Annotated in this window: 49 protein-coding genes and 1 pseudogene (1 of these 50 cut by a window edge); 24 read left to right on the top strand and 26 right to left on the bottom strand. The window is 64.7% G+C overall.

The window, feature by feature from the left end; translation table 11 throughout:
• On the bottom strand, nt 1–749 hold the start of the coding sequence (locus tag MHZ91_RS11500; RefSeq protein ID WP_239213668.1) for an ABC transporter permease subunit. It extends 958 nt beyond the left edge of the window; only the first 749 of its 1,707 coding nucleotides appear in the window; the start codon lies at nt 747–749; its stop codon lies beyond the left edge, outside the window.
• 52 nt (nt 750–801) lie between these two features.
• Nucleotides 802–1,851 carry an ABC transporter substrate-binding protein gene (locus MHZ91_RS11495; RefSeq protein ID WP_239213667.1) on the bottom strand — a complete coding sequence of 350 codons (1,050 nt, stop codon included), beginning with the start codon at nt 1,849–1,851 and terminating at the stop codon, nt 802–804.
• 145 nt (nt 1,852–1,996) lie between these two features.
• Between MHZ91_RS11495 and MHZ91_RS11490 the strand changes: the two genes are divergently transcribed.
• Nucleotides 1,997–2,773 (top strand): LamB/YcsF family protein, encoded by a 777-nt coding sequence (locus tag MHZ91_RS11490; RefSeq protein WP_239213665.1) that lies wholly within the window; start codon nt 1,997–1,999, stop codon nt 2,771–2,773.
• On the opposite strand, the gene MHZ91_RS11485 is transcribed toward MHZ91_RS11490, so the two are convergent.
• Entirely contained in the window at nt 2,767–3,705 is a 939-nt protein-coding gene (locus MHZ91_RS11485; protein WP_239213663.1) for a LysR family transcriptional regulator, read from the bottom strand. The genes MHZ91_RS11490 and MHZ91_RS11485 overlap by 7 nt on opposite strands.
• A 293-nt stretch (nt 3,706–3,998) precedes the next feature.
• Between MHZ91_RS11485 and MHZ91_RS11480 the strand changes: the two genes are divergently transcribed.
• The 5 genes from MHZ91_RS11480 (at nt 3,999) to MHZ91_RS11460 (ending at nt 9,560) form a co-directional block, all read left to right on the top strand.
• A complete protein-coding gene (locus MHZ91_RS11480) occupies nt 3,999–4,988 on the top strand; it encodes an N-carbamoyl-D-amino-acid hydrolase (protein ID WP_239213661.1) in 990 nt (329 codons plus the stop codon).
• Between the two features lie 35 nt (nt 4,989–5,023).
• Entirely contained in the window at nt 5,024–6,052 is a 1,029-nt protein-coding gene (locus MHZ91_RS11475) for a threonine/serine dehydratase (RefSeq protein WP_239213659.1), read from the top strand.
• Between the two features lie 139 nt (nt 6,053–6,191).
• Complete coding sequence (locus MHZ91_RS11470; protein ID WP_218343863.1) at nt 6,192–7,178, top strand: tripartite tricarboxylate transporter substrate binding protein; 987 nt, start codon at nt 6,192–6,194, stop codon at nt 7,176–7,178.
• A gap of 5 nt (nt 7,179–7,183) precedes the next feature.
• Entirely contained in the window at nt 7,184–8,638 is a 1,455-nt protein-coding gene (locus tag MHZ91_RS11465) for an amidohydrolase family protein (RefSeq protein ID WP_218343860.1), read from the top strand.
• A 196-nt stretch (nt 8,639–8,834) separates the two neighbouring features.
• Nucleotides 8,835–9,560: a type 1 glutamine amidotransferase gene (locus MHZ91_RS11460; protein ID WP_239213657.1), complete on the top strand. Its 726-nt coding sequence runs from the start codon at nt 8,835–8,837 to the stop codon at nt 9,558–9,560.
• A 70-nt stretch (nt 9,561–9,630) separates the two neighbouring features.
• Here MHZ91_RS11460 and MHZ91_RS11455 read toward each other — a convergent pair whose 3' ends face one another.
• The 3 genes from MHZ91_RS11455 to MHZ91_RS11445 form a co-directional block, all read right to left on the bottom strand.
• Nucleotides 9,631–10,335, bottom strand: coding sequence for a ribonuclease activity regulator RraA (locus MHZ91_RS11455; protein ID WP_175121516.1), 705 nt, complete (start codon nt 10,333–10,335; stop codon nt 9,631–9,633).
• 65 nt (nt 10,336–10,400) lie between these two features.
• Entirely contained in the window at nt 10,401–11,336 is a 936-nt protein-coding gene (locus tag MHZ91_RS11450) for a dihydrodipicolinate synthase family protein (RefSeq protein WP_175136488.1), read from the bottom strand.
• A gap of 42 nt (nt 11,337–11,378) precedes the next feature.
• Nucleotides 11,379–12,164, bottom strand: coding sequence for an SDR family oxidoreductase (locus MHZ91_RS11445; protein WP_239213655.1), 786 nt, complete (start codon nt 12,162–12,164; stop codon nt 11,379–11,381).
• A 278-nt stretch (nt 12,165–12,442) separates the two neighbouring features.
• Between MHZ91_RS11445 and MHZ91_RS11440 the strand changes: the two genes are divergently transcribed.
• From MHZ91_RS11440 to MHZ91_RS11425, 4 genes and pseudogenes are all read left to right on the top strand, one after another.
• A complete protein-coding gene (locus tag MHZ91_RS11440; RefSeq protein WP_239213653.1) occupies nt 12,443–13,339 on the top strand; it encodes a LysR substrate-binding domain-containing protein in 897 nt (298 codons plus the stop codon).
• Nucleotides 13,340–13,419: 80 nt separating this feature from the next.
• Complete coding sequence (locus tag MHZ91_RS11435; RefSeq protein ID WP_239213652.1) at nt 13,420–13,746, top strand: helix-turn-helix transcriptional regulator; 327 nt, start codon at nt 13,420–13,422, stop codon at nt 13,744–13,746.
• Between the two features lie 39 nt (nt 13,747–13,785).
• Entirely contained in the window at nt 13,786–14,865 is a 1,080-nt protein-coding gene (gene arsB / locus MHZ91_RS11430; protein WP_239213650.1) for an ACR3 family arsenite efflux transporter, read from the top strand.
• Nucleotides 14,862–15,002 (top strand): annotated as a pseudogene (locus MHZ91_RS11425) (arsenate reductase); the annotation flags it as partial. The gene arsB and the pseudogene MHZ91_RS11425, both read left to right, overlap by 4 nt.
• Here the strand turns inward: MHZ91_RS11425 and MHZ91_RS11420 are convergent.
• The 8 genes from MHZ91_RS11420 to MHZ91_RS11385 form a co-directional block, all read right to left on the bottom strand.
• A complete protein-coding gene (locus MHZ91_RS11420) occupies nt 14,965–16,113 on the bottom strand; it encodes a PepSY domain-containing protein (RefSeq protein WP_239213648.1) in 1,149 nt (382 codons plus the stop codon). The pseudogene MHZ91_RS11425 and the gene MHZ91_RS11420 sit on opposite strands and share 38 nt — an antisense overlap.
• Nucleotides 16,113–18,512: a TonB-dependent receptor gene (locus MHZ91_RS11415; RefSeq protein WP_239213647.1), complete on the bottom strand. Its 2,400-nt coding sequence runs from the start codon at nt 18,510–18,512 to the stop codon at nt 16,113–16,115. Before MHZ91_RS11415 ends, MHZ91_RS11420 begins: the two co-directional genes overlap by 1 nt.
• Before the next feature lie 112 nt (nt 18,513–18,624).
• The gene (locus tag MHZ91_RS11410) at nt 18,625–19,605 is read right to left on the bottom strand and encodes a FecR domain-containing protein (protein WP_239213646.1); all 981 of its coding nucleotides are present in this window, start codon (nt 19,603–19,605) and stop codon (nt 18,625–18,627) included.
• 3 nt (nt 19,606–19,608) lie between these two features.
• Nucleotides 19,609–20,109, bottom strand: a complete 501-nt coding sequence (locus tag MHZ91_RS11405) for a sigma-70 family RNA polymerase sigma factor (protein ID WP_239213645.1) — start codon at nt 20,107–20,109, stop codon at nt 19,609–19,611.
• Nucleotides 20,110–20,242: 133 nt separating this feature from the next.
• Complete coding sequence (locus MHZ91_RS11400) at nt 20,243–21,241, bottom strand: HAD family phosphatase (RefSeq protein ID WP_239213774.1); 999 nt, start codon at nt 21,239–21,241, stop codon at nt 20,243–20,245.
• Nucleotides 21,242–21,353: 112 nt separating this feature from the next.
• A complete protein-coding gene (locus tag MHZ91_RS11395; RefSeq protein ID WP_239213644.1) occupies nt 21,354–22,496 on the bottom strand; it encodes a formylglycine-generating enzyme family protein in 1,143 nt (380 codons plus the stop codon).
• Between the two features lie 55 nt (nt 22,497–22,551).
• The gene (locus tag MHZ91_RS11390) at nt 22,552–23,874 is read right to left on the bottom strand and encodes a tetratricopeptide repeat protein (protein ID WP_239213643.1); all 1,323 of its coding nucleotides are present in this window, start codon (nt 23,872–23,874) and stop codon (nt 22,552–22,554) included.
• 144 nt (nt 23,875–24,018) lie between these two features.
• The gene (locus tag MHZ91_RS11385) at nt 24,019–24,804 is read right to left on the bottom strand and encodes a hypothetical protein (RefSeq protein WP_239213642.1); all 786 of its coding nucleotides are present in this window, start codon (nt 24,802–24,804) and stop codon (nt 24,019–24,021) included.
• Between the two features lie 397 nt (nt 24,805–25,201).
• Here MHZ91_RS11385 and MHZ91_RS11380 point away from each other — a divergent pair, with 397 nt between their 5' ends.
• Complete coding sequence (locus MHZ91_RS11380) at nt 25,202–26,863, top strand: arylsulfatase (protein WP_175121524.1); 1,662 nt, start codon at nt 25,202–25,204, stop codon at nt 26,861–26,863.
• A 154-nt stretch (nt 26,864–27,017) separates the two neighbouring features.
• Entirely contained in the window at nt 27,018–27,953 is a 936-nt protein-coding gene (locus MHZ91_RS11375; protein ID WP_239213641.1) for an SMP-30/gluconolactonase/LRE family protein, read from the top strand.
• A gap of 8 nt (nt 27,954–27,961) precedes the next feature.
• Here MHZ91_RS11375 and MHZ91_RS11370 read toward each other — a convergent pair whose 3' ends face one another.
• Nucleotides 27,962–28,447, bottom strand: a complete 486-nt coding sequence (locus MHZ91_RS11370; protein ID WP_239213640.1) for a DUF6644 family protein — start codon at nt 28,445–28,447, stop codon at nt 27,962–27,964.
• 13 nt (nt 28,448–28,460) lie between these two features.
• Entirely contained in the window at nt 28,461–28,847 is a 387-nt protein-coding gene (locus MHZ91_RS11365) for a DUF6152 family protein (protein WP_239213639.1), read from the bottom strand.
• Between the two features lie 537 nt (nt 28,848–29,384).
• Between MHZ91_RS11365 and MHZ91_RS11360 the strand changes: the two genes are divergently transcribed.
• The 3 genes from MHZ91_RS11360 (at nt 29,385) to MHZ91_RS11350 (ending at nt 32,214) form a co-directional block, all read left to right on the top strand.
• Nucleotides 29,385–30,734 (top strand): APC family permease, encoded by a 1,350-nt coding sequence (locus MHZ91_RS11360; protein ID WP_175121528.1) that lies wholly within the window; start codon nt 29,385–29,387, stop codon nt 30,732–30,734.
• Between the two features lie 40 nt (nt 30,735–30,774).
• Complete coding sequence (locus MHZ91_RS11355; protein WP_239213637.1) at nt 30,775–31,659, top strand: cyclopropane-fatty-acyl-phospholipid synthase family protein; 885 nt, start codon at nt 30,775–30,777, stop codon at nt 31,657–31,659.
• 90 nt (nt 31,660–31,749) lie between these two features.
• Entirely contained in the window at nt 31,750–32,214 is a 465-nt protein-coding gene (locus MHZ91_RS11350) for an Rrf2 family transcriptional regulator (protein ID WP_239213635.1), read from the top strand.
• Nucleotides 32,215–32,221: 7 nt separating this feature from the next.
• On the opposite strand, the gene MHZ91_RS11345 is transcribed toward MHZ91_RS11350, so the two are convergent.
• From MHZ91_RS11345 to ydiK, 5 genes are all read right to left on the bottom strand, one after another.
• Nucleotides 32,222–33,529 carry a HipA domain-containing protein gene (locus MHZ91_RS11345; protein ID WP_239213634.1) on the bottom strand — a complete coding sequence of 436 codons (1,308 nt, stop codon included), beginning with the start codon at nt 33,527–33,529 and terminating at the stop codon, nt 32,222–32,224.
• 16 nt (nt 33,530–33,545) lie between these two features.
• Nucleotides 33,546–33,890 carry a helix-turn-helix transcriptional regulator gene (locus MHZ91_RS11340; protein ID WP_239213632.1) on the bottom strand — a complete coding sequence of 115 codons (345 nt, stop codon included), beginning with the start codon at nt 33,888–33,890 and terminating at the stop codon, nt 33,546–33,548.
• Nucleotides 33,891–34,028: 138 nt separating this feature from the next.
• Nucleotides 34,029–34,970 (bottom strand): LD-carboxypeptidase, encoded by a 942-nt coding sequence (locus MHZ91_RS11335; protein ID WP_239213631.1) that lies wholly within the window; start codon nt 34,968–34,970, stop codon nt 34,029–34,031.
• Between the two features lie 269 nt (nt 34,971–35,239).
• Nucleotides 35,240–35,947, bottom strand: a complete 708-nt coding sequence (locus tag MHZ91_RS11330; RefSeq protein WP_239213773.1) for an RNA pseudouridine synthase — start codon at nt 35,945–35,947, stop codon at nt 35,240–35,242.
• A gap of 641 nt (nt 35,948–36,588) precedes the next feature.
• Nucleotides 36,589–37,665 carry an AI-2E family transporter YdiK gene (gene ydiK, locus MHZ91_RS11325; RefSeq protein WP_239213629.1) on the bottom strand — a complete coding sequence of 359 codons (1,077 nt, stop codon included), beginning with the start codon at nt 37,663–37,665 and terminating at the stop codon, nt 36,589–36,591.
• Between the two features lie 249 nt (nt 37,666–37,914).
• On the opposite strand from ydiK, the gene MHZ91_RS11320 reads away from it, so the two are divergent.
• On the top strand, nt 37,915–38,103 hold the full coding sequence (locus MHZ91_RS11320) for a hypothetical protein (protein WP_239213627.1): 189 nt from the start codon (nt 37,915–37,917) through the stop codon (nt 38,101–38,103).
• A gap of 34 nt (nt 38,104–38,137) precedes the next feature.
• Here the strand turns inward: MHZ91_RS11320 and MHZ91_RS11315 are convergent, their stop codons facing one another.
• Nucleotides 38,138–38,500 carry a hypothetical protein gene (locus tag MHZ91_RS11315; protein WP_239213626.1) on the bottom strand — a complete coding sequence of 121 codons (363 nt, stop codon included), beginning with the start codon at nt 38,498–38,500 and terminating at the stop codon, nt 38,138–38,140.
• Between the two features lie 37 nt (nt 38,501–38,537).
• The gene (locus tag MHZ91_RS11310; RefSeq protein WP_175121535.1) at nt 38,538–39,305 is read right to left on the bottom strand and encodes a hypothetical protein; all 768 of its coding nucleotides are present in this window, start codon (nt 39,303–39,305) and stop codon (nt 38,538–38,540) included.
• 137 nt (nt 39,306–39,442) lie between these two features.
• On the opposite strand from MHZ91_RS11310, the gene MHZ91_RS11305 reads away from it, so the two are divergent.
• From MHZ91_RS11305 to MHZ91_RS11290, 4 genes are all read left to right on the top strand, one after another.
• The gene (locus MHZ91_RS11305) at nt 39,443–42,259 is read left to right on the top strand and encodes an ATP-binding protein (protein WP_239213625.1); all 2,817 of its coding nucleotides are present in this window, start codon (nt 39,443–39,445) and stop codon (nt 42,257–42,259) included.
• The gene (locus MHZ91_RS11300; protein WP_239213624.1) at nt 42,256–43,491 is read left to right on the top strand and encodes an EAL domain-containing protein; all 1,236 of its coding nucleotides are present in this window, start codon (nt 42,256–42,258) and stop codon (nt 43,489–43,491) included. The genes MHZ91_RS11305 and MHZ91_RS11300 overlap by 4 nt, the downstream gene beginning before the upstream one ends.
• A gap of 9 nt (nt 43,492–43,500) precedes the next feature.
• Nucleotides 43,501–46,770 carry a hybrid sensor histidine kinase/response regulator gene (locus tag MHZ91_RS11295; RefSeq protein ID WP_239213623.1) on the top strand — a complete coding sequence of 1,090 codons (3,270 nt, stop codon included), beginning with the start codon at nt 43,501–43,503 and terminating at the stop codon, nt 46,768–46,770.
• Nucleotides 46,771–47,105: 335 nt separating this feature from the next.
• Nucleotides 47,106–47,774: a response regulator transcription factor gene (locus MHZ91_RS11290; protein WP_175121538.1), complete on the top strand. Its 669-nt coding sequence runs from the start codon at nt 47,106–47,108 to the stop codon at nt 47,772–47,774.
• Between the two features lie 118 nt (nt 47,775–47,892).
• On the opposite strand, the gene MHZ91_RS11285 is transcribed toward MHZ91_RS11290, so the two are convergent.
• Both MHZ91_RS11285 and poxB read right to left on the bottom strand, forming a co-directional pair.
• Nucleotides 47,893–48,951 carry a DNA-binding protein gene (locus MHZ91_RS11285; RefSeq protein WP_255809425.1) on the bottom strand — a complete coding sequence of 353 codons (1,059 nt, stop codon included), beginning with the start codon at nt 48,949–48,951 and terminating at the stop codon, nt 47,893–47,895.
• A 341-nt stretch (nt 48,952–49,292) separates the two neighbouring features.
• Nucleotides 49,293–51,020, bottom strand: a complete 1,728-nt coding sequence (poxB, locus tag MHZ91_RS11280) for a ubiquinone-dependent pyruvate dehydrogenase (protein WP_239213621.1) — start codon at nt 51,018–51,020, stop codon at nt 49,293–49,295.
• A gap of 219 nt (nt 51,021–51,239) precedes the next feature.
• On the opposite strand from poxB, the gene MHZ91_RS11275 reads away from it, so the two are divergent.
• The 3 genes from MHZ91_RS11275 (at nt 51,240) to MHZ91_RS11265 (ending at nt 56,047) form a co-directional block, all read left to right on the top strand.
• The gene (locus MHZ91_RS11275) at nt 51,240–52,358 is read left to right on the top strand and encodes a site-specific integrase (protein ID WP_370647800.1); all 1,119 of its coding nucleotides are present in this window, start codon (nt 51,240–51,242) and stop codon (nt 52,356–52,358) included.
• A 112-nt stretch (nt 52,359–52,470) separates the two neighbouring features.
• Nucleotides 52,471–54,021, top strand: a complete 1,551-nt coding sequence (locus MHZ91_RS11270; protein ID WP_175121541.1) for a sensor domain-containing diguanylate cyclase — start codon at nt 52,471–52,473, stop codon at nt 54,019–54,021.
• Nucleotides 54,022–54,292: 271 nt separating this feature from the next.
• Nucleotides 54,293–56,047 (top strand): diguanylate cyclase, encoded by a 1,755-nt coding sequence (locus MHZ91_RS11265; RefSeq protein WP_239213620.1) that lies wholly within the window; start codon nt 54,293–54,295, stop codon nt 56,045–56,047.
• Between the two features lie 157 nt (nt 56,048–56,204).
• Here the strand turns inward: MHZ91_RS11265 and MHZ91_RS11260 are convergent, their stop codons facing one another.
• Nucleotides 56,205–56,360, bottom strand: coding sequence for a hypothetical protein (locus tag MHZ91_RS11260; RefSeq protein WP_175121543.1), 156 nt, complete (start codon nt 56,358–56,360; stop codon nt 56,205–56,207).
• Nucleotides 56,361–56,691: 331 nt separating this feature from the next.
• Between MHZ91_RS11260 and MHZ91_RS11255 the strand changes: the two genes are divergently transcribed.
• Nucleotides 56,692–57,270 carry a TetR/AcrR family transcriptional regulator gene (locus tag MHZ91_RS11255; RefSeq protein WP_239213619.1) on the top strand — a complete coding sequence of 193 codons (579 nt, stop codon included), beginning with the start codon at nt 56,692–56,694 and terminating at the stop codon, nt 57,268–57,270.
• Nucleotides 57,271–57,349 lie beyond the last annotated feature (79 nt).

The raw sequence follows: 57,349 nt of genomic DNA, 5'->3' as shown, positions 1-57,349 counted from the left end.
GCCATGCGCTGGGCAGGCCCGCCCATCAGCGACGGCGTGATGTAGTAGCCGACCGCGTTCATGAAGACGATGATGCCGCCCGCAACGGCGCCGGGACTGGTCAGAGGCAGGATGACCCTGCTGAAGATGCCTGCGGATCCTGCACCCAGGCCTTGCGCGGCCTGCACCAGACTGCCGTCCAGGGACCGGAACGAAGCATAGAGCGGTAGCACGACAAAGGGCATGAGCACGTGCGTCATGCCCACCATCACACCGGTGAAGTTATAGAGAAATGCCATCGGCTGGTCCAGAATGCCCACTGTCGTCAGCAGCGTGTTCAACGGCCCGTTCTTGCCCAGCAAGGCGATCCACGCCGATGTGCGCACCAGCGCGCTGGACCAGAAGGGGAGCAGCACCGCGAAGAACAGCACGCGCGCCACCGTGGGCGACACGGTCGCCATCAGGTAGGCCAGCGGATAGCTCAACAGCACGCAGGCCAGCGTGACCGCCGCGGCGATCGTGAACGTGTTGACGAGCACGATGCGGTAGATCGGCGTGTCCAGCAGATGGCGATAGTGGCCCAGCGTCAGTCCGCCGTCCTCTCCCTTGAAACCGTTGCCGAGCAGACCTGCAATCGGGCCGGCAAAGAACAACAGCAGGAAAAGCAGCAGCGGCAGCGCGGCAAGGGCCGCAACGCGGCCGCGCCGGGAGGCGGCGGCCCGGCGCGGTGTGGCGACGGGCAGGGAAAGGGCGTCGGTGCTCGTAGTCATGGCATCTTGGCGCCGGCGCGCACACCGGCGTCTGAGTGAAGAGGCAGAAAGATCAGCGGGCGCGGACCTGGTTGTAGCGTTCGGTGATGGCCGGGCCGTTCGTATCCCAGAACTCCGAATTCAGGAAGATGCTGTTCTTCAGGCGCTCGGTGGTCGACGGCAGACGCTCCAGGCGTTTGGCGTCGATCAGCGGCAGCGCTTGCTCGGTGGTCGGGCCGTACGCGATGTACTTGCTGAATTCGGCCTGGTGCTTGGGCTGGATCATGTAGTTCAGCAGCTTGATGGCCGCGTCTCGATTGGGCGCGCCCTTGACGATGGCGAAGTAGCCGACCTGGGCGATGCTGTCGCCCCAACCCATGGCGATGGGCAGACCTGAATCGATGCCGGCCTGGAAGCGGCCGTTCCAGCCCAGCGCCATCACCACTTCGCCGCTGCCCAGCGCGTTGACCGGTTCCGCGCCGCTCTTCCACCAGCGGGCGACGTGCGGCTTGATCTCGTCGATCTTCTTGAAAGCACGATCCAGGCCTTCAGGGGTGGCCAGCACCTTGTACACGTCCGCAGGCGCGACGCCGTCGGCGATCAGCGCCGCTTCGATCACCGTCGCGGGATCGTCCTGGAGGGTGCGCTTGCCAGGAAACTTCTTCACGTCCCAGAAATCGGCGAACGTGCTGGGCTGAGGCTTGCCGGCAGGGAACGCCTGCGTCGAAAAGCCGATGTTGGTGGAGAAGATTTCGGACGGCACGCCGTAATCGTTGCGGGCATTTGCGATGACGTGGTCCTGGTTGACCATGTCTGGCGTGATCTTCTCGAAGACGCCAAGCTTGATGCCGCGTGTGAGGCGGGCGCTGTTCTCAGTCACCACATCCCACGTGATCGACTTGGTGTCGATCATGGCGCGAATCTTCGCGACCTGCGGATCGGTGTCCTCGTGAACCGTAACGCCGGCTTCCTTGGAAAACGGCTTGAGCCACGCGTCCCGGATGGCGCCCTGGTAGTTGCCTCCCCAGCTTGCGAAATTGAGCTCGGCCGCTTGTGCAGCGCCCGTGGCCATCGCCAGCGCGGCGGCGATGGTGCACGTGACGTTCTTCCATGTGAAATTCATTGCTTGGACTCCGTTCCATAAGAAAAGCGCGGTGGGCAGACTCGCCCCGATCCAGGGCATTTCGCCTCGGCAAGTCCTTGGCATGCAATTTGCATGCCAACGGTATGCCAAACCTTCAATTTCGCCTTTTCTTGGAGTCCTTCTGATGCGCGATGTAGACCTCAATTCCGACCTGGGAGAGAGCTTCGGCCACTACAAGATCGGTGCCGACGAAGCCATGCTGGACCTCATCACCTCGGCCAACGTGGCCTGCGGTTTTCACGGTGGTGATGCATCCGTGATGCACCAAACCGCGGCATCCGCCCTAAAGCGGGGCATCGACGTGGGCGCCCATCCGGGCTTCAACGACCTGTGGGGCTTCGGTCGGCGCAAGATCGTGGGCGACAGCCCGCAGGCCATCGGCGACATGATTGCGTACCAGATCGCCGCGATGCAGGGCATGGCCCGCGCGGCCGGGCATCGCGTGACGCACGTGAAGGTGCACGGCGCATTGGCCACGCTGGCGTTCGAGGACCGCGCGCTATCCGAGGCGCTGACCTGGGCGATGCGCACGCTCGATCCGGAACTGGTGCTTGTCTGCACGCCTCACAACGAAACCGAGCGCGCGGCGCGCCGGGCTGGCATCCGCGTGGCCTGCGAGGTGTTCGCCGATCGTCTCTATGGCGACAACGGGCTCACCTTGCCGCGCAGCGAACCGGGCGCCGTCATCCACGATCCGGCCGCGGCGGCTGCGCAGGCGCTGCGCATGGTGCGGGAGCAGGCAATCCGCACGGTGGGCGGCAGGGTGGTCGAGATGCCGGTGCACACGATCTGCGTGCACGGTGACAACCCGCAAGGCGTGGAGATTGCGCGCGCGGTGCGGCAGGCGCTGCTGGATGAAGGTGTGCGCCTACGGCCGATTTCGCAGCTGGACTTTCAGTAGGGCGCGTCTTTCTGCGCTTGCCGGATCAGCGCCCGCAGCACGGTCGCGAAGCGCTTTGCCGTGCTGGAGAGCGGGCTGCTGGCCGAATGCAGCAGATGGATGGCATGGCTGAGCGCGGGTTCGGTGGGTAGCAGGATGAAGTCTTTGCGGAAGCTGGGGTGATAGCCGAACGACTCGATCAGCGCCACGCCCACACCCTGGCGTACCAGCGCCAGCGCTTCGGGCGTGGAACGTATTTCGATCTGCGGGTGCACTGACGCCGCTCCTGAATGGAGGAACCGGCTGGCCAGACGTCCGAACGGCGTGTCTGCGCCATAGCCAATAAGCAGATGACCTTGCAGGTCTTCGGCCCGCAGCCGGCTGCGCACCGCCAGCGGATGACCGCGCGGCACTGCGCACCCCAGCCACCCTTGGCCGATCTCCTCGCTGACGATATTGGCGTTCACCGGCGGGGGCATCGAGGCGATACCGAAATCGGCCTGTCCCAGCAACAGGTGCGGCAGCAGCGCGTCGAAGGCCAGCGGGCGGTAGCGGATGGGCGTATCGGGATGCCGTTCGCGAAACTTCTGGATCGCGTGAGGGATGAGCCATTCGCTGAAGCTGGGGCTGGAAACGAGGCTTACGGCGCCAGCCGAACCCGCGCCCAGCGCGCCCGCCAGATCGTTGAAGCGATTGACGCGGCCGAAGATCTCTTCGGCCTCGACAAAGAGGCGGCGCGCCTCGGGAGTGGGATGCAGACGCCCCTTGACGCGCTCGAACAGCCGGTAGCGCAAACGGTTTTCGGCCGAGGCGAGCAGACGGCTCACGGCGGGTTGCGTCACGGACAGCATGCGACCCGCTTCGCTGAGCGAACCGGTCAGCATCACGGCGTGAAAGACCTCGATCTGGCGAAGCGTCAGCGCTCCGGGCGCAGAGGGAAGGGGGCCGGACATAAGGAAGCACTCGTGGACGGGAACGCGTTGCCGGCCATTTTATGTCGGGGAAGCGCCGCTGCGCGCACACAACGGCTCCGCCATGACCTTTTGCGCGCACCCCATAACTAAATGCACAGTCCCCGCGCCGGTCCGCAAGGCCGGGGTTGCGCGCAAAACCGTTTGTTTTCAAGGCTCGGCGGGTCTTGGGAGAGAACGCAGGACGGGTCATTTCGCTGGGCGGGCCGTCTTTGCGCGCCGCTGCCGCCGCGTCATGCTGCAAGCCATATCGCAACCCACCTCAGGATTTTTCCATGTCCCGCATCGTCACCGTCGCTGCCGCCCAATTGGGTCCGATCCAACGTTCCGAAGGTCGCGATGTTGCGATCGGCCGCATGATCCGGCTGATGGAGCGCGCGCATCAGCGCGGCGCCCAGGTCGTGGTGTTCCCGGAGCTGGCGCTGACGACCTTCTTTCCCCGCTGGTACTGCGAGGACCTGGACGAGGCCGACGCGTGGTTTGAACCCAACCTGCCATCGCCCGCCACGCAGCCTCTGTTCAACGCCATCAAGCGCTACGGATTGATGGTTTACCTCGGCTACGCCGAACTGGCCAGGGAACCGGACGAGCAGGGCGTGGTGCGCAAGCGCCGGTTCAACACGTCTGTCGTGATCGCGCCAAACGGCGAAGTCGTGTTCAAGTACCGCAAGGTCCATTTGCCCGGCCACGCCGAGTTTGCCGAGCATCGTCAGGTCCAGCATCTGGAAAAGCGCTACTTCGAAGTGGGCAACCTGGGCTTTCCCGTCGTGCGCGCGCCGGTCGCACCCGGTATCGACGCCAATCTGGGCATGTTGATCTGCAATGACCGGCGCTGGCCGGAAGCCTGGCGCGTGCTCGGGCTGCAACAGGTCGAACTGGTGATGCTGGGCTACAACACGCCCAGCCGGAACCAAGACAACCGCGGATTTGAGGCGCACCACCTGAGGGTGCTGCATTCGCATCTGTCCATCCAGGCGGGCTGCTATCAGAACGCCACCTTTGCCGCGGCCGTCGCCAAGGCCGGCACCGAGGACGGCCATGAGTTGTTGGGCCATTCCATCATCGTCAATCCGCAGGGCGAGATCATCGCGATGGCTGCGACCTGGGATGACGAGCTGATCGTCGCCGACTGCGACTTGGACCTGTGCGAACTGGGCCGCAGCACCGTCTTCAACTTCGCCAAGCATCGCCGTCCCGAAGCCTACGGCCGGCTGATCGAGCAGACCGGCAGCGTCGCGCCCGCCGTCTGGACGCCGTCCGCCTGATTCGTCCGAATTCTTCTTCCTTGCTGGATAGCCTCATGACCGCGATGCCCCTGCCTACGACCATCGAACACGAAATGCTCGGCACCCTGCGCGTGCCGGAATACGCCGACGTAACCGCCGCCGCCCAGCGGCTGGCGCCCCACGTGCGGCGCACCATGCTGTTGCGCTCGCCAGTCCTTGATGAACTTGCGCAGGCGCCAGTCTGGCTGAAGCTGGAAAACCTCCAGGTGACGGGTTCCTTCAAGGCCCGCGGCGCGTTCAATGCCTTGCTGAACATGGAGCGGGCCCAACGCCAGCGTGGCGTGGTGGCGTATTCGACCGGCAATCACGGCCAGGCTGTCGCGTGGGCCAGCCGCTGCCTGCGCGTTCCCGCCACCATCGTGATGCCGGTCGACGCGCCGGAAAACAAGGTGGACAAGGCGCTGCGCCATGGCGCCAGGGTCGTGCGCTACGACCGCACTCGCGAAAGCCGCGAAGAGATTGGCATGCGTCTCCTGGCCGAAACCGGCGCCACGCTGCTGCCGCCCGGCGACCATCCCGACGTGCTGGCAGCCCAGGGCACGCTGGCGCTGGAAGCCCTGCAGGACCTGCCCGCCGCAGCGCTTGCAAACCTGGGGCTGTTCGCAACGCCGTGCGGCGGCGGAGGCATGGCGGCAGGCTGTTCACTGGTGTTGCGCGAGCTTGCGCCACAAGCCCAGATGGTGGCCGTGGAGCCCCTCGAATTCGACGACACGGTGCGGTCGCTGGCCTCCGGCAAGCGTGAAACCAATCCGGCGGGCGCCAAGACCTTGTGCGACGCGCTGCAGGCTGCGACGCCGGCCGAACTGCCCTATGCGATCAACAGCCGGTCCCTGAGCGCTGCCGTGTCCGTGAGCGACGGCGAAGTCGCCGCCGCCATCCGTTTCGCGCTCGAAGAACTGCGCCTGGTGATCGAGCCGGGTGGGGCGGTTGCGCTTGCCGCGTTGCTGGCGGGAAAGCTGTCGGCCGACGGCCGCGATGCGGTGATCGTGCTCTCAGGCGGAAACATCGATCTACCGCTTTTGCGTCAGATCGCCCTGGACTGAGCGCTCGCGCCGCAGTCCGGAACGGCGGGACCCTTTCAGGCCTGCCGAGCAGTAAGGGCGCCCATCAGGCGCCTTGCACAACCCACGCGGGACGCAGAGCCCGCGCGGATACACCTATAACAGTCCAAGGAAGAAAACCATGTCCACGTATCAAAGCAGCGCCAAGCGCTGGCTCGCGGCCGCGAGCGCAGCATTTACCTTGATGGCGGCGTCCGCCGCGCAGGCCGCTTATCCCGAACATCCGGTCACGATCGTCGTGCCGTTCAATACCGGCACCACGCCCGACCTGGTGTCGCGCCTGCTGGCCGCGGAAATGGCCAAGCAGACGGGCGGCAACTTCGTGGTGCAGAACCGCACCGGCGCGTCGGGCATCATCGGCACCCAAGCGGTGGCGAACGCCGCGCCAGATGGCTACACGATTGGGTTTGCCAACGTCGCTACGCTTGCCATCAACCAAAGCCTCTACGCCAAGCTGCAGTACGACGCCGACAAGCAGTTGGCGCCTGTCGCGCTGACGGGCTCCGTGCAGAATCTGCTGGCCGTGCGCCCCGGCTTGAACGTCAAGAGCGTCGCCGAGCTGATCGCCATGGCCAAGAAAGACCCGGGCAAGCTGGTCGTCGCCTCGGGCGGCAATGGCACCACCGGGCACCTGAGCGCCGCGATGTTCGGCACGATGGCAGGGGTGGAATTTATGCACGTGCCGTACAAGGGCGGCGTCGAGGCGGACCTGGCCGTGCTGCGCGGCGAAGCCGACCTGGTGTTCGACAACATTTCGTCCATCGCGGGGTTCGTGGAGCAGGGCAAGGTCGTGCCGCTGGCCGTCACCGATCTGCAGCGTGATCCGTCCATGCCCGATCTGGCGACGCTGGATGAGCAGGGACTGAAGGGCTACCGCGCCGTGGCCTGGACCGGCTATGTGGCGCCGGCGGGCACCGATCCGAAGGTTTTGGACTATCTGAACGCCGCCTTCAACAAGGCGTTGCAATCCCCAAACGTGCAAGAGAAGCTCAAGAGCATGGCCTACGTGCCGAACATCGGGCCGCGCCAGCAGCTCTTTGAGCGTGCGCATGCGGAGCGCCCGGTCTGGGCTCAGGTAATCCAGCAAGCCAACGTCAAAATTGACTGAACCTTATGAACGGCGAACGCTACGACCTGCTGATCCGTGGAGGCACGGTAATTGATGGAACGGGCGCTGACCGCGTCCAGGCCGATGTGGGCCTGCGCGGCGGCCGGATTGCGGCCGTCGGCGACCTGAATGGCGCCAACGCCGATCAGGTGCTGGAGGCGGGCGGCCGGATCGTGTCGCCCGGCTTTATCGATACGCACACCCACGACGACCGCTACCTGTCGATGGATCCCGGCATGCCCGCCAAGCTGAGCCAGGGCGTCACCACGGTCGTGACCGGCAACTGCGGCATCAGCCAGGCACCGTGGCGTCCGGGTTGGCGAGGCGAGGTGCCGGCGCCGATCAACCTGCTGGGCAACGAGTTGGCCGACTTCCCGTACGAGACCTTCGGCGCCTACCTGGAAAACCTGGACCGGCATCCGCCCGCCGTGAATGCGGCATGTCTGGTGGGGCACACGTCGCTGCGCGCCGCCGCGATGACCGACCTGACCCGCCCCGCGACGGCGGCCGAGATCGAACACATGCAGGCCTTGCTTCGCGAAGCCATGGAGAGCGGCGCGATCGGCCTGTCGACCGGCACTGCATATCCGGCGGCCATGCCAGCCACGTTGGATGAACTGATGGCTGTTGCCAGCGTGCTGCGCGAGCATCGCGGGCTTTACGCCAGCCATATCCGCGACGAGGGCGACCGCATCTTCGCCGCGCTGGATGAGGCCTTCGCCGTGGGCGCCGCCGGCGATGCGCCCGTCCTGATCTCGCATCACAAGCTGATCGGTCCACGCAATCATGGCCGCTCGGTTCAAACGCTTGCGCACATCGACAAAGCGGGGCAGGGGCAGAAGGTGGCGCTGGATTGCTATCCCTACGTTGCAGGATCCACCATCCTGCGCAAAGACCGCCTGGCGGTGTCCAGCCGCGTGATCGTGACCAAGTCGGTGCCATATCCCCAGTACGCAGGACGCGATCTGGACGACATCGCGCTCGATATGGGTCTGAGCCCGGAGGACGCGGTCGATGCGCTGCAGCCGGCTGGCGCGATCTACTTCATCATGGACGAGACGGACGTCCAGCGCATCCTGGCGTACCCGGGCACCATGATCGGCTCGGACGGCATGCCGCACGATCCCGCGCCGCACCCGCGCTTGTGGGGCACGTTCCCGCGGGTCCTGGGCCATTACTGCCGCGACATCGGATTGTTCACGCTGGAGCAGGCCGTGCACAAGATGACGGACAAGCCCGCCGCTTACTTCCGCCTGCCGCAACGCGGCCGCATCGCGGTGGACTACGCGGCCGATCTCGTCGTGTTCGATGCAGACACCATCGCCGACACCGCAACCTGGTCGTCGCCGACGAGCCAGGCAGTGGGGATCGACTACGTGCTGGTCAACGGCAGCGTTGCATGGCAGGCGGGAGCCGCCACTGGATCGCGCCGTGGCAAGGTGATTCGGGCGGGCCGCTGAGCACGCATGACCGGCGACTTGACCGGCTGATTGCACCGGGACAAAGTGGGCCACGAGGAAGGTCTCTCGTGGTCCTAACCAATTACGCATAATGTGTATTATGTAAAGTGCAAAATGGCCGTTTTCGTCCCGTCACCACGCAGCCATCAGATAAGATGCGCGCCAAGCCTTCCCAACCCATCCCCATCCAGACCCCATGACCCCGCGCGTCGCCATCATCGAAACCATGGAGAACACGCAGCTCGGCCTTCTGCTGAGCGCGCTGAATGAAGCCCAGGCCGACATCACCTGGTTCCGCGTCTATCGCGACGGTCTTGGCGACATTGCCCTTGACGACTTCGACGCCCTGATCGTTCCCGGCGGCTGGCCGAGTGCGCAGGACGACGATCTTTATCCTTACCTGCCCAAACTGGTCGCGCTGATGCGGACATTTGGCGACGCCGGCAAGTCCGTGCTGGGCATCTGCTTAGGTGCGCAGGTGCTGGCCCGCGCTTACGGGGCCGACAACCTGTTGGGGGTGGCGCGGGAATTCTCCTGGACGCCGCTGACCGTGACGGACGATGGGCGCGCCGATCCGCTGTTTGCCGAATTGCAGGGCGGCTTCACCAGTTTCCAGTGGCACGTCGACACCTACACCCTGCCCCCGTCCGCCCTCCTTCTGGCCCGATCCGAAATGGTCCAGAATCAGTGTTTTCGCGTGGGGCGGGCAACTTACGGCATGCAATTCCACTTTGAAGCCAGTGGCGACGTGGTTCACGACTGGACGCGCGCCAATCCCGACCGGGTCAATCGCATTGCGCCGGGCTGGCTGGAGACCCAGGCGGCCGAGGACCGGGCCCGCTTTGCCGCCGACGCCGACGAAGCCGGCGCGCGGATCGCCCGCGCATTTGTGGCCACCATCGGCGAGCGCGCGCGGACCTGATCGACACCGGCCCGAACAAAAAAAGGCGATGCCAGATTTCCCGGCATCGCCTTTTTGCTTTCACCGAGGGTCAGCGCTTCTTGGACGCCTCGTATTTCGCCTTGTTGGCTTCGTTCGGCGGGTACAGGCCCGGCAGCACGGCGCCATTGTTGACCTCGTCCATGATCCAGCCTTCAAAACGTTCCTGCTCGACGGCGGCGTCAACCACGTCGGCCAGCAGCGCGGCCGGGATGACGACGGCGCCGTCCTGGTCGGCAACGATCACGTCATCCGGAAAAACGGCCACGCCGCCGCAGGCGACGGGCTGCTGCCAATCCACGAACGTCAGGCCGGCCACCGACGGAGGCGCCGCCGCCCCGCTCGCCCAGACGGGCAGCTTGGTTCCCAGTACACCGGCCAGATCGCGCACGACGCCGTCGGTCACCAAGCCCGCAACGCCGCGCTTGGCCATGCGGGCGCACAGGATGTCGCCCCAGATGCCGGCGTCTTTCACGCCCATGGCGTCGACCACCGCGATGCAGCCAGAGGGCATCTGTTCGATGGCGCCGCGGCTGGATTTGGGCGAGGACCATGATTCCGGCGTGGCCAGGTCTTCGCGGGCCGGCACGAAGCGCACCGTGAACGCCCGGCCGACGATGCGTTCGAGGCCTTGCGCCAACGGGAAGGCGCCGCGGATCCAGACGTTGCGCAGCCCTTTCTTGAGCAGAATCGTGGTCAGTGTTGCCGTCGTGACGCCGGACAGCGCCTTGAAATGAACCTCGTCCGAAACGGTCATGGGTTTTTCTCCCTGTGAAATCAGAATGGGCGCTCAGCGCGCCCGAGCTCGATGCGGCAGATGCCTTAAACCAGATCCCGCGCGCGCGCGTCGCGCTTGCCCAGGCGCGCCAACAGATGATCGACCTCGGTCCGCGCCTGGTTGGTCAGCGCAGCACCGGGCCGGCGTTGCGCCGCACTGGTCAGGATGCCGCGGCGCATCATTACGTATTTGCGCACGGCCAGGCCGACACCCGGCTGCTGTTCGTAGCGCAGCAGCGGCAGGTGCGCATCGAACAGATCATGCGCCTCTTCGGTCCTGCCCTCGCCTACCCATTTGACGAAGTCGCACAGCATGTCGGGAAAGCAGTATCCGGTGTTGGCGCCGTCGGCGCCGCGCGCCATTTCGTAGTCCAGGAACAGGCCGTTGTTCCCGCACAGGATCGAGATATGCCGCATGGCGCCTTCGGCTTCAAAGCGGCGCAGCGCCGAGATCTTCTCCAGGCCCGGCCAGTCTTCGTGCTTGAGCATGACGCACGAGGCCAGATCGGTCACGATCCGCCGGATGACCGTGGGCGCCATCTGCACCGAGAACGTCAGCGGATAGTCCTGCAGCACAAACGGAACGTCGTCGCCAATGGCCTCCACCGCCTGGTGGTAGTAGTTGACGATCTGATCGTCGGTGCGCAAGGTGTTGGGCGGCGCGATCATGACGCCGGCCGCGCCGCGGTCCATCACCTCGCGCGTGAGCGAACGCATGGAGGCGAAGCCGGGCGCCGACACGCCCACCACGATGGGAATGCCCTGCGATTTGCCGATCACCTGCGAGGCGATTTCCAGGGATTCCGCGAAGTCCAGTTTGGGCGCTTCGCCCAGTTGGCCCAATACGGTCAGGCCGGTCGAGCCGCAAGCCAGATAGAACTCCATCATGCGGTCGATCGAGGCGTGGTCGACGGAACCATCGTCAAAGAACGGCGTCGGGGCGATGGGATATACGCCTTTCGCGTCAGCAGTCAGTTTCATGGTCTGTTTCTTCAAGAAGTTGTTTGAGTCAGGCGTCAGGCCTTAGATGCTTGCGATGAGACCGCCGTCCACCCGGATCGTCGATCCGGTGATGTAGCTGGCCCGCGCGCTGGCCAGAAACGCAACCGCATCGCCGTATTCCTGCGGGTCACCGTAACGGCCCACCGGAATGGCGCTGGTGCTTTCGCGGCTGACGTCCTCTACGCTGCGCCCTTCGCGCTTGGCCCGGGCCTCGTCCAGAAAAGAGATGCGCGCCGTCGCAATGCGGCCCGGCAGCACGATGTTCGACGTGACGCCGTCCTTGCCCACTTCGCGCGCCAGCGTCTTGGACCACCCCACCAGCGACATGCGCAGCGCGCTGGAGATGCCCAGATTCGGAATCGGCGCAATGACGCCCGACGAGGTGCTGGTGATGATGCGGCCCCACTGCCGTTCCCGCATGCCCGGCAGGATGCGATCAGTCAGCTTGATGACGGACAGCACCATGCCTTCAAAATGCTCGCGCCAAAGATCGGCCTGCTGTCCGAAAGACGGCGTGGGTGGCGGGCCACCGGTGTTGTTGACCAGGATATCGACAGGACCCACATTGGCCTCGATCCACGTCACCTGGCTGTCAAAGGCGTCCAGTGCACGCAGATCCCATTGCAGGGCAAAGGCAGACAGGCCCTGGGCCTTGATGCCGTCGGCGGTGGCCGTTGCGGCGTCAAGGTTCAGATCGGCGACGACCACCTTGGCGCCTTCGCGCGCCAGTGACTGTGCAATGGCGCTGCCCAGGCCACCGCCGCCGCCCAACACCAGCGCCGTCTTGTCTTTGATACCCAAATCCATCGTTACCTCCGTACGTAAAAAGCTTGATCAGTCAGCGCTGAGCGCTGGCCGGCCTATCTTGACCGCGTCGCGCCACCCTGCGTCTGATGGATCGCAAGGTGCGCCCTGTAGACCTCATTCTCTTGCCAAAGCGCATCGCGGAAAAACGGAAAATTGTTGGGTAGATCATTCGGTTTATGAATGATTTGCCAGTTGCAAGGTATGCGTCTCCCAGCGTGCAAGCTGTGGGCGCGGGCAATTCCGCTATATTGGGGCCACCATTTTCATACACGCATTGAATGAACCCGCGCCGCCTCACCCCCTCCATGTCCCTGCTGTTGGCCTTTGAAGCCAGCGCCCGCCATCTAAGCTTTACGCGAGCGGCGACCGAGCTTGCGCTGACGCAAAGCGCCGTCAGCCGGCAGGTGCAGGCGCTGGAAGATCTTCTGGAAGTCGCGCTTTTTCGCCGGGAAAAGCGGCGGATTGTGCTGACCGAGGCGGGCACGGGATACCAGAAAGAACTGGCCGCCGCACTGCAGCGCATCCGCAGCGCATCGCTTCAGGCCATTTCACACCGCACCGGCCGAGGCGCCTTCCACCTCGCCGCGTTGCCGACATTTACGGCGAAGTGGCTGATGCCCAGGCTGCACCGCTTCTATGCGCGCCATCCCGGCATTCTGGTTCACCTGCATTCACGCGTGACGCGCTTCGACCTGGATCTGGCCGGCATCGACGCCGTCATTGCCGTGGGCGATGGCGACTGGCCGGGACTGGTCCCGCATCGGCTGATGAATGAACACGTCATCCCGGTCATCAGCCCCGACATCGCCGCGCGCCAGACCATCCGAAGGCCCGCAGACCTCATCCAGCACGTGCTGCTGCAAGTCGCGGCCCGGCCGGCCGTGTGGCAACGCTGGTTCGAAGCCCACGGCCTGCCCGTGCGCTCGATGCGCTGGGGCGCGCAGTTTGAACTGACCACGCACCTGATCCAGGCGGTGGCGTCGGGCTTGGGCGTTGGGCTGTTGCCGACCTTCCTGGTGGAGGATGAGTTACGGCAAGGCGTGCTGGCGCCCGCATTGGATGAGGAATTCAGCACGGGCGCGGGATACTTTTTCCTGGCGTCGCCAGACAAGTTGGCCATGCCGGCAGTGGCGGCGTTTCGGGATTGGTTGCTGGATGAGAGCGCGGGGGGGTGAATTCCAGCGTTGATCTCGGGCGGTCCGCATCCGCATTCGCCGCTATTCAATAATTCAACAATCGTTGTATTATCCGGCGCATGAATGAAGAACATGCCGTGCTGGCCCTCGCCGCCTTGGCCCATACCCAACGCCTGCGCGTATTCCGCGCCCTGGTCGTCGCCGGACAAGAAGGCCTGACCCCCAGCGTGCTTGCCGACCAGCTTGCGGTGGCGCGCAACACGTTGTCATTCCATCTGAAAGAGCTGGCGCATGCGGGACTGGTCTCCATCGAACAGCAAGGCCGCAACCTGATCTACCGCGCCGACTTTTCCCGCATGAACGGCCTGCTGGGATATTTGACCGAGCACTGCTGCGCGGGCGCGCCTTGCGCAGTCACCGATCGCGGCGCGTGCGAATCCTGCTGACCCAGCCCCCCTACCTACCGCCCTTCTCACCTGCAACCCATGCCCTCCACCGCACCCGCCGCACGTCCGGCGCCCCAGCGCCCTTCCATGAACGTCTTTGAGCGCTATCTCACCTTGTGGGTCGTTCTCTGCATCGTCCTGGGCGTGACATTGGGCCAGGCGGCCCCCGGCGTATTCCAGGCCATCGGTCGCATGGAAGTCGCCCAGGTCAATTTGCCGGTCGGCATTCTGATCTGGGTGATGATCATCCCGATGCTGCTGAAGGTGGACTTTGGCGCGCTGGGTCAGGTCAAGCAACACTGGCGTGGTATCGGCGTGACGCTGTTCATCAATTGGGCAGTTAAGCCGTTCTCCATGGCCTTTCTGGGCTGGCTGTTCATCCGCCACGTTTTCGCCGCCTGGCTGCCGGCCGACCAACTCGACAGCTACATCGCGGGTCTGATCCTGCTTGCCGCCGCCCCGTGCACGGCAATGGTGTTCGTCTGGAGCCGGCTGACGGGCGGGGACCCGGTTTTCACGCTGTCTCAGGTGGCGTTGAACGACACCATCATGGTGTTTGCCTTCGCGCCCGTGGTTGGCCTGCTGCTCGGCCTGTCGGCCATCAGCGTGCCGTGGGACACGTTGCTGGTTTCTGTGGGGCTGTACATCGTGGTGCCGGTCATCCTGGCGCAGGTGTGGCGCCGCGCGTTGCTACGGCGCAGTCAGGCGGCGTTCGATGCCGCGTTGGCGCGGATCGGTCCGTTCTCGATGGCCGCCCTGCTGCTGACGCTGGTCCTGCTGTTCGCGTTTCAGGGCGAAGCCATCATCGGGCAGCCCTTGGTGATAGCGATGTTGGCGGTGCCCATTCTGATCCAGGTGTTCTTCAATTCCGGCCTGGCGTACTGGCTCAACCGGCGCGTCGGTGAAAAGCACAGCATCGCGTGCCCGTCCGCGCTGATCGGCGCGTCCAACTTCTTCGAACTCGCGGTCGCGGCTGCGATCAGCCTGTTTGGCTTTCAGTCCGGGGCGGCGCTGGCAACGGTGGTCGGCGTGCTGATCGAAGTCCCCGTCATGCTGCTCGTCGTGCGGATCGTGAATCAGAGCAAGGGCTGGTACGAAGCCGGCGCCGCGCGCAACTGACGCCGCTTGGCACCCGCCTTTGCCGGCCGTCCGAAGCAGTCCTGAATATCCTGCCGCAACGCCAACGCGGCGCGCTCAACAAGGAGGACGGCGACCCCGTCATCGACGCGAACGGCAATCGCGTCCAAGGTGCCTGACAGCTGAGGTGTTGCGGCGGTTATCCGACCTTCTTCGCCACCACAACCACAAACCGCTGATCCCCAGCGTGGCCAACCCCAGTCCCAGCATCGCCACGCCGATCTCACCCGCGGGGCCGCCCAACTCTCCTGTATGCAACGGATAGATCACCGAGTTGATCCGCGTGCCCGGATCGAGTTCGTTCCAGCGGTGCGCGGCCAGAACCCTGCCGTCCCGAGGATCCAGCCAGACGGTGGAGCGCCCGTTGGGATGCGAATCGTCTGGAACGCGCATTCGGATAGCCATGGGCCGGTCGAGGTGTGGCGTGTAGAGAATGAAGCCGATCTCGCCGTCCGGGAATGCTTCCCTGGCCGCCGCGGCAAAGGCGTCCAGAGATGGCGGCCGGGGCATCCCATCCTGCGACGCCGCCATCCCGGCCACCAGCCCCGGAAGCTTAGGCGCGACCACGCGAGCCTGCCCGCTGGCCGCAGTGATCCACCCGCCGATCGGACGCCAAGCCAGGTAAGCCCCCGTCGCCACCGCCACCGCCAGGAAAATCGCCAGAATCGCCCCGCCCTGACGATGGACATCAAACAGCGCGCGCAACGTTCCCTTGTCGAATACCATGCGCAGCGATGGCGGCCATTTGCGCGGCCACCAGAGCACCAGCCCGGACACCATCAGCACAAGATACGCCAACGCGGCCCACGCCAGCACCGCCTTGCCGGTCTGCCCCAGCATCAACGCGCTGTGCAGTTGATAAAGGACCGCGGTAACGCCCTCGTCCTCTGCCCGCCTGCCCTGCTCTCGGCCGCTCGACGGGTCCAGATAGACGGTGCCCCGCCAGGCGGCGCGCACCCGCACCTGCAACGTGTCACCCGCCTTGCGGGGCGGATCGAACGTCAACGAGGCATCTGGGCCAAATGCGGCCACCAGATTGCGCCGCACGGTTTCCAACGGCACGGCGCCACCATCCGGCCGGCTTTCCGCAACAAAATAAGCCGGATGCAACATCCGATCCAGCGGCCGCGCAGCCACGAGCAAGGCGCCCGTCAACCCGGACAGAATCAGAATTCCGCCCAGGACGAGCGCGACCCAGCGATGGCAGGCCAGCCAGACGCGCCGAGGCATCAATACGCCAGTCGCGCTTGCAGGTAGACCGTGCGCGGCGCGCCCACCATGCGGCCGCCATTGGTGTCGACGTTGCGCGTGTAGTAGCGGCGATCAAACAGGTTGTTCACCCCCACCGCCAGCTCGCTGCCGCGCCATTGCGGCACCTTGTACGCCAGTTGCGTGTTCCAGACGCTGAAGCCAGGCACACGGCCATTGGTCGCGTCCGCATTCTCAGGCCCCGTGTTGGCGGTGTCCGAGTATTGGCTGCTTTGCGCCGTGGTGAACAGGTTGAACGTCCAGTTGTTGCGCGTGTACCGGCCGCCCACTGTACCGGTCTGGCGTGAATAGAACGGCACGTCGTTGCCTTCGAATTCGCCGGATTTCTGAATGGCCCGCACGTACGTGTAGTTGGCGTAGACGTTCAGGCCGGCAAGCGGCCCGGAGCGGTCGAAGTCATAGTCGATGGCGAACTCGACGCCATTGTGCGTCGTGGCGCCCAGATTACGGAAGACGGCCGGGTTCGTGCCAGGAATCGACAGAATCTGGTTGTCGAAGCGCAGATCGAACACCGTGAATTCCGTGTGCAGTTGCTCGCCCGTGTAGCGCAGGCCGGCCTCGACCGTCTTCGCGATCTCGGGGCTCAGCGGATTGGTCGCGGACATGGAGTTGAGCTGCGTGTACTGGACCGCGCCGAACGAGGTGTTGTAGTTGGTGTAGAGCGTCAGCGCGTCATTGACCAGGTACGCCACGTTCAGCGACGGCAACCCGCGGCTGTTGCGCATGTCGAACGGCGTGTCGTTGGCGGTGCCGCTCGGCTGGCGGTGGGTGTCGATGCGCTCGTAGCGCACGCCCGGCGTGATGCGCCAGTTGCCGTAGGCAATGCGGTCGTCCAGGTAAACGGAGTGCGCGTCGGTTTCGTTGTCGAAGACCTGCTGCACACCCACGCGCTGGCCGGTCGACAGCGACTCGGAATAGCGCCTGTCTTGGCCGGTTTCGTGGATATAACGGTAGCCGATGGTGACGTCATGCGTCGTCGGCCCCCATTCGATGCGCTGCGTGTAGCGCGGTTCGATACCCAGCACCTGGTTGTTGCGCGGTTGGTAGTCATTGCGGTTCGCGGCGGAATTGATCAGCGAACTCTGCCGCGAGCTGTCGTAGTGATAGACGCGCGCCTCGAACTCCTGCGTCTCCGAAATCGAATTCAGATAGCCGATATCAACCTGGTCCCGCTGCCCTTTCCAGTAATCGGTCGGGTGCGTGTTCTGGAAGGGATCGTCCCGATACTGGGCGACGGTCAGGCCGCCGGGCGTCATGGATTTGACGTCGTAATGCGCGAACTTGCCGTAGATCTCCGAAGTGGGCGTCAGCGCAAAGCGCCATTTCAACGCGACGTCGTTGTAGCGGTCGTCGCTGCCGTCGCGCCATTGCTCGCCGTCCATGCCGGAATACATCAGGGCCACACCCAGGCCGTTGTCGAACTGCGTGCCCAGGAAGCCGGTGTATTGGGTGTTCGTGCCGCCGTGGCTGAAGATGTTGTAGCGGGCCGAGGCTTCGGCGGTCAGGCCGGGCGTGTTGGGAATCGCGCGGGTCTTGAAGTTGATGACGCCGCCGACGTTCTGCGGACCATAACGCACGGCCCCGCCGCCGCGCACTACGTCGATGGCCTCGATGTTGCCCAGACTGGTCGGGGACATCACCAGGTTCGGTTGTCCGTAAGGCGCCATCGCCATCGGGATGCCGTCCAGCAGCATCGTCGTGCGGAAAGAGTTGCGCGGGTTCAAGCCCCGGATGCCGACATGCAGGCCTACCGAGCTGCCCGTGGCGCTGGTACTGCCGCTGATCTGCACGCCGGGCACGCGTCGCAGCGCGTCCGCCACGCTGGTGGCGCCGCTGTTCTGGATTTCGTCGCGGCGCAGCAGCGTGCGCGCTCCGCCAAAGGTCTGCACGCTATTTTCAAGGCCGGTGCCCAGCCAGTCACCGCTGACCTGGATCGATTCCAGCGTGCTGGCGCTGGCGGCGGGCTCGGGGGCCTGCGCCACAGGCTTGGCCGCCGGCGCCGCCAACGCGCGCACGACAGAGCCCTGCCCGCCCTGCGCTTCGGCAACAAGGCCCGTCCCGGCAAGCAGCTTGGCCAGACCGGCGTCCACCGCGTAGCTGCCGTTCAACCCTTGCGTGGTCAGACCGCCTGTGTCTGCGGGACGGAACGACACCGTGATGCCTCCCGCCTTGGCGAACGCCGAAAGCGCCTGGTCCAGCGGACCGGCGGGAATGCGGTAGTCCTGCACGCCGGCTTGCTGCACGGGTTGGGCCGCCGCGGACGACGACGCGCCAAAGGCGGCGGTCAGGCTCAGGCTCAGTGCGGCCAGGCGCAGGACGCGCGTTGCAGCGCGCGCGGGCGATGGGTGTTGAAGTGCCACGTGTTCACATCCGGTTCAGGTCATCAATGCGCGGTATGCCGGATGAGCCGGGGCAAAAGGGACACGCAGGAAGCGGCGCAGTTGTAAATAAGTGAAACGACGTCGCGGCGGGCTATCGACCCAGGGTCACCCAATAGGAAGTCCGCGTCACCACGCGCAGATCCAGCGTGTTGGCCACGACAGCCAGCAGCGCATCCGTGTTCTCCAGGCGGAACACGCCGGACACGCGCAGGCCCGCCACGTCCGGATCGCAACGGACCACGCCGCGCCGGTAGCGCGCCACTTCGGCAAGCAGCGCGTCCAGCCGCATGTTGTCGGCTTCGATCACCCCGCGCGTCCACCCCGGCGCGGTGCCCGCCCGCAGCGGCGCGGCCGCCGGGAGGTCGCCTTGCAGAAAGGCCTGCGCCGTAAAGCGCACGGACTCGCCCGCGCTGAACACCCGCGTCGATCCCCCGTTCGCCAGCGTCACGGCAACCCGATGCTCGAGCACCGTCAATTCGGTCATGGCGTCTCGGCCGTCCCGCTGCCGGACGACGAACCGCGTGCCCAGGGCTTGCAGACGTCCCTGCGGCGTTTCGACATAAAACGGCCGAACCGCCTTGTCGGCCGCCGTACGTACATAGACTTCGCCAGACCGCAACTGCACCACGCGGGCGGCGTCGGAATAGCGTACGTCCATGCCCGTATCGGTATTGAGCAGCACCTCGCTGCCGTCGGCCAGCATCAGGTCGTGGCTTTCGCCCACTGCCGTGCGGTACCCGCCCTCCTGCCCGTAGTGGACGCGGTATCCCAGCCATGCCGCGGCCGGCGCCGCGAAACCCATCGCCGCCAGGGTACGCAACACGGTGCGCCGGCTGACCCGCGGCTCGCGCGTCAGCAGCGGCACCCCCAGCGCGGCCGGCACGGCGTTGAACTGTTGCGTCAGCCGCTGCGCCCGTTGCCACGCGAGTTCGCGGTCCGGGCTGCCCGCGCGCCAGCGTTCGAAGGCGGCGTGATCCGCTGGCCCCGCCTCGCCCGAATGCAAACGCACCAGCCAACGCGCCGCCTCGCGGATGATCGCGGCGTCCAGAGGCTTGGATTCGGCGGCGGCCATGAATCAATGCTCCAGCAGGGTCAGGCAGACCTCAAAGCCCTGGGCCATGTATCGCTTCACCGTGCGATCACTGAGTCCGGTGCGCGCCGCGATCTCCACGTACGTCAGGCCTTCCAGTTGCGACAGCACGAACACTTCGCGCGCCTGAGGCGCCAGATTGGCCAGCATGCGGTCCAGTTGCTGTAGCGCCTGCTGTACGCCCAGCAGCATCTCTGGCGACGCCTCCATCTCGGGCGGAATCTCGGCAACGGCCTGCAGCCAGGCGCGCTCGAGCGACCGGCGGCGCCAGTGGTCATTCAGCAGGCCGCGTGCGATGGTGGTCAGGTAGGCGCGAGGCTGCCGCAGCGTGCGGACTTCTTCGGGATTGCGCAGCACGCGCAGAAAGGTGTCATGCGCGAAATCCGATGCCTCATCGCCGTGCCCGAGCTGACGCCGCCACCATTGGCAGAGCCATTCGTAATGGGTTTCGCAGAGTAGCTGGATCGGCTGGAGGGGGTTGGACATGCTCAAACGCCCCGGCAAGCAGCGCGATGACACGGAAAAGCCGCCTGCCCGGAAAGCGGTCAGGCGGCGAGAATCGCCAAATGATACCAAGAATTGTTCGCAACATGTATTGTCGTGCGGCGTCACCCCGCACTCACTGCCAATCCTGCGCGTAGATCCGCTTCCACTCCTTCTCCATATCGACGACCGTCCATCCATTGGCCCGCGCCGCGTCCAGGGCCTTGTCCAGACGACCGACGCTCGAATCCCGGTCGTAGGCCCATTCTCGCTTGGCGTCGGTGTGGTGAACGATGCCGCCAAAGCGCTTGCCCGGCCCGGCGGTGGTCCATTGCAGCATCTGCAGGTCGCCGTCCGAGTTGCCGAAGGCCAGTATGGGACGCTTGCCAATGTGACGCTGGATGGCCACCGGTTTGCCGGGGCCGTCGTCGTTGAAGTCCAGCTTCGGCAACCGCATCAGCGCGTACCCGTTGCCGCTTGCCACGAATTCGCTGCCGAACGCCGTGCCGATGACCTGTTCCGGCGGGATGCCGTAGGCCTTCTGCGTCCAGGCCCGCATGAACTCGGTTTCGCCGCCCGACACGATGTAGGTCTTGAAGCCGCGCGCGCGCAGGTAATCCAGCAGCTCCCGCATCGGCACGTACGTCATGCTGTCGTACGGCAGTTTCGTGCGCGGATGGCGCGCGGTATGCAGCCACTGATCGACGCGCTGCGTGTACTGCGCGACGGGCGTGCCGGTGTTGGTCGCCAATACGATTTCCATCATGCCCCGCTCGCCGGACTTGGCCACCTCGGCATGATCGTTCTGCAGCACCGCCATGAAAGGCTGGCGCGTGGCCCAGTCCGGGTGCGATGGCGCCAGCGCGTGAACCTCGTCCATCGAGAACATCACCTGGAAGTAGATCGGCTTTTCGCTCCACAGCGTGCCGTCGTTGTCGAACACGGCGATACGATCTTCCTCGGGCACGAAGTCCGGGCTGCCCGGTTCGGTGACTGCCTTCACGAACGCGACGATGGCCACACGGGATGGCCCGTCGGTCCAGGACGCCAGCTCCGCCTGCTTCTGGCGGTCGGACGCGGCGCAGCCGGCCAGCAGGCACACGATGCAGAGCCACATCCAGGCCAGCCGCCGCATGGAGCGATATTGAATCGAAGCTTGCATGACGATCTCCCGAGCGCGCGCATGGCGCGGTGGTGACATCCTTTGAACGATTTCCCCTGTCCGCGCTCCGCACGGCGAACAGGCGTCAACGGCTGGCGATGCTGCCTTGAGACGCCTGCGCGGCCTTCCACTGCTGCGGTGTCATGACGGTGCGAAAGCCGATATGCGACATGGGGTTGAGCGGATCCGTGCCGCGCCGCGCGCTGGCGCGGTAGCTGATGCAATACGTGTCGCTGCAAAGAAAGGATCCGCCGCGGGTCACGCGCTTGGGCGCCGACACGGGCGTGCCGCCGTCGTCGGGATCAAAGCTGTCGGCGGGTCCGGCCGGGTCCTGCGGCGGCTGGCGGTACTGCGCCTGAAACTTGAAGGCATCCGCGCGATACCAGTCCGACGTCCATTGCCAGACGTTCCCCGCCATGTCGTACAGGCCATAGCCGTTGGGGGCGAAGCTGCCTACCGGCGTGGTGCCTACCTGCACCTTTTCATCCTTGACGACAGGAAACGGCTGCGGCTGCCGGGTGTCCCAGATGTTGGCCATCGCCTTGCCCTGCGGCAGCAGCTCATTGCCCCACGTATACGTAGCCTGCTCCAGGCCGCCCCGGGCGGCGAATTCCCACTCGGCCTCCGTCGGCAGCCGCTTGCCCGCCCACTTGGCGTAGGCTTGCGCATCTGCGTAAGACACCTGCACGACCGGGTGATCGTCCTTGCCGTCGATGTTGCTGCCCGGCCCCTCGGGGTGCCGCCAGTTTGCGCCCGGAACAAAGCGCCACCAGCGCGAATAGTCGCGCAGCGACACCTCGGTCTCCGTGCCGGTGAACACCATGGCGCCCGCCTGCAAGGCGCTGTCGTCCGGACGCGGCGTGCCAGCCGGAAGCTGGACACGCAGGTCTTCCCAGCGTGGTTTCTGCTCGGCGGTCGTCACATAGCCTGTCGCCTCGACGAAGCGGCGGAACTGCGCGTTGGTGACGTCGTGCACGTCCATCCAGAACCCGCTGACGCGCACCTTGTGCGCCGGGCGCTCGTTCGGCTGGGACATCTGGTGGTCGTTGCCCATCAGGAATTCGTTGCCGGGTATCCAGGCCATCGCCGCCGGTCCCTGCTTGCCGTCTCCCAACGTGATGACGTGCGGCCCCGCCGGTGGCGCGGAGACCACGACATACGCGCCGATCGCGCCTGTCGCGCCCAGTATTGCCACCAACGCCAACCCGATCTTCGCGTGCTTTTTCATGCGCGTTCTCCTTGAAGAGAATCCTTTCGCAATGCAGGCGTATCTTTTGATGCCGTTACAGCGCCGCAGCCCGCGAGGCCAGCTTGCGGTTGCCCTCGCTGTTGGGCTTGAGACTCATGCGTTCGGCGGTCAGCACCTTCGCGAGCGACCGCGCGCCACCCCGCAGCGCCGCCTCGACCAGCGTCAGCGCCAACACGTCGCGCTGGGCGTGGCTGCCGCCGAACCGGTGCGCAATCAGCCGCACGTCGCGCAACAGATCCGCGGCCAATGCGTAGTCTTCGCGCGTGAAGGCCACCAGCGCGTGCGCCACCGGCAGCCCTACGTCGCGCGTCATCATCGCGTTGGTGCCGGCGCCCTGAGCGGCGGCTTCCATGGAATCGATCAATGACTGTGCCGCCGCCTCATCCCCGGCGCCCAGGTAGGCCATCAACGCATGCACATCGTTGAAGGCGTAGTAGCCCGTGCCGCCGCGCGCCTGCCAGACTTCGGCAAGCTGCCGCCACCGCCAATCGACATCGATCCCACGCAGCAACAGGCGCCACAGCATGGCCGACGCGTCGATCAGGTCAAGCACCTGCCCGGTGGATGTTTCGCGCAGCCGGTCGTCGTACATGGCAAGCACTTCGGCGATGTCCTCGCGGTCCAGGTGAAACAGGGCCAGGTGCCACCAGTTGTGGATGGACAGCATGTTGTCGCTGGACCAGTCGTCGCGCCGGCCGTTCAGCCAGGCAATGCCCTCGTCCACCCTGCCCTGCATTTCCAGCACATGAGCCACCGCGTGCACGGCCCACGGATCACGGGGGTTCAGGTCCAGCGCGCGGCGGCCCTGGGCTTCCGCTGCGGCATAGAGATTGGTCTCTTCCAGCCCGAAGGCGTGCATGCCCAGCACGTAGCCGTAGTCGGGCATCTTGCAGTTCCACGCGGGCAGAATGCCGGCCACGCGGTCGCGCAACATGGCCGAGCGGCCAAGCAGGAAGTCGCCTATGTGGCCCACCTGCAGCGCCAGGGTGTCGTGCGGGTAATCCGCAAGGATGTCAGCGTAGCGCCGCAACGCGGCAGAGAAATTGCCGTCGAGCCAGGCGCGCGCCGCCGCCGTATGACGGCGCTCGCGATCATTGGCGATATCGACGAGTGCTTCGGCAGCCTCGACGCTTTCGCGTAGCAGCGGTTCGACGCACTTGTCGCTGGCGGTAATCATCATGCCTGCGCGCAGCAGGTGGCCCATGACGAAGACGGGGTCTTCGGAAAGCGCCCCGTCGATGATGCCCAAGGGATCGCCGTAATAGCCGTGGAACAAGCTTTGCGCCTGTTCGTAAGCGGCCATCGACGCCGGTTCATCGCTGGAAACGGGATTGCCCCGCACATCGCTCAGCGCCATGGTGATCTCCCAAAGGGCCGGCCCGCGACGGGCTTCGGAAATATAAGCACGGATGCCGTGTGCCGGCAAAACGCAACTGCGCTAGTGCGACTGCACCGGATTCGCGGGTATGGGCATACGCCCGCGCTTACGGCAGCCGCGGCGTCACGGGCGGGAAGACGGCGGATCAACCATCGCCTCGCGTTGGGACACCAGCAACGCGTCGCTCTGGTCGATGCGTATCGTGCCGATTCGTGGAAACTCAAAGTCGATGATGATGTACAGCGCCGCGGTCATGACCAGCGCGTAGATCAGCTCGTGCAGTAGCGTCCCCCGCTGCGTTGCGGCCAGCTTCACGCCCACCAGGCCGGCGCAGATCAGCGCAAGAAATCCCAGGAAAACGTAGGCCGCCATGGGCGGATGCACCTTCTGGGCGGCGACAAGCGCGGTCGCCGCGTCGAACATGTCATTCACTGCCTGCACGTACGAGGCCGCCAGCGGCGGCGCAACATCGTCCCGCGCCGCCCCGACGGAGGCCCGCCAGATGTCCATTTGCAGCGCGCTGGCCTTGGCCGCAATCCCCGTCCGCGCATCCAGATCGGCGACATGGCGTTCATAAAGGATCCGTTGATCGACGTAGTGGCGAAATTGCGCCCGCAGCGCCGGCTGCGCAGCGGGAGGCAGCAGATCAACCCGCAGCCATGCCGTGCCGATGGCGTTGACTTCCTGGATCAAGAGATCGCGCCGGTCCGACATACGCTGCGCCGCGCCCGAGAACGTAAACGCGACCAGCAGCCCCAGCAGCGCAAACACCGATGCCTCGATCGCCGCCACCCCTGCCCCGCCGTTCTCCTCAAGCTTTCTGCCCAATCGCTTGCCCAATGCGATGGCGCCAAACAGCGCCACAAAGAACGCCGCCGCCAAGCCTGCCAGGAGAAACGAGTAGTCCATGGGAACCTCGCGTGTGCGATTACCGGAGGAACGTGCGAGCGGTAGGCTGGCGCGTCCGGAACGCATCAACGATAAGAGCAACGCGCGCGGGCTGGCAATCGCGCAAGCGCAGCCAACGCGTGATACAGCCGTGCCGGTCCGTGTTGACCAATGCGGCGCATGCATGCAAGCGCATCGCAGAATCTCGTTGACAGGCGGGAAAGGAAGATGAAAATTATTGCAGTTCAAATCCCGCGGACGATGCATGTCGGATTGCAAGTCCCGGAGTCTGCGTTCCGGACTACGCGTCCCGGACTGCGCGTCCCGGATTGAACATCCCCAAGTACGTAGGCCAATGTGAACCGCACGGTTTGCAGCTTCGTGCGGTTGATTTCACTCTTACACGACGGAGTTGAAAATGGCGACCAAACGAACGCTCACTTGCGGTGCCGCAGCACTTCTCATGGCGGGAGCGGCAATCTGTGCCCCCGCCTCCGCGCAGGATCAGCGCAAACCCAACATCATCCTGCTTGTCTCCGACGACACCGGCCTCGGCGATCTCGGTCCGTATGGCGGCGGCATCGGCCGCGGCATGCCAACGCCCAACATCGACCGGCTCTCTTCCGAAGGCATGACCTTCTTCTCGTTCTACGCGCAGCCCAGCTGCACCCCCGGCCGCGCAGCCATGCAGACCGGCCGCATCCCCAATCGCAGCGGCATGACCACCGTGGCCTTTCAAGGCCAGGGCGGCGGCCTGCCGGCGGCCGAATGGACACTCGGGTCGGTGCTGAAGACCGCCGGCTACAAGACGTTCTTCACGGGCAAATGGCATCTGGGCGAAGCGGACTACGCCTTGCCCAACGCCCAGGGCTACGACGAGATGAAGTATGCGGGCCTCTATCACCTGAACGCCTACACCTACGCGGATCCCACGTGGTTCCCGGACATGCCCGCGGACGTGCGCGAGATGTTCCAGCGCGTCACCAAGGGCGCATTGTCCGGCAACGCCGGCGAAAAGCCGCGCGAGGAGTTCAAGATCAACGGTCAATACGTCGACACGCCCATGGTCAACGGCCGTGAAGGCGTCGTCGGCATTCCGTTCTTTGACCGGTATGTCGAAAAGGCCTCGCTGGACTATCTGGACCGCAACGCCAAGTCCGAGCAGCCGTTCTTCATGAGCATCAACTTCATGAAGGTGCACCAGCCCAACATGCCGGATCCCGACTACATCCATAAGTCCATGTCCAAGAGCAAGTACGCGGATTCGGTCGTGGAACTGGACGCACGGATCGGCCGCATCATGGACAAGATCCGCGAGCTGGGCCTGGACAAGAACACGCTGGTGTTCTACACGACGGACAATGGCGCCTGGCAGGACGTCTACCCCGATGCGGGCTATACCCCGTTGCGCGGCACGAAGGGAACGGTGCGCGAAGGCGGCAACCGGGTTCCCGCGATCGCGTGGATGCCCGGCAAGATCGCCGCGGGCGCCAAAGATCACAGCCTGGTGGGTGGCCTGGATCTGATGGCGACGTTTGCCGCGGTTGCCGGCGTGAAGCTGCCCACGAACGACCGCGAAGACAAGCCGATCATCTTCGACAGCTATGACATGTCGCCCGTCCTGTTTGGCACCGGCAAGTGCGACCGCAAGTCGTGGTTCTACTTCACCGAGAACGAGCTGTCGCCGGGCGCCGTGCGCGTCGCCAACTACAAGGCGGTGTTCAACCTGCGCGGCGACGACGGCGCGGTGACGGGCGGGCTTGCGGTGGACACGAACCTGGGCTGGAAAGGCGCGGAGTCCTATGTTGCGACGGTGCCCCAGGTGTTCGACCTGTGGGCCGACCCGCAGGAGCGTTACGACATCTTCATGAGCAACGTCACGGAGCGAACCTGGACGATGGTCATGATCAACGACGCCGTCGCGCCGCTGATGAAGACGTACATAGACTACCCGCCCCGCAAGATGCAAAGCGAAGGCTATGACGGACCGCTGACCTTGTCCGGCTACGAGCGGTTCCAGTACATCCGCGACAGTCTGGCGAAGGACGGCTTCAAGCTTTCCCTGCCCACTGGAAACTGACGCCGGCACGCCGCGGTTCACCTGATTCGGGTGAACCGCACGGACGCGGGACCCGTCCGGGCAGGCGGCTTGCTGCTACAGGCGGATGGACGCGGCAATTCCATCCCGGCAAGCTAGCCGCCTGCCAGCTTGCGACCTGGCTACAGGAGGTCCCATGTGGGAACCCAGTGAACGCTATCCCGATCCGGCCATTGAGGTGCTGGATCCCCGATTCCGCAATATCCGGCTCAATAACGCGGGCATCGAACGCCTGGCGACCGGTGTCCGCTATGGCGAGGGCCCGGTCTGGTTCGGAGACGGCAGGTGCCTGATCTGGAGCGACATCCCCAACAACCGCCTCTTGAGATGGGACGAGGAAACGGGTGCCGTATCGGTGCACCGTCAGCCTTCCGGGTACACGAACGGCAACACGCGCGACCGCCAGGGCCGGCTCGTCAGTTGCGAACATGGCGAGCGGCGCGTGGTGCGGACCGAGTACGACGGCTCAGTGACGGTGCTGGCCGACCGGTTCGAGGGCAAACGCCTGAATGCGCCGAACGACGTGGTTGTGCGGCGAGATGGATCGATCTGGTTCTCCGATCCGGTATTCGGCATTCTGAGCAACTACGAAGGCTTCAAGGCCGACCCGGAACTCCCGACGCACGTCTATCGGCTGGACCCCGGCACTGGGGAGCTGCAGGCCGTGGTCCGGGGCGTCCACAATCCCAACGGTCTGTGTTTTTCGCCGGACGAACGGCTGCTGTATGTCGTGGACAACGGCTCTTCTCCTAACCGCATCCTGGTTTTCGGGGTTGGAGAGGACGGCACGCTGGATGAAGGGCGCACGTTTGTGGAGGCAAGCCTTGAGGCGATCCCGGACGGCATCCGCTGCGATACCGAGGGCTATCTTTGGGCGGGCTGGGGACCGGGTCCGGAACTGAGCGGCGTGATGGTCTTTGCACCCGACGCCACGGCCATCGGCCGCATCGCCCTGCCCGACCGCTGCGCCAATCTGTGCTTTGGCGGCGCGCGGCGCAACCGGCTGTTCATGGTGACCGGACAATGCCTGTTTGCGCTGTATGTGAACGCGCAGGGCGTCCCCTACTGCTGAACCGCCCGCTACAGAAACCCGATCCAGCGCCCCGCGATCAGGCATCCCAGCCAAAGCGCCAGCGACGCACCTGCCTGCGCGCGAAGCATCCCGGTTGGCCGGCCGCCGTTTTCGACGCCGGCCCACGCGCGGCCCCGGTGCACGAGCCAGGCGTTGACCGCACCGGCGGCCAGCAGCGCCATCTTCACCAGGAATGCGGGATTTTCCAGATACTCAAGCGGACGCACCGAAAACAGCATCGCGCCCGTCAGCACCGCCAATGCAAGGCCCGTTGCGGCTGTGCGCGCCAGCACCGGCGCCAGGACGGCCAGCGCGTTCGGCTTCAGGATGCCGAGCAGGCGCAGATCCAGCGGCACGATAGACCCGATCAACAGGCCGATGGCGCCAATATGCGCGGCGTTCAACAGCAGATAGAGAACGCCGGACCGGCGCAACCACAGCGCCGGCGGAACGGATTCAAGGTGTTCGAGCGCAAGCCGCAGCAGTTCAGGCATCCGGCGCGGGTGCTCAGGGTTTCTTGATGCGGCTTGGGTAAATGTCGTAGGTCTTTCCGCCCACGGTCACCTGCACGGCCTTCATGCGTTTGGCGGCCGCGTCCTGGTCACGGTTGCCGACGGCGGTGATCGCATCGCCGGGCTTGGCGGAACCTTCCACGAATCCGGCTTCCTTTGTCTGGCTGGGGTTGCCGAGTTCCACCGTCCACACGCCGTCCTTGGCCCGGACCTTGAGCGTGGGGTGCGGCGGGGCGATCTGCACCTGTTCGACCGTGCCCTGCAATGTCATTTGTTCGGATTCTGCCCACGACCAGCCGTGGTGCGCCATGGCTGAGGGGGCGACGCCGCCCATGGCAGACAGCGCCAGTGTGGCGATCAACGCGCGATGGGAAAGCTTCATGTCGATGCTCCTGAAGTGCGGTGGCTGCCGTTCGTCCGCGCGAAGGCGCAGGCGTGAGCGCGAAAAAGCAGGATAGCAGCCGACTCTTGAGACGGGTGTGAATTTATTTCGCGCTCGGGAGGTGATAGATCATTGCGCGAATCCTGAGAATTTACTTCTAAGAATCTACTTTAGGTTGCCGCTGTTTCTTTTTAATTATCTCTTGATTAATCAATAGCTTAACGCCGATTAATGAGATAGCGCATGAAGTTGAACTGGCGCCCCGCGCCACTTGCATCTGCCGCGCTCACCCAGGAAAACCCTGCGGAACTTTCCCTGTTCGGTAACGGTCGCTTTATGTTCAGGCAATTGTCAGCATATGCCGACATTTGCCTTTAAGCCGTTTCCGCGCGTCCACCCCCGGGAGAATTGCATGTCATTGCTCCGCTCGCGTTTCCTCGCGAATCTGCCCTCCACTTCCACCGCGCGCCCCCCTGATCTCCCTTCTCTCCACGCCCTTTCGCTGCGTGCCGATCCATGTCCACGCCGCGTGCAACCATGAGCGCCGTTCCTGACGCGGTGAACAACCGTGCGCCCACCGGCCTGTCGGTCATGGACGCAACCATGGTGCTGGTCGGCGTCGTCATCGGCATCGGCATCTTCGGTTTCCCCCCTCTTGTCGCGCAGCATGCCCATTCAGACGCCATGTATATCGGCCTGTGGTGCGCCGGCGGGCTCGTCATGCTGGTGGGCGCCCTTTGCTATGCCGAACTTGGCTCGGCGTATCCCGGCGCCGGGGGCGAGTACCTGTATCTGACCCGGGCTTGGGGTGCGCGCGTTGGGCTGATGTTTGCCTGGGCGCGCTGCTCCGTCATCCAGACGGGCGCGATTGCCGTCGTGGCGTTCATCTACGGCGACTATGCCAACCGGCTGTTGCCATTGGGATCACAAGGGCCGGCTGTGCACGCGGCCATCTCGGTGGTCGTGCTGACGGGCCTGAACATGATCGGCACGCGTTATTCCAAGCGGCTGCAATGGGTCTTTACCTTGCTGACGGTGATCGCCCTTGCCGCGGTGCTGATCGCCTGCCTGACGGCTTCGGGTGGCGAGGCGCTCAAGACCCCGGACCCCGCGCCGCTGTCTGGCAACACCGCAGGCCTGCTGGGCATGGGCATGGTGTTCGTGCTGCTGACTTATGGCGGATGGAACGAAGCCGCGTACCTCAGTGGCGAACTGCGCGACCCCGGGCGCAACATGAGCCGGGTGCTGTTGATCGGTACGGCGGTCGTCACCGGCGCCTATGTGCTGACCAACATCGCCTTGCTGGAAATCTTTGGCTTGCAGGGGCTCCGCGACACGCCCGCGCTGGGCGCGGAGGTCATGCAGCTTGCGGCCGGCCCCTATGCCGCGGCACTGCTCAGCCTGACCATTTGCGCCACGGCGCTCAGCACCATCAACGGCACCATCATCACCGGCGCGCGGGTGTATTACGCGCTGGGCCGGGACGTGCCGCGGCTGCAGGCGCTGGCCGGCTGGAGCGACCGCAACGAAACGCCGGTCAGCGCGTTGGTGGCGCAGGGACTGATCACGCTGGCGCTGGTGGCGCTGGGCGCCTTCAGCCAGAACAGCGTGCAAACGATGGTGGCGTACACCGCGCCCGTGTTCTGGCTGTTCATGATGCTGGTTGCCGCGTCCGTCTGGCGCCTGCGCCGCCTGGATCCCGATCGCCCCCGGCCCTTCCGCGTGCCGCTCTTTCCGCTGCCTCCCCTGCTGCTGGCGCTGACCTGCGCCGGGCTGGTGGTTTCCAGCGCCATGTATGCCGGCGCCGGCGCCCTGATCGGGTTGGCCGTGCTGGCAGCCGGCGTGCCGCTCATGCGACTGCTCAAGCCCGCCCAGGCCATCGGCTAACTGGTTCTTCCCTGTCCTCTTCGTCCAAGGAACCCTCACCATGCAACGCTCCAACGTACGCTTCAACGCATCTTCCAAGTCCGCGGTTCAGGCGTTCACCCCGCGCCTGCGTCTCGCAATGCTGGCCTCGGCAATGGCGTTCGCGCTCGTGGGCGCTAGCGCCGCCATGGCGCAGACCGCCGCGGCGCCCGCCAAGGCCGGGGAACAAAAGGCCTATGTGCCCGACGTCGGCCAGGAAGGCAAGGACGTCATCTGGGTCCCGACCCCGCAAAGTCTCGTGGACAAGATGCTGGACATGGCCAAGGTCACGCCCAAGGACCGGCTGATGGACCTGGGATCGGGCGATGGCCGCACGGTCATCACGGCCGCGCAGCGCGGCCTGACCGCGCAAGGCATCGAGTACAACCCCGACCTGGTCGAGCTGTCGCGCCAGAACGCCAAGCGCGCCGGCGTGGCCGACCGGGCCACCTTTGTGGCGCAGGATCTCTTCACCACAGACCTGTCGCAGGCGGACGTGATCACGATGTTCCTGCTGTCGACCATCAACGAGAAGCTGCGGCCAAAGCTGCTGGAACTGCCGGCCGGCACCCGCGTCGTGTCCAATACGTTCCGCATGGGCGACTGGGAGCCGGACGCTTCCGAGACCGTCACCGAGAACTGCCAGACCTATTGCACGGCGCTGTTGTGGATCGTGCCGGCCAAGGTTCAAGGCAAATGGGATCTTGGCGGCCAGACGCTGCAGCTGGATCAGCACTATCAGGTGCTGTCCGGCAAGCTGGGGTCCGTGCCGATCTCGGACGCCCGCCTGGACGGCACGTCGATCACTTTCACCGCCGACGGCGTGCGTTATGCGGGCGTGGTGAACGGCCGCACCATGAGCGGCACCGCCGCCGGCAAGGGCAACTGGCAGGCCAAGCGGAGCTGATTCTTCGTGCGTTGGACGTGGCGCGCGGCGCGGCCTTGTGTGGCCGCGTCGCGTTGACCGTCCCCGGCGTCATGCAATAGCATCTGTTGCATGAGAAGAGACAGCAAACTTTCCGGCGTCCTGCACGTTCTGCTGCATATGGCCGAGCACCCCGGCCCCATGACCTCCGACGACCTCGGCCGCGTCATGCAGACCAACCCCGTGGTGATCCGCCGCATCATGGCCGGCCTGCGAGAGCAAGGTCTGGTCCGCTCCGAAAAAGGCCACGGCGGCGGATGGACGATTTCCTGTGACTTCAACGCAGTGACGCTGCGCGATATCTACGACGCCCTGGGCGCACCGGAGATCTTTGCGATGGGCAATCGCAGCGAGTCGCCGGGATGCCTGGTGGAAGAGGCGGTGAATGCGTCGCTGGACGACGCGTTTGAAGAGGCCCAGCGGCTGCTTCTGAATCGGCTCGGCAAAGTCACGCTGGCCGCCCTGAGCCGCGATTTTCACGCGCGCATGGTGGAACGCGGGCAAGCGTTCGATGCGCAGGCCATCCACGAGGGGTGATCGCCCCCTACTTCCACGGCTGACGCCACGCCATCAACGACGCTTCGACGTGCGCAATTTCGGCCTGCGACATCCCGGCATCTTCGTAAAATCGCTGGCGCTCGCGCACCACATCCAGGACGCGGTCGATGATCGATCTGGCGGCAGCTTCCGACCGGAGTCCGAAACGCCGGTACTCGGTCAGGCAATTGGCAAAGGTGCTGTCACGGCCCTCGGCGCCGATGTGCAGGTAATGCCGCGCCGACCCTTCCTGGGTCACCACATCAAACAGCGGCGACATCCGGTAGGTGTGCGCGCCTTCGTCCTTCAGGAAGCCGACGTTCTTCAGGTGATCGTCCGTGTTGTGAACGGCCACGTTCAGGACCATCCGCGCATACAGCTCCAGCAGATCCTGCACGGGGTTCGACGAGATGCGGCGCGCCACGTCGGCCAGCCGCGCGTAGGAATACGTGGCTTTACCGCGCGGCCCGTCCAGCTCGCGCTTGCCGATGTGGACCGACGGGCTGATCAGGGAAGCGCCGCTCAGGAAATGCCGCCGCGCAATGACTGGATCCGCCCCTTGCTGGACCGGCAATAGCTCGCGGTCGAACCGGTGCGTCAGCAGCACCGCGCCAAGATGGGTCTGCGCCAGGCGGATCTCGGGCACGTTCAGCCCGATGGCGCGGGCCATCTGCAGGTTGGCGTACTCCACGCGCTGGCGGTCGTAGGACTCGCCCTTGCGGGGAAACTTCGCGATCCACATCTCGCCTTCCGCATCCCGGACGATCGTTTTGGGACGCGCGCCGCCGATATCCCACGAACTACCCAGGATGTCGCGATACAGCCCCTTGGGCTTGATGCCCTGGTCGATGTCGGTCAGCAGGTCCGCCAGGGATTCGAGCTGGCTGACTTCGGGCAGCCGGTAGGTCTTGCGCATGTTGGGCGTCAACTGGCGGGCGCTGAAAAACAGCGCTCCTACGCCCATGCCGCGGCCCTTGAGCAGGACTTCGTTTTCGGTCACCCGGGCGCCCGCATTGTCCACGCGCATCACATTGCGGCCCCAGGCATCCGGCGCGGCATCGAAAATGGCGCCCAGTGTTTGATAGCGGCTTTCGGTGCGGAATGTGGTCGTCGAATCGGTGAGGGGCAGATTCAGCGGGTCCAACGAAAACGCGCGCGGATCGTTCACGTAGGACTGCACATACGTGAACTCGGCAAAAAAATGGTTCTCGTCGGTGTCGTCCAGGGTCAGGATTCCGGCCAACACGGCCTCGCCCCGGATATCCACGTAGACGAAAAGCTCGCTTTCGACGGTTTTATGCTTTTTGGCTGGCACGATGGCGACCGCCGCGTTACAGGCTGGAAGGATCGGCGCGATGCGAATGCTGCGCCTTGCCGCTGCCCCGGGCGGGCCGGCGCATGGCATCCAGCCGCTTGCCGACGCCATCGAGGTCAGGATCTCCCAGCGCGAACAACTGGTCGCCAAAGCCGTACTGCAGCAACGCTTCAAATGCCAGCGCCAGGGATACGCCCCCTTCGCCGCGCTCAAGCCGGTTGATGGTCGCTCGCGAAACCCCCATGCGGCTGGCCAGCATCGCTTCTGTTTCGTTGCGGCGCAACCGCGCGGTGCGGATGCGCGCACCTAGACGAGCCAAAGCTTCGGCCGCCTCGAAACTGGGTTCGATCTTCTTTTTCATGACGCAATAATAGTGCTTTAAACGCGTTAATGCACTATTAATAAGTCAAACTTCCCACGGAGGGAAGTCGCTTTTATAGTGCACAAACGCACCTAATGCGCCATTAATGAGGCAAACCCCTGCCCTGCAGCGCATTCCTCACCGCGTCACGGCCTGATCCAGCCGCAACGCCGCCCGCCCGGTGTCCAACGTGACGCGCGCGCCCAGCGGCAGGGTCAGATTGGGTTCGCCGTGTCCGCTGGGCCAGCCGGCCAGGACCGGGATGCCTCGCGCGGCAAACTGTTCGATCACCAGCGGATACAGCAGGCTTTGCGCCTGCGCATCCTCCAGATTCGTGCCGATGATGCGGGTGAAATTGCCCACGACCACGCCCTTCAGGCCGTCAAACTTGCCTGCGGCGGCCAACTGACTTAATAGCCGGTCCACGCGAGGCAGCGCCTCGTTGACGTCTTCAAAAAACAGAATGGCGTCGCGGGTATCGATCTCGTGCCGGGAGCCGATCAATGCGGCGATGAGCGCCAGGTTTCCGCCGACCAGCCGTCCGCTTGCCGTGCCCGCAACCAGTTCCACCGCCCGTGTATCCGGGGGAGGCTGAATCCAGGCGCCCTGCCCGATCTGCCCGCCCAGCATGGCCAGCAGATGGGATTCAGTGGGCTCGCGCTTGCCCGCGACCAGATCCTGCGCCAGCATCGGCCCGTGAAACGTCACAAAACCGGCGTGGCGCTGCATGGCCAGATGCAGGGCCGTGATGTCGCTGTAGCCGATGAAGGGCTTGGGATGTTGGCGAAGCAACGCGAAATCCAGCTTGTCCAACAGCCGCCATGAGCCGAAACCGCCCTGCAGGCACCACACCGCGCCGATATCCGGCGCGGCAAACGCGGCATGCAAGTCGTCCAGGCGCTGGGCGTCGGTACCGGCCAGGTATTCATAGGGGGCGTCGAGCCGCGTGCGCGATGCCGGCATGACCACCGGCACGAAGCCCCGGTCTTCCAGCCATTCCGCGGCAAGATCGCTGGCGTTTGGCGCCGCGGACGCAGGCGCCACGATCGCGACCTTCGCGCCGGGCCGCAGGACAGGCACAGGGGCGGCCGCCGGTTTCGCGTGAGAAGGCGGCGGCGCGGTGTCGCGCCGTGCGGCGGCATTCTGGGCAGACTGGGATGTGGCGTTTGGTGAACCCTGCCGCCCGCCTGCGCAACCTGCCAGGCCAAAGCCGGCCAGGCAAAGCGCGCCGGCATTGAACAACATCCGTCGACGTCCGGCGTCCGGGGAGCCGCCATCAACGCGCGGCGTGGTCGGCGGATGCGCCGCGAACACAGAATCGGCAATCTGGGAGCTGGTTGGTCCGCCCATCAGAATCGCTCGTAGTCCAGCCGGTAGCGCCATTGTCCCGCGGCAAGGCCTGCCATCGGCAAACGCCCGATCCGCAGACGCCGCAATGCCAGCAAGCGCAAGCCCGCCGCATCGCACAAGGTTTCAATGAACCCCGGCGGGGGCGACTTCAGCGCAAAGCGAAGGTGGTTTTCGTTCTGCCAGCTCACCTTCATCGGCGTGGCGGCGCGGCCTTCATAGGCCATGCCGCGCTGCATGCGGGCCAGGTCCGCTTCGCTGAGCTTGCCTTCGACATGCGCGATATATTCCTGCTCCACGTGCCGGCCCTCCTCCACCAGCTTGCGGGCCACGGCGTACTCCTGGGAATAGACGACCAGGCCGCTCGCAGCGCGCTCCAGCGGCGTCACCAGCTTAAGTCCATTGAACATACGTTTCAGGTAGCGCTGGCCCGATCGGTCCCCCGGCATCAGGTTCTCGGGCAGGATGAGGTCGCGCGCCGAGCCGGGCTGGTCGTCGGCATACGTGCCGGCCGGCTTGTGGACCAGCACGGTGACCGGACGGCCTTCTTCGAGCCGTGCGCCGGGCATCAGGCTCACAACCTGGGAGGGCGCGACTCGCAACCCCGGCTCTTCCTGCACTTTGCCGTCGACGGTTACCCAACCGCCTTCGATGTAGCGCTCGGCATCGCCGCGCGAACACGGCAGCTCGGCCGCCAGGCGCTTGGCCAGGCGATCGGTGTTGCTTGCGGCAGCTTGTGCGGAGGGGTTGGAGCGATCGCGGCGTTCGGAAGTATTTCGCACGGGCCGGCCGGCGGCGCCCTTCGCGCTGGCTTTGGGGCCGCCCGCTTGCGATGTAGCGCCATAGCGGTCACCGGGCTTGCGGTCATCGGGCTTGCGTTCACCGGGCTTGCGGTCTCTGGGCTTGCGGTCGCTTGCAGCGCGTCCGCTGCTTTGGCGTTCGGTGGCTTTCGGCCCGCCGCTTTTCGCCTCAGTGGCTCGACGTGCTGCTCCCTTGGATTCGATGGCCCTGCGCTCAAACGCCTCGGTCTTTCCGGCGTTGGAGACGCCCCGGCTTTGACCAGCCGGGGCACGCTGGAACGGTTTGCTCGTCGCAGCGGACTCGTCCGATCTCGCCGGACGTGCACTGCGGTTTGCCGCGCTGCGCTTGGCGGGACGGGAGGTCAGCGTGAGCGTGCCGGGCTTGGTGGGCCGCATCGTGTTGCTCATCGTCCCCCCTCCTGATGCAGCGGATTGAAACGGTGAAGGAAAAGGTCAGGTACGCCTGCAGGCGCCAGGAGAGAAAGCATTGTCATCGGTGTTGCCGGGTATTGCGAAAAGCGGGCCACATGGCCCGCACCTTGAGACGGATGTTACGCCCTTTTCTGCCGCGGTCCGTTGGGCGGGTCCACGTTCAAGGCGGCTTCGTCCGGGTAGACGTCTGCGGGCGGCGGCACTTCATCGATCCACGCCTTGAGCAGCGTCGATGTCACCGCCAGAATCACCGGACCAATGAACAATCCGACGATGCCGAAGGCGAACATGCCGCCCAACACGCCGGAAAGTATCAGCAGCATCGACAGGTTCACCCCGCGCTTGATAAGCAGTGGCCGCAGCAGGTTGTCCAGCGTTCCCACCACAATGGCCCAGACCAGCAGCACGGCCGCCGCCAGCTTCATATCGTTCTGGAACAGCCAGGCGACCCCGCCCAGCATGGGCAGAAACGGGCCGAGCTGCGCCAGGCACAGCATCACCATGAGCGCGGTCAGAATCCCCGCCGCCGGCACGCCCGCAATCCAAAGCCCGATACCGCCCAGCGCCGATTGCACCACGGCGGTCACAACGATGCCTAGCGCCACCGCGCGGATCGCAGACGCGGCCAGCCTGATCGCGGCGACGCCGCGCTGGCCCGCAAGCCGGTTGGCAAAGCGCCGCGCAAAATCGGCCGCAATGTCGCCTTTGCTGTAGAGGATGCCGGCGATGATCACGGTGATCAGCATGTGCATCACGAACACGCCGACGATGGCGGCGTGACCGAGCAGCCAGTGCGCGGCGGTGGTCAGGTACGGTTCAATCCGCGCCAGCAACCCGCCAGCGCCCGCGTCCGACAACGTCTGCCACTCCTGGGCGATGCGGGGGCCGGCCAGCGGAATGCTGCCGATCCACGCCGGCGGCGCCAGCAGTGCATAGTCGGGCAGGCTCTTTACCGCCGCCATGATGGCGCCGCCGTGCAGCGCCAGCGTGGAGATCGCCTGATACAACGGCAGCACGATCACGAACAGCAGGATGAGCAGCATTGCCACGGTGGCCAGCCAGCGCCGCCCGCCGCAGTGCCGCTGAATCGAGAGCAACACCGGCCAGGTGGCGACCACGATGGTCGTGGCCCAGATCAGCCCGGGCAAAAAGGGACGCAGGACATACAGGCTGCCGATCATCAAGGCCAAGAGCATGACGATCACAAGCAGAACCCGGGCTATGTCGACGGACTGGCGTGGTATCACCCGCGGCTCCTGGTGGGGCTTTCGCCCCAGGTTGCGGTGGATGCGGACTGGCGGCGCCCGCCCTGCCAGCCATCGCGATCAATCGAATGTATCCGAAATCCGCGCGAAGCTGAATGGGAACATTACTTGCTCGGCTTGCCGCTGCGGTCGGCCGGGTTCGCCGGTCCGGGGCGCAGGCAAACAGTGTGGAGGTGTGCCATGAAAAACATGGCTTTCGCCAGCGTAATGCTGGCAATCGTGTTGAGCGGCTGCAGTTACATGGATTCTCACCGCTCCGACGGGTCGCACGCCGCGCGCGCAACCCATTCCGACCCCGCCAATTACCATCGGTCTGATTTTGGCGAGCCCAACAACGAACCATTCCAGGGCAATTACCCGGGCCGCTGACCCGCCGATGGGCCGAACGTCGTTACCGATGTGCTTAAGACTGCGAAACGCCCAGCATCGTGCGAACCCGGCTGCGGATCGCGCCGGAATACGCCCAGCACCAGACCGCGAGGGCCAGCATCGCCACTGTGAAGTAGGCGCGTGCGCCCTCCGGCACGGGATTCATTTGCGACAGGGTTGGGAAGGGTTCAAAGCCGATGAAGTCGGTGGCCGCCAGCGTGCTGAAAATCAGGGCCAGCACCGGACCAGTGAACCGAGGGCGCTCGCCCCGAGTCTGGGGGGAAGCAAGAAAGCACCAATGTAACCAGCGTATGAGCTGGATGCCCACGGCGACCAGGGGAATAAGCAGCGCAAGCTGTAGCACCAGCAGCGCCAAAATGACTTGAGTAGGAAGCATGCGCGGATTTTAATCGGATCCGCGGTGTGGCCCTGGCCTATGCCCCCATTTGAAAAGCGCGCCAGCTGGGGCCTGCGCTGGCCAGCCACTCCTGGACATACTGAAGGCTCAAGGCGATTGACAGGGCCTCGCCCTGAAACAGGACGTCGGGCTGCGCGCGGAGCCAGTTGAAGTCGTCGATCCTGCGGATGTCTTGCGCCAAGACCTTCAGGCCTTGGCGTGACGCTTGCCCCAGCAGGCTGAAGAAGCGCTCTTGCAACGGGCGGCGGGTACAGATGCCTTCCGGGATGCCCACCCGCAGGCCCGTGGCGCGAAGTGTGCCGAATGGAACTTGCGCCGAGGGCAGCAGCCGCACGCGTAACGCAGGCTGCAGTTCCTGGTAGCTGTGGAAAAGCGTCGCGCCCTGCGCCAGGCGGTCGCTGAGGGGGACGTTGTACGTGACCTTGGCGCAGGGATAGATAGGCTGGCTGAGCTGCGCTTCTTGCAGCGTGTCACGCAGTTGGTCGCCAGCCACGGCGCCAATGCGCAGATCCTGGCATAGCTGCTGTGGAAGCAGGATATCGGAGTGGACGTTGAGCGGATGGTCCATCGACAGCGTTGCCATGCAGCCCGCCGCGCGGAAGATTCGCCCAGCGCGGCGCAAGGCATCTGCCGAAGCGGCATTGGCGAGCAACGCGGAAGTAAGGCGGCTGTGACCGCCGACCAGCGCCATTTCGCGGACAACCCCTTTGGCGTCCAGCACGGGTTGGATTCGTAACGGCTCGCTGACGAGTGAGGCGGATTCGGCCTGGTTGATAGCGTTCATAAGGCGACGAGTTTATGGATCGCAATTTCACAAACCAATCGTAAAAGTACGATTTGCGTTGCCATTTGCCCGCGTCATCGGCGCATTTTCAAAATTTTCTTATATCCGCCGTTTGGGGCCATACCTACGATGGGCGCATGCCTGTCAAGGAATCCAATACCCTCTCGCCAGACGTCCAGCCAGTCCCCCGAGCCCCCACGCTGCTCTTGCATCTCTTCGCCGCCGCATTGCTCGCCTGCATCGCGGCGGCCGCTGCATTTCTGCTCTACTGGTCCTTCACCAGCACGGTTTCCACCTACCGGCGCCAGATGAACGCGGCCGCGTACAACGCGCAGATCTTCTTCGATCAGCGGGAGTCGCTGCTTCGCTCGCTGGCGTCCAGCCTGGTCCGCAACACCGATTCCGCGCCGGCCTCCGAAACGCCGCGTCACTTTGGCAACACCGGGCAGATCAACGTCTTCCCCCTGCACGAAGGTCCCAACGCCTACGACTGGGCGTTGATTCTCACCCCGCGCGATCTCAACGACCTTGCGTTCGCGCAGACGCAACTGCTCTTCAGTTCCGTTCGAAATGGGCAGACCACCTATCTCACGCCCCGCCCCGGCCAACCCGCCGGCCTGGATCACGCCGCGCAATCCTGGCTTGCGCGCAAGCTCGCCGTCGCCAATCCCAACGCTGCGCACGGCGGGCAAAACGCCATCAGCTGGCTCAAGCCTCAGCTGAATAACGCCAAGCCCCTGTATCTGTACACGCCTGTCGATGCTTCTGCGCCGAGCGCCGGATGGATCGGCCTGGAACTCGGCGACATCAACGCGGCCATCGACCCGTCTTCGCTGCAGGGCGGCAGCTACCTCCTGCATGACCAGGATGGCGCGCCCGTCCTGCATAGCTCGGACAATGCGCAAACCCTGGCGGGGCTAAGCCGCTACGCCGGACGCGAGGACTCATTCGGCCTGTGGGGACCCGGCCTGCTACCCCGCTACGTCGTGCTCAGCAAGTCCGTCGGCGAAGACGGCTGGCGGTTGGTCTATTACATGCCGATCAGCCGGATCCTGGATGACGCCGCCTACGCCATCCAGGCCACGCTGGGCGGCGCGCTTCTGCTGTGCGCTGCGGTCATCGTCGGCATTCGGCACATCCGCCGGAAACTCGTCGCCCCCGCCCTGCGCCAGTACGAGGCCCTGGCAGAAAGCGTGTCCCTGAATCGAAGACTGGTCGAAGTCGCGCCCGTGGGCCTGTGTCTCTTGCGCCGGGCAGATGGCATGCCGCTGCTGTCGAACGAACTCGCCAGGGATTGGTTGCTGCAAGACCCGGCACTATTGGCCCGGCTGCTGGCCGACGACGGTCATGGCGCCCAACACGAATATCCGCTGGAAGACGGCCGGTGCCTGTACCTGACCTTCGCACCCATCACCTATCGCGCCGAGGAAGTCATCCTCTGCGGCATCAACGACATCACTGCATTCAAACGGGTCGAGCACTCCATCACCCAGGCCAAGTTGCACGCGGACGCCGCGAACCACGCCAAGACGGTGTTCCTGACCACCATGAGCCACGAGATCCGGACACCGCTGTTCGGCATCCTTGGCACGCTTGAATTGCTTGGCCTGACCACCATGGACGCCCAGCAGCAGCAATACCTTCATACGATGCAGCAGTCCTCGGCAACCCTGCTCAGCTCCATCAACGACACGCTGGACCTGTCGCGCATCGAGGCCGGCTACCTGAAGCTCGAAACCTCGGAGTTCTCGCCGGTTCAGTTGCTGGACAGCGTCATTGGCACCTATGCGGCGCGCGCCGACGCCAAGGGACTGCACCTGTACGCACTGGCCGATGTGGCCGCGCCGGCGCAAGTTCTGGGCGACTCGACCCGCGTCCGCCAAATCCTCAATAACCTCGTCAACAACGCCATCAAATACACCAGTTCCGGGCAGGTGGTGCTGCGCTTGCAGGTACTCAGCCAGGACGCGCATTTCGCCACCCTGAAATTCCAGGTGGCGGACACCGGCATGGGCATCTCGGCAAAGCACCACGCGCGGCTTTTCGAACCCTACTTCCGTGCTGAATCCGGTGATAACCAGAATGTCCCTGGCACCGGCCTCGGGCTTGCCATATGCCGGCGCCTGTCCGAGATGATGAACGGAACGCTTAGCGCCGTCAGCGAACCCGGCCTGGGCACCAGCATGTCGCTCACCCTGACCCTGCCGCGCGTCGGCGGTGTGCGCACGGACCTGGGTGTGCGGCTGGATTCCAGGCCGGTCTTCGTGCGGGGTGCCAACAACGAGGTGGTCGCGAATCTGTGCCAGTGGTTGCGTCACTGCGGCGCCGTGGCAATGCCCTATAAGACCACCCTCCATGGCCGGCGCGAGGGCAGCGTCCTTGTGGAAACGTGGTCACGCGATTTGACGCCGGCCGTCTGGAGCGGCGCTCGGGTTTTTGCGCAACCCCCGGGCGTTCAGCCGCGGCCGGCTCGCAACACCTGGACGGCCGACAGCCATAGCCTCGCCAGTATCGTCGCGGCGGTCCGGCTGGCGCAGGACAGCGTCGCCACCAAGACGCTCCCCGCGTTGGAGCCGTCGCGAGACGCGCTCGACATGCACCTGCTGGTCGTCGAGGACAACCCGGTCAGTCGTCAGATCCTGCGCGAACAGCTTGAACACCTCGGATGCACGGTGGTCGTGGCGGCAGACGGCAACGACGCGTTGGCGCTGCCCGAACTCCCCGAGTTCCACGCCATCCTGACCGACCTGCACATGCCCGAGCTGGACGGCTACGCCCTCACCCGCGCGCTCAGAAGCCAGGGCTACACCCGCCCGATCGTGGGAATCACCGCCAGCGCGTTCACCGAAGACCTGCGGCGCAGCTCGGAAGCCGGCATGAACACCGTGCTGCTCAAACCGTTGCCGATTGCCGCGTTGTGCCAGGCGTTGATGCCGTTCAAGGAAGCCGCATGACGAGAAAGCTGTCGGAGTACAGGGTGCTGATCGTGGACGATCATCCATTTCAATGCGTTCACCTGGCCGACCAGCTCGCTTCGGCCGGATTTGGCCGGGCGGATGTGGCGTCTTGCGCCGAGACCGCCCTGGCCAAGACCGCGCGGCAGCCGTATCACCTGGTGCTGATCGACCTGAACATGGCCGGCATGGATGGCGTGCAATTCATCGACCGGCTGTCCCGGCACGAACAACCTCCCATGCTGGCGATCGTGTCGGCTTGCCTCAAAGGCATCATCAACAGCGTCGCCATGATGGCCAAGGAAAAGGGACTTGCCGTGCTGGGCTCGTTCTCCAAGCCGTTTACCCCGCACCACGCCTCCCAATTGGCCGGCCTGCTCAGCCGCAATCCGCCTGAATCAACGGCACCCACGGAACCGCAACTCGTGCGCCGCACGACGGGCCCCGTATTGGACCGTGCCGCGATCGATAACGCGCTGCATCAGGGGCACCTGCAAGCATGGTTCCAGCCCAAACAATCGCTTGCCACCGGGCGGATCGTGGGCGCTGAGGCGCTGGCGCGGTGGCTGCACCCGGCATTCGGCTGCCTGCCGCCAGACGCATTTCTCGCCGCGGTGCGGGCGCACGGGCTGGACAAGGCTCTGCTGCGACATATCCTGGAAGCCGCGCTGAACGCGCACATGCACTGGCGCCAGATGGGCTTTCGGGTGCCCGTCTCCGTCAATTTGCCCACCCAGTGCCTGGACGACCCGGATCTGCCCGACGACCTCGAGGAAATCGTGGCGGCCAAGCGCGTGGCGGCGTCCGAAATCACCTTCGAACTACTCGAGGACGAGACACCGACCATACAAGGCCAATACTATATGGGGGCCAGCCGATTGCGGTTGAAGGGTTTCGGGTTGGCACAGGACGACTTTGGCCGAGGATACAGCTCCATGTACAGCCTGATTTCGACGCCGTTCACCGAACTGAAAATCGACCGCGCCTTTGTCAACGGCGCAGCACACGACGAAAGCCGAGCGGCGGCGCTGGTGTCTTCGGTACGGCTTGGGCGGCAATTGGGCTTGCAGGTCACCGCCGAAGGCGTGGAAACCGCCCACGATCTCGCGTTCCTCCGCCGCATCGGTTGCGACTGCGTCCAGGGGTATTTCATATCCCCCGCCGTCACTTCCGACCGCTTCAGCCAGATGCTCGCCAGCGAGCGGCAGGCGGCAAATCCTGAGTATCGGTGAGAACCGGCCATGCGAAAGCCCGATACCCCGTTTGCCCGGATCACCCGTACCTCTCGCTGGCTGAATTTCGCCCTCTTCGGCATCCTGCCCTTTGCCCTCGTCCTGGTTGGCGCGCTTTATTGGGGACTGAACCGCATCGTCGAGCAAGAGAGCGATCGTCTGAAGCTCGACTTCTCCATTCTGGTCGGCTACATCCAGGCCCAGGAGCAATTCCTGGGAAAGCTCCGCGCCCACAGCCCCTCGCTGCCCGCCGAAAACCTCTCGACAGAGATCACCCTGCAGGCGACCGACGTGCCAGAGCGTTTCGGCATGCAGCTCTTTGAAGGTCAACATTCCTACGCGGAAATGGCTTTCTCGCTGGCGTGCGAGCAGGCCTCTGACTGCCCCACCGCAGGTCGCCGCCTTGCGAATCTGGGCGAGTTCGTAGCGGACTTCTATTCAAGCTACTGGGCGGCGTCCTACTATCCCGCCTCCACGATCTTCCTGGTCAACCAGTCGGACAGCATCAGCATGAGCGTGCCCGCCGTCGGCGCCGTGTCGGGGTATGAGCGCCTGAGTCCCGCCGCTTTCCTGACAGTCACCGACGCCATCAGAACGGAGTTGCGCCGCCTGCAGACGGTGCGCCAACGCCTTATCGATCAAGACCTTCCCGGGCATCGCGACCCTCCCAGATCCGGACGCGTCCATTGGTTCAGGTTGGAAGCGCTTTCCGGCAGCATGCTGGGCCTGCTGTACGCCGACATGCCGCAATCTGTCTGGTCCACGGCACGGGATGGAACGTCTGCCGTCTACGCGGCCACGCAATTCAATCATCAGCGGATCAACATCTTCGAAAAGACCCTGCGCAAGCCGCTGCATGGCGGGTTCTGGCTGACGCACCGCAGCGAGGGGCTGCTGCTCGGAGAACCGCCCGGACCGACAGGAACCAAGGATGGCCTGGAATACACGGCGGAAGGGATCGTGCTGCGCATCACGGACCCGTCAGGAGTATGGACTGGCACTTATCGCGTCAGTTATGGCGCCTTCTTCCAGGACAACCTTTGGCTGCCCGCCATCGCGGGTCTGCTGATTCTGCTCAGCCTTGGGACCGGCATCATGTCTTCGCGATGGTACAGCCGCCACGTCATCGCCCCGGCCTCGAATGCGCAACGCGACATCGTCGAAAAGGAAGAATTCAGCCGGACATTGATCGAAACCGCTCCCGTGGCGCTATGCGTATTGGCGCGGCCCGGTGGCGAAGTCGTATTCGGCAACAGCCTGGCGCTTCAATGGCTGGGCGCGGAGGCCGGCCGGGAACTGGACAACTCGCCGCAGACCAACCTGTTCCTGAGGCAGGTGCTCGGCGCAGCCGGTCCGGGCACGATCGCCAGTTTTCAGGCCACGGATGGACGTCCGTTGTACGTGGCCTATGCACCTACCCGCTACAACCACCAGGACGTGGTGTTGTGCGCCTTCTCGGACATCAGCGCCCGCGCAGTCGTTGAGCAGGCCCTGACGGAGGCCAAGCGCGAGGCAGACAGGGCCAACGAAGCAAAGTCGACCTTCCTGGCCACGATGAGCCACGAGATCCGAACTCCTCTCTACGGGGTGCTGGGCACGCTGCAACTCATGAGCCTTACCACCCTGGACGCCGAACAGCGCCAGCACCTTGAGCGCATGCAAAGCTCGTCGGCGATCCTGCTGCAGCTCATCAGCGACGTTCTGGACATCACCAAGATCGAAGCCGGGCAACTCGCGCTGGAGTTTTCGGAGTTCAACCCCCGCGAACTGGTCGAAGAATGCACCAACGCCTACGCGGCGATGGCCGAACAGAAGGGGCTGCTGCTCTTTTGCTGCGTGGACGTCGCCGTGCCCGAATGGATGACGGGCGACCCCGTGCGTATCCACCAGATCCTCAGCAACCTGCTCAGCAACGCCATCAAGTTCAGCGACTCCGGGCATGTGATCGTCCGGCTGACAGTGGCGCAAGTGCTGGCTGACCGCACGCATCTAAGGCTGCAGGTGGTCGACACGGGGATCGGCATCCCCAAGGAAGGACAGGCGCAGCTTTTTGTGCCGTTCTATCAGATCGACAGCGGCTCGCATACCGTGCGCGGGGCCGGCATCGGATTATCCATCTGCGCGCGCCTGGCCGGACTGATGGGCACCAGCATCAATGTCACCAGCGAACTCGGGCTGGGCAGCAGCTTTTCATTGGATTTGCCGCTACAAGTGGCAGCCGGCCAGCCATTCAGCCCGCCCGACTTGAGCGGCCTGACCGTATACGTTCGAAGCCCGCATCACGAACTGTCCGAAAACATCAGCCAGTGGCTTAAACGCTGGGGCGCCAAGGCAGTTCCCGCGCCCGCTCCCCTGCCCGCCGGCACGCCAGACGACATCCTTGTAGATGTCCTGAATCCGGGCAGCGGCAACCTGCACGACTGGGCCGGCCACCACGTGCTGGCCAGCGCAAGCGCCAAGCCACCCACCGCGCGCACCGTCCGGGTCATTGCCAGCATCGAACACATTGCCGCCGGCATCCTGGCCGCGGTTCGCGGAGAACATACCGTGGACCCCGAATCCGACATCAGCGCTTTAGCCCCGCTTGGCCTGTCGATCCTCGTCGCCGAGGACAATCCGATCAATCAGGCGACGCTGCAGCATCAACTCGAACAACTCGGCTGCGAGGTCACCCTGGCGTCCGACGGCGCGGAAGCGCTGATGTTGTGGGGGCTTACGCGTTACGACGTGGTCCTGACCGACGTGAACATGCCGCGCATGAATGGCTATGAACTCGTGAAGGCATTGCGGGCCCAGGGCGCCACCGTTCCCGTCATTGGCGTCACCGCCAACGCTATGCGCGAAGAAGAAGAGCGCTGTCTGGCGGCGGGCATGACCTCCTGGCTGGTCAAGCCCATCAGCCTTTCCACATTGCGACGGCATCTTCAGGGAAGCCGCGCGCCATCAGCTGACACTGCGGACGCCGCGGCCCCGCCGCGCGCAACGCGCCAAGCCGAGCCCGCGCCGGCCGTGCCGGAAAAGTACCGCGCATTGTTCGTCGATACGATGGAAGCCGATATCGCACAGATGGTCCGGGCCCTCGAAACGAACGACCAACGCTTGTTGAGCCGCACGCTGCACCGGATGCGCGGCGCATTGAGCGTCATGCAAATGACCGCAATCACGGAACGCCTGGAAGCATTGGAGGAGCAGTTGCGCAGCGCCGGGCTGAATGCGGCTGCCCTGGCTGAAAGCCATGCGGTGGTCGAGCTGCTGCGCGATACGCTGGCCCAGGTCTAGCCTTCAAATTCGGACGCCGAACAATCCGATATTGCGCCGATGCCGACTGGCTTTCGAAGCTTGTCTATGTATTGAATGGGTATCGGGCGGTAGATTCAGCGGCTTTCTCAGCAGCCCTGGCCGCCTGCTTCGCGCGTTTTCTGCCTGCAGCCCAACCGTTTCTCCTCGCCTTTTCAGTGGAGTTTGAACATAAAATGGTCACCGACGGACGTACCGAAATTCCTGGCGCTCTCAGCCTGGCGGGGCCAGCCACGGACCGGCTTCCCCGAGCCGTGTCGCAATCCGGACACCCGGGATTACCAGGCGCAGTCGAACATCAACGCGATGGCGGGACCATGATGAAGCTTTCGTCCGATCAGGATGTTCGGATCATCGTCGCCGACGACCATCCCATCATCTCCCTCGCGCTCGCGGATTCCCTGAACGATGTGCCCGGGTTTACGGTGGTGGCCACTGCTCGATCAGGCCTCGAACTCGTCACTGCCGTGCAGGACCATCCCTGCCATCTCATCGTCACCGACTTTTCAATGGCCGCCCGGTCCGCGGACGAAGACGGCTTGCGGCTGATTGAGCGGTTGCAGCGCCTGTTCCCGGAAATTCCCATCGTGGTCTTCACGATGTTGTCCAACAGCGGCATCCTGAACCAGCTTCGCCAGGTGGGCGTGGCGGGAATCGTCAGCAAGGAAGAGCCGATCGATGAGCTGGTGTCCATCTGTGTGCGCGCGCTGAGCGAAAGCGGGCCGATCCTGTCGCACAGCATCAGCCAGCGGCTCAGCCAGAACGACGTGACCATGGGACGTGCCGGCAAGGGAAAGGGGTTGTCGCCGAAAGAGCTTGAGGTGGTACGGATGTTTGCGCAGGGCCTATCCGTTACCGAGATCGCGCGGCGCCTTCATCGTTCAGTGGCAACCATCGGCACGCAAAAACAGTCGGCGATGCGCAAGCTGAACATCGAGACCAACGCCGAACTGCTCCGGTACGCGGATGAGCAAGGTTTTTCCTGAAGATTGAGAAGGCAGCGCCCCGGAAGATTCGGCTTTCGGGGCATCTTTTTCGGATCTTTCCCGGCACGCTGCTCGCATCGAAAAATACGAAATCGGGCGCGCATTCACCACCCGTAAGTCACGGTCCTTCAGCACGCGCCGCCACTACCGGATCCGCTTGCTGCGAAGGCTGCGCCGGCCTCGGCGTTTCCTGGATTGCCAGCAAGCGGCTCGCCAAATCACCGAACTGGGCGTCTCGCGACTTCAATTGCGCCAACAGATCATTCACCTGCGCGGATGCCGTAGCCAGGCGCTGCGCCAGTTCGGATTCGCGCGCTTGACTGGCCTGTAGCGCATTGGCCGCGGCGACGGCTTCGGTTTGTTGCAGGCGCTGGTCGGCCAACCCCTGCGCCTGCAAGGCGGCCGCCTGTTGTTCCGACGCGCGAAGTTGCGCTTGGGACGCAGCGAGCGCTTCCCGCAGTTGATCTGCCTGTTGCTGGGCGGCGGACAGCGATGCATCCAGGCGGGTTTGCAGGCGCTTTACGCTTCCTCGCTCCGCATCCAGCTCGTTGAGCCATCGCCGCTCGTGGGCGGCGTGGCGCGCTTCCAACGCTGCAATGGCCTGTGCGTGGCGGTCGCGATCCTGTTCGGCGTCAGCCAGCAGCGCCTTGTTGGCGCCGCGGGCGTCCTCCAGACTGTCCTGCGAGGCGGCCAGCGCCTTGTCTCGCTGGCGCAATTGCGCTTCGGCCGCTTGCAGGCGGGCTTCGGTGGTTGCCAGTTGGGCCGTGGCGACTTTCAACGTTTCCTGCAGGTCGTGCTCGCGCTCAAGCAGTTGCGCTTCGCGCTGTTCCAGCTGCTCGGCTTGCGCCGCAAACCGTTCCCCTTCCCGTGCCAGCTCTTCCCAGCGCTCCTGATAGGCCTGGGCCTGTTCTGCCCTGGCCGCCGCCAGCGCCGCTTCCCAAAAATGCGTCGCCGCTTGTGCAATCGGATCCGGCACGGCAGGCGGTGCAGCGAAAGCGCCGGGATCCTGGATGCGTGCGCCAAGGGCGCGAAACCAGGTTTCGAGATGCGGACTGACCGTATTGGGAGAGCCCCGGCCGATCTTCTGCCGTACCCGCTCGATCGTGGGCCGGGCGCCTTCGAGCAACAGCGCGTCTGCCGCGGTCCAGACATCCGATTCGGTGATTCCAGTGGCCATGATGATGTTTTGTCGAGTTGGGCGGGGGAATTAGTCACGATAATGGAACCTTATCGCGAGTTATATGCCGTTGATGTTGTATATCTTACATCGAACATATGATTTCGTACATTCAAAGCGAAAGATATGCGCACATGCCGCTAGCGCGCAAGTCAGCAGGACGTCCGCGCTCTTCGAGACGCTTCTGCCGCAAATATTCGGTGGAACTCGGTTAGTCGCTGAGCAAATCACAAGACAGGCGCGGACACGAGGCTGCTGCCCCCTTCCCTCGCGACTTCGCAAAAGACCCAGTCGGCTAACGCACCGCGCCCGCCGCCAGAATGTCGCCCGTTCGGTTCACCTCACCGCCCCAGATTTGTCCTCGCCAATTCGATTACCTCGTCACCCCTGCCGTTCATGATGGCCTTCAGCATGTACAGCCCAAACCCTTTGGCCTGTTCGAGCTTTATCTTGGGCGGGACGATCAACTCTTGCGACGAGGTCAACACATCGACCAGCACCGGGCCGGGATGGGCAAGCGCTTCCTGCAACGCCGCATCCAGGTATTCGGACGATTCCACTCGGATGCCGCGTACGCCGACGGCTTCGGCCATGGCGGCGAAATTGGGGTTCTGCAGGTCGGTGCCGGTATCCAGGAACCCGGCCGCTTTCATTTCCATGGAGACGAAGCCCAACGAGCCGTTGTTGAAGACGACGATCTTCACGGGAAGCTGCAACTGCGACAACGACAGAAAATCTCCCATCATCATCGTGAACCCGCCATCGCCGGACATGGAAATCACCTGCCGGCCCGGCGCCGCCGCCTGCGCGCCGATCGCCTGGAGCATGGCGTTGGCCATGGAGCCGTGGTTGAAGGAACCCAGCAAGCGGCGCTTGCCGTTCATGGTGAGATATCTTGCCGCCCATACGGTGGGCGAACCGACTTCCGCTGCAAAGATGGCGTCGTCATCGGCCAATTCGTTGATGCGCCGGGCCAGATACTGGGGATGCAGCGGCCGGCCGGCGGGCGCGGGAGCGGCCAGGTTGTCGAGATCTTTACGGGAGTCCCGGTAATGCCGAAGCGCGGCGTCAAGGAAGGCGCTGTCCTGGCGGTCGTCCAGTTGCTCGAGCAACGCGGCGATGGTCTCGCCCACGTCGCCAGCAATACCCATCGTCAGCGGCGCGCGCCGGCCCAGGGCGCTGGGATCGCGATCGACCTGCACGATCTTTGCGTGTTTGGGATAGAACGGGCGATACGGAAAATCCGTGCCCAGCATCAGCAGCAGGTCGGCGTTCTCCATTGCGTGATAGCCGGAAGAAAAGCCGATGAAGCCGGTCATGCCGACGTCGCAAGGGTTGTCCCATTCGACGTGCTCTTTGCCGCGCAACGCATGGATGACAGGAGCCTTGAGCCGCTGGGCCAGCGCGACCACCGCATCGTGGCTGCCGGCGCAGCCGCTACCGGCCAGGATCGACACCTTCCCTGCCCCGTTCAGCAGCTGGGCCAGCTCCTTCACCGCTGTCGCGTCCGGGCGGATGTGAGGAGGCGCCGGAGGCTGCGGCCACGAGTCCGGCACGTCCGAAGGCGCTGCAGCGAGCGCCACGTCGCCAGGTATCACCAGGACGGACACGCCTTGCCTGCCGACCGCCGTATTGATCGCGCGGGCCAGTATTCCCGGAAGTTGCGCCGGGTTGGAGACAAGCTCGACGAAGTCGGAGCATTCCTTGAACAGGTCCTGGGGATGGGTTTCCTGGAAATATCCCAGCCCGATCTCGGACGACGGAATGTGGGCGGCAATGGCCAGCACGGGGACGCGGCTGCGCTGGCAGTCGAACAGGCCATTGATCAGGTGCAGATTGCCGGGTCCGCAACTGCCGGCGCATACCGCCAGCGTGCCGGTGATGGTAGCTTCTGCGCCGGCGGCGAAAGCCGCGGTCTCTTCGTGGCGGGTGTGCATCCACTCGATCCGGCCCATCCTGCGAAGGCTGTCGTTCAGTCCATTGAGACTGTCGCCTGTCACGCCCCAGATGCGGCGGACGCCAACTTCAGCAAGCACTTTGACAAGATAGTCTGCGACGGTTGCGGCCATGGATTGCTCCTTGAGGGAACGCCGCCGGGACACTTACCGCTACGGTTTGCCCTAGCGTCGGAAGTTGACTTGCGTGCGGGAAATCGTAGCACCGCGCCCGGCGCCATGCGCAACGGCCGGACGCCGGTAGCGCCACGCTCACCGGCTAACATGACGGGATTATTCGACTGTTTTATTACCAAAACCAAAGGGACGGCCAACTGCCGTGGGCGCGGAAACATGAATGATTTGCCTGGCATGGCCCCGGCGCTGACAGCCGCCTTGGCGCCGCTGGATCCGGACACGCTCGACAGCCACGCCGACGCCGCCGTGCGCGACCTGCTGCGCGAAGGCAGTTCGGCCAACACGGCATCAAGCTACCGCGCGGCGATCCGATACTGGTCGGCGTGGTTCGGGTTGCGGTATGGCAAGGCCTTCGCCTTGCCCGTGTCCGAGGCCGCGGTCATTCAATTCGTGGTGGACCACGCGCAACGGTCTTCCGATACCGGCCTGGAGTGGGAGCTGCCGCTGGCTCTGGACCGGGAACTGGTGCGGCTGAAGGCGAAAGGCAAGCTTGGCGCGCCGAGCCTGAACACGCTGCTGCAGCGCTTGTCCGTGCTGTCCAAGGCGCATGAGTTGCTGGGGCACCCGAACCCCTGTCGCGGCGCCGCTGTGCGAGAGCTGGTGTCCAAGACCCGCCGGGCCTATGCCCGCCGCGGCGTGGCGCCCGCCCGCAAAGAGGCGCTGACGCGCGAACCGCTTGAAGCCATGCTGGAGACCTGCGACGACTCGTTGCGCGGCAAGCGGGACCGTGCGCTGCTGCTGTTCGCCTGGGCGAGCGGCGGCCGCCGCCGCTCGGAGGTGGTGCGCGCCACGATGGAAAACACCCGCCGCACGGGCGATGGCTATCTTTTTACGATGGCGCATTCCAAAACAAACCAGACGGGCGCCGTCCGGGCGCAGGACCAGAAGCCGATCCTGGGCAAGGCTGCTGAAGCGCTGGCCGACTGGCTGGCAGCCAGCGGCGTCCAGCAAGGGCCGATCTTCAGGCGGGTCCGGCGTGGCGATGTCGTGGCCGAGCCGCTGGCGGCCGCGGCCGTGCGCGACATCGTCCTGGAACGCAGCCGGCTGGCGGGGCTGGACGGCGCGTATTCGGCGCACAGCCTGCGCTCGGGCTTTGTGACGGAAGCCGGCCGGCGCAACGTGCCGCTGGGCGACACCATGGCGATGACCGGCCACGCCAGCGTGGCGACGGTGATGGGGTACTTCCGGGCCGGGGCGGCGGCGCAATCGCCCGCGGCGCGCCTGCTGGACGACCCGCCTGCCCCAGACCTACAGGATCCGCGCAACCTGCCGTAATGCAGGCAGTGACTTTACAATCACTGCGCTCCGGCCCTCGTCCCGACCGATATCCTTCGAATCAACGGTAAGCGCCCGGACGCCTGGCTCGTCCCCTGCCCGTTCCGATCCCATGCAAATCAATCTCCGCGGGCTTGTGCTTGCGCTTACCGTCTTCAGCGCCATCGCCGCCACGGCCAATGCCCTGTATGCAAGCTATCGCGTGCAGCGGGAGCAATTGATCGAGAACACGCTCGAATCGAACCGCGTCTACGCGACGAAGCTGGCCGAAGGCGCGGCCAGTTTTCTGCGATCGGCGCAGCAGCAGTTGGGATACAGCGCCCGGCACATGCCCGATCTGATGGCGTCCCCGGATCGCCTGGCTGCCGAAGTGATGCGCGTGCAGCAACAGACGGACAGCTTCAACTCGGTGGGCGTGGTGGGCGCGGACGGCACCATCCTGGCCACCACGGCGTCTTTCCGCAACTTTCTGGGCGTGCAGGTCGACAGCCCCGGCAGCCGCGCCGCCTTGAGCAAACGCCAGCCCATGATCAGCAAGCCGTACGTGTCCATCGCGGGCAATCTGCTGATCAATGTCACGCACCCGATCTTTTCGAACGACGGCGTCTACATGGGGTACGTCGGGGGCACGATCTACCTGCGTAATGAAAGCGCGTTGAACGAGCTGTTGGGCAAGCATCATTACCACGACGGGTCGTATCTGTATGTGGTGGATGGCGATGGACAGCTTCTCTATCACACCGATCCCGCGCGCGTCGGCGAAATAGTCCTGACGAATCCGGTGGTCGCCTCGGTGATCAAGGGCAATACCGGCGCGATGCGCGTCATCAATACCAAGGGGGTGGACATGCTGGCCGGGTACGCACCGGTGCCCATCAGCGGTTGGGGCGTGGTGGCGCAGCGCCCCGCCCAGGTCACGTTGGAACCGATCCACGACCTGATCTGGGCGTTGCTGGGCTATGCCGCACCGCTGGCGGTGGCTTTCCTGCTGGCCATCTGGTGGTGCGCCCGCATGATTTCGCTGCCGCTGTCGCAACTGGCCACGAACGTGGAGCATCAGGACGTATCCGTGGCGATGCAGCGCGTGCAGTCCGTGAAGGCCTGGTACTTCGAGGCCGAACGGCTCAAGCGCGCCGTGATGGCCAGCTTCACGAGCCTGCAGGACAAGATCGGCAAACTGAACCTGGCGAGCATCACGGATCCGCTGACCGGGCTGCGCAACCGACGCGGCACGCAGGACGCGGTGGACCAGATGCAGGCCGGCAGCACGCCGTTTTCGGTGGTGGCGCTGGATATCGATCACTTCAAACGCATCAACGATACCTACGGCCACAACGTCGGCGACGAGGTGATTCGCGATATGGCGCAGATCATGCGTGAATGTTCGCGGCCGTCGGACGTGCTGTGCCGCAATGGCGGTGAGGAGTTCCTGATCCTGTTGCCCGGCGTGGCGGCGCGGGAGGCGGTGAATGTGGCCGAGCGGCTGCGGGCGCATATTGCAGAACGGCCATTGCACGGCGCCAACCGCGTGACGGTATCGGCGGGCGTGGCCCAGTGGCCGTCGACGGGGCCGGACGTGGATGAGACGTTCCGGGCGGCCGACGCGGCGTTGTATGTGGCCAAGCAGCAGGGGCGCAATCGCGTCGTCATGCACGAGGCGTGAAGCCCGGCAGGTGAATTCGCCGTGGCGGCGCCAAGCCGCAGCGGCTCGGAATCAGGATCCAAGTGCGCGTTCCAGCAAGAGGCCTGGGCAGATATGACACGAAGACCGGCCGCCGCAAGGTTTCGCAGAAAACCGCAATTAACTGCATTCCAGCGAAATATTCTTGCCCGTATAAATTGAAATCCGGCGGAATCTGCCAAAACCCCAATATCAGCTAGGGCAATTACAGTATTCTGCGCAGCTTCGACTTTGCCTGGACCTGCACGCCGAGATGTTGCGCCCCGCCGTCGCGCCAAAATCCCTGGAACGTCATTTCATCGCGCTGGCTGTAGGCGTGCTGTTGCTGGTGTCGGTGCTTGCCGGCATCCTGCTGTACCAGAACTGGCAGTCGTACGGCGCGGCGTCGCAGGCGCGGCAGGCATTTGCCTCGGTGCGCGCGACGATCCGCGTCATGGAGCGAGCCTCCGCCGAACGAGGCCCCATGAACGCCGCGCTGGGATCCGCCCTGCCCGTGCCGCCGGAGGTCATGGCATCGCTGGCCGCGGCTCGGACACGCACGGACAGCTTGATCGAGGCGCTGCTGGCGCTGCACGCCGGCGCCGACGGCAATGCCAAGCGCGGCGAGATCCGACGCATACGCCTGTCACTAGCCGAAGCGCGCCAGGACGTTGACCGACTGATCGCCGCCCCGCGCGATCAGCGATCCGGCCAGATGCTGTGGGACGCGGTCAGCGCCATGGTGCGCATCATTCCGCAATGGCAGGCGAGCCTGGCCGCCAACGCGGGGCTGGTCATGCGCAGCGAAGCCAATGCGCCCAGCCTGTTGACGCTGGCACTGCTGGCCAGCGAGCTGCGCGAACAGGCCGGCCTGCTCGGTTCCACCTACACGCCCGCTTTAAGCCAGCGCCGGCAGTTGACCGACGAGGAACAGTTCCGTATCGAACGCGTGCTCGGCAGGATCGACGAGTTGCACGCGCTGATCAGGGCTCGGATGGCGACACATCCGGATGTGCGGGCGACCGAGGTGTATGCGCGGATGGAAGCGCGCTACTTTGGCGAAGGCCTGGCCTACCTTGACGATGTTCGCGAGCAGGCATCGCGGCAGTGGGACGAAGCCTCTGTCTCGACTGGCGATCTGGCCGCGGCGTATGTGCCGATGATGGGCGCCATCACCGAATTCGGCGACGTGCTGCTGGACGAGATGGAACGTCACATCGACGCGCACCGCATGTCAGCGGCCCGATTGCTTGCCGTGACCCTGGCGGCGACAGCCCTGCTCGTGGCGGCGCTGGCCGTGGCGCTGGTGCAATTCCGCAAGCGCGTGATCCAGCCTTTTGCACTGGCCACGCGCATCATCGGATCAATCGCCAGCGGGTCGACGCCGGCCAAGATTCCACCGGGCAAATACCATGGCGAAGTCGAGGAGGTCTTCAATGCGCTGCGCGTGTTGAAGGAAAACGCCGCGGCGCGCAAGCGCCTGGAGACGGAGCGCGACCGGCTGATTGCGGACTTGGCGCATACCGCCGAAACGGACTACCTGACGGGATTGTTGAACCGGCGCGCCTTCGAGAAGCGGTTTGAGGCGGCGTGCGCCCATTGGGACGAAAGCCAGCCGATGCTGGCCTTCATCCTGTTCGATATCGACCACTTCAAGACCATCAATGACACGTACGGCCATGCGAGCGGCGACCTGGCGCTCAAGGCCGTGGCCAATCTATGCCGCACAGTCTGGCGTCAGTCAGATGTGGTCGCGCGCGTGGGCGGAGAGGAATTTGCCGTGCTGTGCCGCACGCGCGGCGCGCAGCAGGCGGTGGAGATGGCGGAACGGATGCGTGCAAGCATCGGCGCGAGCACCGTCACGTCGGAAAGCGCCGCCACGTTTGGCCTGACGGCCAGCTTCGGCGTGGCATGCATTTCCTGGAGCCATGCGGAATCCGTCAGCGGCCTTTTCCGTGCCGCTGACGAACTCTTGTATCTGGCGAAATTGAACGGGCGCAATCAGGTCCAGCAACGCACCCTGGGATGACATCGTTTCTGGCGGCCCGGAAGTTTGGTGGCCCAGAAGCTAGACGGCCCAGAAGCTTGACGGCGGCTGGGCCGTCTAGCTTCTGGGCCGATGGGCGATGCGCTCAGCGGATTACCTGACTACTGCTACCTGCAGAGCGGATTGCCCGCTTGCCGGATTACGACTTGACGCGTGAAACGTCGGCCTGCTTGGAGGTCTCGGCGCTACGGGAAGGCGCGTCGTGACGGTCGGACTGCTTGTTGGATTCGGGCGCTTTCCAATTCAGCGGGGGGATCTCGAAGCTTCCCTTCTTGGCAGTCAATTGATGAGTCATAAGCATGCTCCTGGACAGGCACATGGCTTCCCCCGCCGAGCACCATGCACAGATTCTGGCGGGCCATGAATGCCGCGGGTGCGGGGGAGCATTCAGAAAGCAGGCGGCGCCGGGAAGAGGTATCGGCAGTTTTATTGTTTTTTTGCCGATAGATAAAAGATTTTAGCCCAAAGTTGACAGAAATAGCAAGCAGGAGTACCAGATGCCGTTTGCTCGCGGCATCCATCCGATGCCGCGCGGTGCTGGCAACGACCCAAAACTGCGAGTGATTGACTTTGGAGAATGATCGTTCTACCATCTGCCCATCGCAGATAGAACGATCATTCTCGATATGTCCGACACCGCCCTCACCCCCGCTTCCAACGTGCATGAAAAGCTGCTGCGCGCCACCGAACATCTGATCTATGGCGGCGGTATCAATGCCACCGGCATGGACCTCATCGTCAAGACCTCTGGCGTATCCCGCAAGACCATCTACAACCACTACGGCACGAAGGAAGTCCTGGTTGCCGCTGCACTGACGGCCCGCGACGAGCGTTGGATGCAGTGGTTCATCGACGCCACGACCCGCGCGCCCTCGCCGCGTGCGCGCCTTCTGTCCATCTTCGATGCGCTGCGCGAATGGTTCGCGTCGGACGGCTTTCGCGGCTGCGCGTTCATCAACGCCGCCGGCGAAATCGGCGACGCGGACAGCCCGATCCGCGCGGTTGCCCGGCGCCACAAGGAACGTCTGCTTGCCCACGTGCTGTCGCTGGTGCAGGCCGCGGGCCTGCCGCACGCCGATGAGCGCGCGCGCCAATTGCTCGTGCTGATCGACGGTGCGATTGCCGTGGCCATGGTCACGGGCGATGCGTCCATCACCGACAGCGCCGAACGCGCCGCCCAGGCGCTGCTTGACGCGGACCACTGAGTCCGCGTCCTCCACTTGCTTTTTTCACCCCCCCTGTCCATGAGGCCTTTGCCATGACGACCCCCTCCGAAGTCCGCCC

The organism is Achromobacter sp. ACRQX (assembly GCF_022346505.1).
GTDB classification, from domain to species: domain Bacteria; phylum Pseudomonadota; class Gammaproteobacteria; order Burkholderiales; family Burkholderiaceae_B; genus Achromobacter; species Achromobacter animicus.
The sequence above is the reverse complement of the archived record's forward strand: the minus strand, read 5'-3'. Positions and strand labels throughout refer to the sequence as shown.

Coding starts and splice junctions, on each gene's coding strand:
- MHZ91_RS11495 (WP_239213667.1), bottom strand. CDS start 1,851: ATGAATTTCACATGGAAGAACGTCACGTGCACCATCGCCGCCGCGCTG.
- MHZ91_RS11365 (WP_239213639.1), bottom strand. CDS start 28,847: ATGAAGCTTTCCCATCGCGCGTTGATCGCCACACTGGCGCTGTCTGCC.
- MHZ91_RS11270 (WP_175121541.1), top strand. CDS start 52,471: ATGCAAATCAATCTCCGCGGGCTTGTGCTTGCGCTTACCGTCTTCAGC.
- MHZ91_RS11490 (WP_239213665.1), top strand. CDS start 1,997: ATGCGCGATGTAGACCTCAATTCCGACCTGGGAGAGAGCTTCGGCCAC.
- MHZ91_RS11300 (WP_239213624.1), top strand. CDS start 42,256: ATGACGAGAAAGCTGTCGGAGTACAGGGTGCTGATCGTGGACGATCAT.
- MHZ91_RS11295 (WP_239213623.1), top strand. CDS start 43,501: ATGCGAAAGCCCGATACCCCGTTTGCCCGGATCACCCGTACCTCTCGC.
- MHZ91_RS11440 (WP_239213653.1), top strand. CDS start 12,443: ATGAACCCGCGCCGCCTCACCCCCTCCATGTCCCTGCTGTTGGCCTTT.
- MHZ91_RS11370 (WP_239213640.1), bottom strand. CDS start 28,447: ATGCCTGAACTGCTGCGGCTTGCGCTCGAACACCTTGAATCCGTTCCG.
- MHZ91_RS11435 (WP_239213652.1), top strand. CDS start 13,420: ATGAATGAAGAACATGCCGTGCTGGCCCTCGCCGCCTTGGCCCATACC.
- MHZ91_RS11255 (WP_239213619.1), top strand. CDS start 56,692: ATGTCCGACACCGCCCTCACCCCCGCTTCCAACGTGCATGAAAAGCTG.
- MHZ91_RS11465 (WP_218343860.1), top strand. CDS start 7,184: ATGAACGGCGAACGCTACGACCTGCTGATCCGTGGAGGCACGGTAATT.
- MHZ91_RS11355 (WP_239213637.1), top strand. CDS start 30,775: ATGCAACGCTCCAACGTACGCTTCAACGCATCTTCCAAGTCCGCGGTT.
- poxB (WP_239213621.1), bottom strand. CDS start 51,020: ATGGCCGCAACCGTCGCAGACTATCTTGTCAAAGTGCTTGCTGAAGTT.
- MHZ91_RS11390 (WP_239213643.1), bottom strand. CDS start 23,874: ATGGCGCTGAGCGATGTGCGGGGCAATCCCGTTTCCAGCGATGAACCG.
- MHZ91_RS11265 (WP_239213620.1), top strand. CDS start 54,293: ATGTTGCGCCCCGCCGTCGCGCCAAAATCCCTGGAACGTCATTTCATC.
- MHZ91_RS11470 (WP_218343863.1), top strand. CDS start 6,192: ATGTCCACGTATCAAAGCAGCGCCAAGCGCTGGCTCGCGGCCGCGAGC.
- MHZ91_RS11320 (WP_239213627.1), top strand. CDS start 37,915: ATGAAAAACATGGCTTTCGCCAGCGTAATGCTGGCAATCGTGTTGAGC.
- MHZ91_RS11375 (WP_239213641.1), top strand. CDS start 27,018: ATGTGGGAACCCAGTGAACGCTATCCCGATCCGGCCATTGAGGTGCTG.
- MHZ91_RS11310 (WP_175121535.1), bottom strand. CDS start 39,305: ATGAACGCTATCAACCAGGCCGAATCCGCCTCACTCGTCAGCGAGCCG.
- MHZ91_RS11260 (WP_175121543.1), bottom strand. CDS start 56,360: ATGACTCATCAATTGACTGCCAAGAAGGGAAGCTTCGAGATCCCCCCG.
- MHZ91_RS11485 (WP_239213663.1), bottom strand. CDS start 3,705: ATGTCCGGCCCCCTTCCCTCTGCGCCCGGAGCGCTGACGCTTCGCCAG.
- MHZ91_RS11360 (WP_175121528.1), top strand. CDS start 29,385: ATGAGCGCCGTTCCTGACGCGGTGAACAACCGTGCGCCCACCGGCCTG.
- ydiK (WP_239213629.1), bottom strand. CDS start 37,665: ATGCTCTTGGCCTTGATGATCGGCAGCCTGTATGTCCTGCGTCCCTTT.
- MHZ91_RS11475 (WP_239213659.1), top strand. CDS start 5,024: ATGACCGCGATGCCCCTGCCTACGACCATCGAACACGAAATGCTCGGC.
- MHZ91_RS11315 (WP_239213626.1), bottom strand. CDS start 38,500: ATGCTTCCTACTCAAGTCATTTTGGCGCTGCTGGTGCTACAGCTTGCG.
- MHZ91_RS11450 (WP_175136488.1), bottom strand. CDS start 11,336: ATGAAACTGACTGCTGACGCGAAAGGCGTATATCCCATCGCCCCGACG.
- MHZ91_RS11395 (WP_239213644.1), bottom strand. CDS start 22,496: ATGAAAAAGCACGCGAAGATCGGGTTGGCGTTGGTGGCAATACTGGGC.
- MHZ91_RS11275 (WP_370647800.1), top strand. CDS start 51,240: ATGAATGATTTGCCTGGCATGGCCCCGGCGCTGACAGCCGCCTTGGCG.
- MHZ91_RS11410 (WP_239213646.1), bottom strand. CDS start 19,605: ATGGCCGCCGCCGAATCCAAGCCTCTGGACGCCGCGATCATCCGCGAG.
- arsB (WP_239213650.1), top strand. CDS start 13,786: ATGCCCTCCACCGCACCCGCCGCACGTCCGGCGCCCCAGCGCCCTTCC.
- MHZ91_RS11400 (WP_239213774.1), bottom strand. CDS start 21,241: ATGCGGCGGCTGGCCTGGATGTGGCTCTGCATCGTGTGCCTGCTGGCC.
- MHZ91_RS11290 (WP_175121538.1), top strand. CDS start 47,106: ATGATGAAGCTTTCGTCCGATCAGGATGTTCGGATCATCGTCGCCGAC.
- MHZ91_RS11460 (WP_239213657.1), top strand. CDS start 8,835: ATGACCCCGCGCGTCGCCATCATCGAAACCATGGAGAACACGCAGCTC.
- MHZ91_RS11350 (WP_239213635.1), top strand. CDS start 31,750: ATGAGAAGAGACAGCAAACTTTCCGGCGTCCTGCACGTTCTGCTGCAT.
- MHZ91_RS11285 (WP_255809425.1), bottom strand. CDS start 48,951: ATGGCCACTGGAATCACCGAATCGGATGTCTGGACCGCGGCAGACGCG.
- MHZ91_RS11305 (WP_239213625.1), top strand. CDS start 39,443: ATGCCTGTCAAGGAATCCAATACCCTCTCGCCAGACGTCCAGCCAGTC.
- MHZ91_RS11455 (WP_175121516.1), bottom strand. CDS start 10,335: ATGACCGTTTCGGACGAGGTTCATTTCAAGGCGCTGTCCGGCGTCACG.
- MHZ91_RS11445 (WP_239213655.1), bottom strand. CDS start 12,164: ATGGATTTGGGTATCAAAGACAAGACGGCGCTGGTGTTGGGCGGCGGC.
- MHZ91_RS11480 (WP_239213661.1), top strand. CDS start 3,999: ATGTCCCGCATCGTCACCGTCGCTGCCGCCCAATTGGGTCCGATCCAA.
- MHZ91_RS11340 (WP_239213632.1), bottom strand. CDS start 33,890: ATGAAAAAGAAGATCGAACCCAGTTTCGAGGCGGCCGAAGCTTTGGCT.
- MHZ91_RS11380 (WP_175121524.1), top strand. CDS start 25,202: ATGGCGACCAAACGAACGCTCACTTGCGGTGCCGCAGCACTTCTCATG.
- MHZ91_RS11385 (WP_239213642.1), bottom strand. CDS start 24,804: ATGGACTACTCGTTTCTCCTGGCAGGCTTGGCGGCGGCGTTCTTTGTG.
- MHZ91_RS11420 (WP_239213648.1), bottom strand. CDS start 16,113: ATGCCTCGGCGCGTCTGGCTGGCCTGCCATCGCTGGGTCGCGCTCGTC.
- MHZ91_RS11405 (WP_239213645.1), bottom strand. CDS start 20,109: ATGTCCAACCCCCTCCAGCCGATCCAGCTACTCTGCGAAACCCATTAC.